At 53.8% G+C, this 57,671-nt stretch carries 49 protein-coding genes (1 of these 49 only partly in view); 38 read left to right on the top strand and 11 right to left on the bottom strand.

Going from position 1 to position 57,671, the window contains the following annotated elements; all coding sequences use genetic code 11:
* Nucleotides 1-210: 210 nt before the first annotated feature.
* The 28 genes from KTT_RS12075 to gcvPB all read left to right on the top strand — a co-directional run bounded on the left by KTT_RS12075 (nucleotide 211) and on the right by gcvPB (nucleotide 31,634).
* Nucleotides 211-756 carry an RrF2 family transcriptional regulator gene (locus KTT_RS12075; protein ID WP_371864852.1) on the top strand — a complete coding sequence of 182 codons (546 nt, stop codon included), beginning with the start codon at nucleotides 211-213 and terminating at the stop codon, nucleotides 754-756.
* 21 nt (nucleotides 757-777) lie between these two features.
* The gene (sufC, locus tag KTT_RS12080) at nucleotides 778-1,602 is read left to right on the top strand and encodes a Fe-S cluster assembly ATPase SufC (RefSeq protein ID WP_126596211.1); all 825 of its coding nucleotides are present in this window, start codon (nucleotides 778-780) and stop codon (nucleotides 1,600-1,602) included.
* Entirely contained in the window at nucleotides 1,595-3,049 is a 1,455-nt protein-coding gene (sufD, locus tag KTT_RS12085) for a Fe-S cluster assembly protein SufD (protein ID WP_126596212.1), read from the top strand. Before sufC ends, sufD begins: the two co-directional genes overlap by 8 nt.
* 179 nt (nucleotides 3,050-3,228) lie before the next feature.
* Nucleotides 3,229-4,509: a cysteine desulfurase gene (locus KTT_RS12090; RefSeq protein ID WP_126596213.1), complete on the top strand. Its 1,281-nt coding sequence runs from the start codon at nucleotides 3,229-3,231 to the stop codon at nucleotides 4,507-4,509.
* 34 nt (nucleotides 4,510-4,543) lie between these two features.
* Nucleotides 4,544-4,948 carry an iron-sulfur cluster assembly scaffold protein gene (locus KTT_RS12095; protein WP_126596214.1) on the top strand — a complete coding sequence of 135 codons (405 nt, stop codon included), beginning with the start codon at nucleotides 4,544-4,546 and terminating at the stop codon, nucleotides 4,946-4,948.
* A 19-nt stretch (nucleotides 4,949-4,967) separates the two neighbouring features.
* Nucleotides 4,968-5,294, top strand: a complete 327-nt coding sequence (locus KTT_RS12100) for a Rieske (2Fe-2S) protein (protein ID WP_126596215.1) — start codon at nucleotides 4,968-4,970, stop codon at nucleotides 5,292-5,294.
* A 161-nt stretch (nucleotides 5,295-5,455) separates the two neighbouring features.
* The gene (locus KTT_RS12105; protein WP_126596216.1) at nucleotides 5,456-6,055 is read left to right on the top strand and encodes a metal-dependent hydrolase; all 600 of its coding nucleotides are present in this window, start codon (nucleotides 5,456-5,458) and stop codon (nucleotides 6,053-6,055) included.
* Nucleotides 6,056-6,098: 43 nt separating this feature from the next.
* Nucleotides 6,099-7,874: a DUF2079 domain-containing protein gene (locus KTT_RS12110; RefSeq protein WP_126596217.1), complete on the top strand. Its 1,776-nt coding sequence runs from the start codon at nucleotides 6,099-6,101 to the stop codon at nucleotides 7,872-7,874.
* Nucleotides 7,875-7,956: 82 nt separating this feature from the next.
* Complete coding sequence (locus KTT_RS12115; protein ID WP_126596218.1) at nucleotides 7,957-8,457, top strand: YggT family protein; 501 nt, start codon at nucleotides 7,957-7,959, stop codon at nucleotides 8,455-8,457.
* Between the two features lie 301 nt (nucleotides 8,458-8,758).
* On the top strand, nucleotides 8,759-10,582 hold the full coding sequence (locus KTT_RS12120; RefSeq protein WP_126596219.1) for a peptidoglycan recognition protein family protein: 1,824 nt from the start codon (nucleotides 8,759-8,761) through the stop codon (nucleotides 10,580-10,582).
* A gap of 82 nt (nucleotides 10,583-10,664) precedes the next feature.
* On the top strand, nucleotides 10,665-11,606 hold the full coding sequence (locus KTT_RS12125; protein WP_162511812.1) for a ribose-phosphate diphosphokinase: 942 nt from the start codon (nucleotides 10,665-10,667) through the stop codon (nucleotides 11,604-11,606).
* Between the two features lie 395 nt (nucleotides 11,607-12,001).
* On the top strand, nucleotides 12,002-13,426 hold the full coding sequence (gene der, locus KTT_RS12130; protein ID WP_126596221.1) for a ribosome biogenesis GTPase Der: 1,425 nt from the start codon (nucleotides 12,002-12,004) through the stop codon (nucleotides 13,424-13,426).
* Nucleotides 13,427-13,666: 240 nt separating this feature from the next.
* Complete coding sequence (locus tag KTT_RS12135; RefSeq protein WP_126596222.1) at nucleotides 13,667-14,551, top strand: PP2C family protein-serine/threonine phosphatase; 885 nt, start codon at nucleotides 13,667-13,669, stop codon at nucleotides 14,549-14,551.
* Between the two features lie 31 nt (nucleotides 14,552-14,582).
* Entirely contained in the window at nucleotides 14,583-16,652 is a 2,070-nt protein-coding gene (locus KTT_RS12140; protein WP_126596223.1) for a protein kinase domain-containing protein, read from the top strand.
* A gap of 12 nt (nucleotides 16,653-16,664) precedes the next feature.
* Nucleotides 16,665-18,668, top strand: a complete 2,004-nt coding sequence (locus KTT_RS12145; RefSeq protein ID WP_126596224.1) for a protein phosphatase 2C domain-containing protein — start codon at nucleotides 16,665-16,667, stop codon at nucleotides 18,666-18,668.
* Between the two features lie 150 nt (nucleotides 18,669-18,818).
* On the top strand, nucleotides 18,819-20,057 hold the full coding sequence (locus KTT_RS12150) for a vWA domain-containing protein (protein WP_126596225.1): 1,239 nt from the start codon (nucleotides 18,819-18,821) through the stop codon (nucleotides 20,055-20,057).
* A gap of 101 nt (nucleotides 20,058-20,158) precedes the next feature.
* Entirely contained in the window at nucleotides 20,159-20,851 is a 693-nt protein-coding gene (locus tag KTT_RS12155; RefSeq protein ID WP_126596226.1) for a double zinc ribbon and FHA domain-containing protein, read from the top strand.
* Nucleotides 20,852-21,103: 252 nt separating this feature from the next.
* The gene (gene rpmH, locus KTT_RS12160; protein WP_126596227.1) at nucleotides 21,104-21,238 is read left to right on the top strand and encodes a 50S ribosomal protein L34; all 135 of its coding nucleotides are present in this window, start codon (nucleotides 21,104-21,106) and stop codon (nucleotides 21,236-21,238) included.
* An 18-nt stretch (nucleotides 21,239-21,256) separates the two neighbouring features.
* On the top strand, nucleotides 21,257-21,652 hold the full coding sequence (gene rnpA / locus KTT_RS37665; RefSeq protein ID WP_160145817.1) for a ribonuclease P protein component: 396 nt from the start codon (nucleotides 21,257-21,259) through the stop codon (nucleotides 21,650-21,652).
* 1 nt (nucleotide 21,653) lies between these two features.
* Nucleotides 21,654-21,881: a membrane protein insertion efficiency factor YidD gene (gene yidD, locus KTT_RS12170; protein WP_126596228.1), complete on the top strand. Its 228-nt coding sequence runs from the start codon at nucleotides 21,654-21,656 to the stop codon at nucleotides 21,879-21,881.
* 24 nt (nucleotides 21,882-21,905) lie between these two features.
* Nucleotides 21,906-22,982 (top strand): YidC/Oxa1 family membrane protein insertase, encoded by a 1,077-nt coding sequence (locus KTT_RS12175; RefSeq protein ID WP_126596229.1) that lies wholly within the window; start codon nucleotides 21,906-21,908, stop codon nucleotides 22,980-22,982.
* Between the two features lie 92 nt (nucleotides 22,983-23,074).
* A complete protein-coding gene (jag, locus tag KTT_RS36160) occupies nucleotides 23,075-24,025 on the top strand; it encodes an RNA-binding cell elongation regulator Jag/EloR (RefSeq protein WP_160145818.1) in 951 nt (316 codons plus the stop codon).
* Between the two features lie 127 nt (nucleotides 24,026-24,152).
* Nucleotides 24,153-25,031: a PfkB family carbohydrate kinase gene (locus tag KTT_RS12190; protein ID WP_126596231.1), complete on the top strand. Its 879-nt coding sequence runs from the start codon at nucleotides 24,153-24,155 to the stop codon at nucleotides 25,029-25,031.
* A gap of 201 nt (nucleotides 25,032-25,232) precedes the next feature.
* Entirely contained in the window at nucleotides 25,233-26,618 is a 1,386-nt protein-coding gene (locus tag KTT_RS12195) for a S53 family peptidase (RefSeq protein WP_160145819.1), read from the top strand.
* Nucleotides 26,619-26,743: 125 nt separating this feature from the next.
* The gene (gene gcvT, locus KTT_RS12200; protein ID WP_126596233.1) at nucleotides 26,744-27,862 is read left to right on the top strand and encodes a glycine cleavage system aminomethyltransferase GcvT; all 1,119 of its coding nucleotides are present in this window, start codon (nucleotides 26,744-26,746) and stop codon (nucleotides 27,860-27,862) included.
* A gap of 77 nt (nucleotides 27,863-27,939) precedes the next feature.
* A complete protein-coding gene (gene gcvH, locus KTT_RS12205) occupies nucleotides 27,940-28,335 on the top strand; it encodes a glycine cleavage system protein GcvH (protein WP_126596234.1) in 396 nt (131 codons plus the stop codon).
* A gap of 465 nt (nucleotides 28,336-28,800) precedes the next feature.
* Complete coding sequence (gene gcvPA, locus KTT_RS12210; RefSeq protein ID WP_126596235.1) at nucleotides 28,801-30,153, top strand: aminomethyl-transferring glycine dehydrogenase subunit GcvPA; 1,353 nt, start codon at nucleotides 28,801-28,803, stop codon at nucleotides 30,151-30,153.
* On the top strand, nucleotides 30,150-31,634 hold the full coding sequence (gene gcvPB / locus KTT_RS12215) for an aminomethyl-transferring glycine dehydrogenase subunit GcvPB (RefSeq protein WP_126596236.1): 1,485 nt from the start codon (nucleotides 30,150-30,152) through the stop codon (nucleotides 31,632-31,634). Before gcvPA ends, gcvPB begins: the two co-directional genes overlap by 4 nt.
* Before the next feature lie 71 nt (nucleotides 31,635-31,705).
* Here the strand turns inward: gcvPB and KTT_RS12220 are convergent, their stop codons facing one another.
* The 3 genes from KTT_RS12220 to KTT_RS12230 form a co-directional block, all read right to left on the bottom strand.
* Nucleotides 31,706-32,083 carry a response regulator gene (locus KTT_RS12220; RefSeq protein WP_126596237.1) on the bottom strand — a complete coding sequence of 126 codons (378 nt, stop codon included), beginning with the start codon at nucleotides 32,081-32,083 and terminating at the stop codon, nucleotides 31,706-31,708.
* A gap of 570 nt (nucleotides 32,084-32,653) precedes the next feature.
* Nucleotides 32,654-33,301: a hypothetical protein gene (locus KTT_RS12225; protein WP_126596238.1), complete on the bottom strand. Its 648-nt coding sequence runs from the start codon at nucleotides 33,299-33,301 to the stop codon at nucleotides 32,654-32,656.
* Between the two features lie 14 nt (nucleotides 33,302-33,315).
* Complete coding sequence (locus KTT_RS12230) at nucleotides 33,316-34,326, bottom strand: NAD(P)H-dependent glycerol-3-phosphate dehydrogenase (protein ID WP_162511803.1); 1,011 nt, start codon at nucleotides 34,324-34,326, stop codon at nucleotides 33,316-33,318.
* A 265-nt stretch (nucleotides 34,327-34,591) separates the two neighbouring features.
* On the opposite strand from KTT_RS12230, the gene KTT_RS12235 reads away from it, so the two are divergent.
* The 5 genes from KTT_RS12235 (at nucleotide 34,592) to KTT_RS12255 (ending at nucleotide 40,724) form a co-directional block, all read left to right on the top strand.
* Nucleotides 34,592-36,472 carry an alpha-amylase family glycosyl hydrolase gene (locus KTT_RS12235; protein ID WP_160145820.1) on the top strand — a complete coding sequence of 627 codons (1,881 nt, stop codon included), beginning with the start codon at nucleotides 34,592-34,594 and terminating at the stop codon, nucleotides 36,470-36,472.
* Between the two features lie 111 nt (nucleotides 36,473-36,583).
* Nucleotides 36,584-37,054 carry a MarR family winged helix-turn-helix transcriptional regulator gene (locus KTT_RS12240; protein WP_126596241.1) on the top strand — a complete coding sequence of 157 codons (471 nt, stop codon included), beginning with the start codon at nucleotides 36,584-36,586 and terminating at the stop codon, nucleotides 37,052-37,054.
* Nucleotides 37,055-37,449: 395 nt separating this feature from the next.
* Nucleotides 37,450-38,703, top strand: coding sequence for a sugar ABC transporter substrate-binding protein (locus KTT_RS12245; RefSeq protein ID WP_126596242.1), 1,254 nt, complete (start codon nucleotides 37,450-37,452; stop codon nucleotides 38,701-38,703).
* A gap of 132 nt (nucleotides 38,704-38,835) precedes the next feature.
* Nucleotides 38,836-39,756: a carbohydrate ABC transporter permease gene (locus tag KTT_RS12250; protein WP_126596243.1), complete on the top strand. Its 921-nt coding sequence runs from the start codon at nucleotides 38,836-38,838 to the stop codon at nucleotides 39,754-39,756.
* Complete coding sequence (locus KTT_RS12255; RefSeq protein WP_126596244.1) at nucleotides 39,753-40,724, top strand: sugar ABC transporter permease; 972 nt, start codon at nucleotides 39,753-39,755, stop codon at nucleotides 40,722-40,724. The genes KTT_RS12250 and KTT_RS12255 overlap by 4 nt, the downstream gene beginning before the upstream one ends.
* 71 nt (nucleotides 40,725-40,795) lie before the next feature.
* Here the strand turns inward: KTT_RS12255 and hpt are convergent, their stop codons facing one another.
* A complete protein-coding gene (hpt, locus tag KTT_RS12260) occupies nucleotides 40,796-41,380 on the bottom strand; it encodes a hypoxanthine phosphoribosyltransferase (RefSeq protein WP_126596245.1) in 585 nt (194 codons plus the stop codon).
* Between the two features lie 19 nt (nucleotides 41,381-41,399).
* Nucleotides 41,400-42,875 carry a tRNA lysidine(34) synthetase TilS gene (tilS, locus tag KTT_RS12265; RefSeq protein ID WP_126596246.1) on the bottom strand — a complete coding sequence of 492 codons (1,476 nt, stop codon included), beginning with the start codon at nucleotides 42,873-42,875 and terminating at the stop codon, nucleotides 41,400-41,402.
* A 101-nt stretch (nucleotides 42,876-42,976) separates the two neighbouring features.
* Here tilS and def point away from each other — a divergent pair, with 101 nt between their 5' ends.
* Complete coding sequence (def, locus tag KTT_RS12270; RefSeq protein ID WP_126596247.1) at nucleotides 42,977-43,483, top strand: peptide deformylase; 507 nt, start codon at nucleotides 42,977-42,979, stop codon at nucleotides 43,481-43,483.
* A 73-nt stretch (nucleotides 43,484-43,556) separates the two neighbouring features.
* On the opposite strand, the gene KTT_RS12275 is transcribed toward def, so the two are convergent.
* Together KTT_RS12275 and KTT_RS12280 are read right to left on the bottom strand one after the other, a co-directional pair.
* Complete coding sequence (locus tag KTT_RS12275; protein WP_126596248.1) at nucleotides 43,557-43,925, bottom strand: hypothetical protein; 369 nt, start codon at nucleotides 43,923-43,925, stop codon at nucleotides 43,557-43,559.
* 932 nt (nucleotides 43,926-44,857) lie between these two features.
* The gene (locus KTT_RS12280; RefSeq protein ID WP_126596249.1) at nucleotides 44,858-45,043 is read right to left on the bottom strand and encodes a helix-turn-helix domain-containing protein; all 186 of its coding nucleotides are present in this window, start codon (nucleotides 45,041-45,043) and stop codon (nucleotides 44,858-44,860) included.
* A 685-nt stretch (nucleotides 45,044-45,728) separates the two neighbouring features.
* Here KTT_RS12280 and KTT_RS12285 point away from each other — a divergent pair.
* Nucleotides 45,729-46,337 carry an RNA polymerase sigma factor gene (locus KTT_RS12285; protein ID WP_126596250.1) on the top strand — a complete coding sequence of 203 codons (609 nt, stop codon included), beginning with the start codon at nucleotides 45,729-45,731 and terminating at the stop codon, nucleotides 46,335-46,337.
* Between the two features lie 44 nt (nucleotides 46,338-46,381).
* The gene (locus KTT_RS12290; protein WP_218030878.1) at nucleotides 46,382-47,434 is read left to right on the top strand and encodes an ABC transporter ATP-binding protein; all 1,053 of its coding nucleotides are present in this window, start codon (nucleotides 46,382-46,384) and stop codon (nucleotides 47,432-47,434) included.
* Between the two features lie 83 nt (nucleotides 47,435-47,517).
* Here the strand turns inward: KTT_RS12290 and KTT_RS12295 are convergent, their stop codons facing one another.
* A complete protein-coding gene (locus tag KTT_RS12295) occupies nucleotides 47,518-47,715 on the bottom strand; it encodes a helix-turn-helix domain-containing protein (protein WP_126596251.1) in 198 nt (65 codons plus the stop codon).
* 724 nt (nucleotides 47,716-48,439) lie between these two features.
* Between KTT_RS12295 and KTT_RS12300 the strand changes: the two genes are divergently transcribed.
* A complete protein-coding gene (locus tag KTT_RS12300; RefSeq protein ID WP_160145821.1) occupies nucleotides 48,440-51,157 on the top strand; it encodes a winged helix-turn-helix domain-containing protein in 2,718 nt (905 codons plus the stop codon).
* A 2-nt stretch (nucleotides 51,158-51,159) separates the two neighbouring features.
* Here KTT_RS12300 and KTT_RS12305 read toward each other — a convergent pair whose 3' ends face one another.
* A complete protein-coding gene (locus KTT_RS12305; protein WP_160145822.1) occupies nucleotides 51,160-53,937 on the bottom strand; it encodes a winged helix-turn-helix domain-containing protein in 2,778 nt (925 codons plus the stop codon).
* Nucleotides 53,938-54,602: 665 nt separating this feature from the next.
* Between KTT_RS12305 and KTT_RS12310 the strand changes: the two genes are divergently transcribed.
* On the top strand, nucleotides 54,603-55,511 hold the full coding sequence (locus KTT_RS12310; RefSeq protein ID WP_126596254.1) for a serine/threonine protein kinase: 909 nt from the start codon (nucleotides 54,603-54,605) through the stop codon (nucleotides 55,509-55,511).
* Here the strand turns inward: KTT_RS12310 and KTT_RS12315 are convergent.
* Together KTT_RS12315 and KTT_RS12320 are read right to left on the bottom strand one after the other, a co-directional pair.
* A complete protein-coding gene (locus tag KTT_RS12315) occupies nucleotides 55,508-57,040 on the bottom strand; it encodes a sensor histidine kinase (protein WP_126596255.1) in 1,533 nt (510 codons plus the stop codon). The genes KTT_RS12310 and KTT_RS12315 overlap by 4 nt on opposite strands.
* Nucleotides 57,041-57,064: 24 nt before the next feature.
* Nucleotides 57,065-57,671: the 3' portion of a response regulator gene (locus tag KTT_RS12320; RefSeq protein ID WP_126596256.1), read on the bottom strand. Its footprint extends 149 nt past the window's final position; only the last 607 of its 756 coding nucleotides appear in the window; its start codon lies off the right edge, out of view; it ends in the stop codon at nucleotides 57,065-57,067.

Raw genomic sequence — 57,671 nt, forward strand, 5'->3', positions numbered from 1 at the left:
TAAGCGGGGTGCAATACGTGCGCATATGCGCACGTATTGCACCCCGCTTATCACAAATGAATGTATTGAAAAATAATTGCCCGCAACACATGTGATCAGCATGCGTGCGGGCAGTTGACGCTCACTGGTGCAGGTGCTAGAATATATCCTAGTGAACAGGTCGGATTAATTGATTATGTGAACAGGCGATATGCCAGGAAGGGAGAAACCATGATGTTGCGTGTATCTACAAAAGGTGAATATGGTGTACGGCTCATGGTTGATCTTGCCCGTCACTATGGTGGTCGCCCTCGTTCGCTTACCGATATTTCTCAGGCCGAAACATTGCCACTGGCTTATCTGGAGCAACTGGTAAAGCTGCTGCGAGAGGCCGAGCCTCCACTGGTAATGAGTACTCGCGGTGCCCATGGCGGCTATAAACTGAGCCGTCATCCAGCTGAGATTACGATGGGTGAAGTGGTGCGTGTGTTAGAAGGCCCGATCGCTCCCATGATTTGTGCGACAGAGGGAGAAATGACCCAGGTTTGTAATTTTTTAGAAGCCTGTAAGACGAAATATCTGTGGACAAAAGTACGTGATGCGGTAGCTCAGACGCTAGATTCAATGACCTTAGCAGAGCTGGCGGCTGTCTCTTCTAGTGAGAACGGTGCGGCTGCACAATTCATTGCACTCTCAGACATTCACGTGGGCCTGGGTTCACAACAACTCTGTCTACCTGCTAAGGACGGCGAAACTGAAGTTCGTCCCCTACCATAAAAGGAAGGTGTTTTTGGGTATATGGCATCTGAACTGATAATTAAAAATTTACATGCCAATATTGAAGGTAAACCGATTTTGCGTGGCGTTAACCTTACTGTGCGACAGGGCGAGATCCACGCATTGATGGGACCAAATGGCTCTGGTAAAAGTACATTGTCGAACGTCATTATGGGTAACCCCAAATATGAAGTGACCGACGGTGAGATCTGGTTTAAAGGCGAGAATATTCTGGAATATTCGCCCGATCGGCGTGCGCGCATGCGCCTCTTCCTGGCTTTCCAGTATCCAATGTCGATTCCGGGTGTGAGCGTAGCTAATTTCTTGCGTCGCTCCCTGGAAGCCGTACGCGAGGGGAACAAGCCCCTTGAGGAGGGCGAGAATCCTAGCGGTAAGATGGGCAAGCGCCGCACGGTACCCCCTGGTGAGTTCCGCAAACTGCTGCAGGAGAAGATGAAACTGCTGCGTGTTGATAACAGTTTTATTAACCGCTCCATTAACGATGGCTTCTCCGGTGGTGAGAAGAAGCGCGCCGAGATCCTGCAGATGGCTTTGTTGGAGCCAGAGATTGCATTGATGGACGAGACCGACTCTGGTCTGGATATCGATGCGCTGCGCATCGTCTCTGAGAGCGTCAACGCTCTGACCGGACCCAACCTGGGCATTCTGCTGATCACGCACTACCAGCGTATGTTGAACTATATCAAGCCAGACTTTGTGCACGTGATGTTCAACGGCCGCATCGTGAAATCCGGTGGCCGCGAACTGGCTCTGGAGCTCGAAGAAAAAGGTTACGAGTGGCTGCGTCCAACTGAAGAAGTGAGTGAGGAGACTGTAGATGCTTAACACGTTGGCTCCAGGGTTTTCCCGTGCTGCGGTAGAAGAGTTATCGCGTTACAAGGGGGAGCCAGAGTGGATGCTACAGTTGCGTCTGCAGGCATGGGAAACCTATGAGAATACTGAGGCTCCCCTCGGTCGCCGTGGCGATCTGGGTACCATCAGGACGGTGGCCGGTTTTAACTTTCAGCAGTTGAAACCTTTTACCGCTGTTGAGAAAGATGCCGCGCTGCCCGAGAAGGTGCAGAATTCGCTGCAGGCCTCGCTGGTCAATGAGCGTTCAGGTCTGATTGTGCAGCTCGACTCAACGGTGGTGCATACCGAGTTGAGTGATGAGCTCAAGCAGCAGGGTGTCATCCTGACCGATCTGGATACCGCTGTACGCGAGCACGCCGAGCTGGTGCGCGAGTATTTCATGACTCGCTGCGTCCCTGCTGGTAGCAGCAAATACACGGCCCTGCACGCCGCCTTCTGGTCCGGTGGCTTCTTCCTCTACGTACCAAAGGGCGTCGAGATCGAGGCTCCTATGCTGGCGCAGGTGTGGGTCAACCAGCCGCTCTCCGCTGCCTTCTCCCATTCGCTGATCATCGCGGAAGAGCAGAGTAGCGTACGCTTTGTGCAGGAGTATAACTCTACCGTCGCGGGCGAGGACCCATCCCTGCTGAGTGACGTGGTGGAGGTCTTTGCCAAACGCGAGGGTCGGGTCGAGTTCAGCAATCTGCAGGACCTGGGACAGAACATCTGGAATATCACCAATAAGAACGCGGTGTTTGAGAACGATGGCAGCGTGACGTTTGTCCTGGCCGATCTGGGTGCCGGGGTGAATATGGCCACGATCGGTGCTGGTCTGCAGGGCAATGGCAGCGCGGGCGAACTGGTGGGGGTTTTCTTTACTGACCACGATCAGCGCTACGTGATTAACACGCTCTCCGACCACGTGGGCCTCTCGACCAACGCCGAGACCCTGGTTAAAGGCGTCTTGACCGATAACTCGCGTGTCGAGTTCGACGGCATGATTCGCGTGCGTCCGGGGGCGCAGCAGACCGCCTCGTTCCTGTCGGCGCATGGATTGCTGCTGAGCAAGAAGGCGCGTGGTGAGTTTATTCCTGGCCTGGAGATCGCCGCTAACGAGGTGAGCGCCAGCCATGGTGCTACCAGCGGCCAGATCGATGAAGAGCAGCTCTTCTACCTGATGGTCCGTGGTATCTCGCGGCCTGAAGCGGAGCGCATCATCGTACAGGGCTTCTTCGAGCCGGTGCTACAGCGCATCCCCGTAGAAAACTTGCGTATTCGCCTGCGTCGCAGTATTATCAGCCGCATGAGTGGTGCTTATGAGACGGAGGCCGATACCTGGGTTGATGCTCAAGAGCGCTGGGAGATCGAAGGCGTTGACGAAAATGCCATCAGTCTGGATGGTAATCCCGAAGACGACGAAATCAAACTGGCTGAATACTAAGACTAAGGGTCGTATGAACACGTTGTTTGTTTGAGGGCGACCACAAGCTGGCTAAAAAACTAATCATGTGGGGTGAAGGTGAGCGCTTGCGATCACCTGCCCCGGTGGTTGTTTATCTCTCCTACCCTTTCTTGTCTCTCGCCCTCTTTTTGAGAGAAATAGTAAGGGTTTGTTGTCCTATGGTTATATCCAATAACTCCATACCTGTCACCGCCGATGTGACATCCTTCTCTGGTCGCAGCATAAATGAGGTGCGCCAGGATTTTCCTATCCTTGCACGTCAGGTGCATGGCAAGCCCTTTGTCTATCTGGATAGCACCGCCAGTTCGCAGAAACCACAGTCCGTCATTGATGCCCTGAGCGACTATTATAAGAACTATAATGCCAATGTGCATCGCGGCGTCTATGAGGTCAGTGAAGAGGCGACGGCGGCCATGGAAAAAGCGCGGGTCAAGATCGCCCGCTTCATCAATGCACGCCAGAGCAAGCAGATTATCTTTACCCGCAATACTACCGAGAGCATCAATCTGGTGGCCCACACCTGGGGAAGTGCCAACATCGGGCGCGGTGACCTGATTATCCTGACCGAGATGGAGCACCATAGCAACCTGGTCCCCTGGCAACTGCTGGCGCAGCGCACCGGCGCCCGGCTCGAATTCGTGCCCGTGAGCGATGATGGTCTGCTGCGGTTGGATATTTACGCGGAGCTTCTGACGCAACAACCCAGGCTGGTGGCCTGCACGCAAATGTCTAACGTGTTGGGCACGATCAACCCGGTGCAGGAGATGATTGCCCAGGCCCATGCCGCCGGCGCGTTGGTCCTGGTCGATGCCGCTCAGAGCGTCCCCCATCTACCGGTTGACGTGCAGGCACTTGACGCGGACTTCCTTTGCTTCAGCGCGCACAAGATGCTGGGACCCACTGGCATCGGCGTGCTCTACGGCAAGAAGGCTCTGCTGGAGGCGATGCCTCCGTTTATGGGTGGTGGAGACATGATTCGTACTGTCCATTTACGCGAGTTCACCGCCAATGATCTGCCCTGGAAGTTCGAGGCCGGCACCCCCGCCATCGCCGAAGCGGTTGGCTTTGGCGCGGCCATCGATTATCTGAAGGCATTGGATATGGAGGCGATCCGCCAGCACGAACGCGAGATTACAGCCTACGCGCTGGAGAAACTGCAAGAGGTGCCCGATATCAAAATCTATGGTCCCTCGGCCGATCAACGCGGCGGCGTCATCTCTTTTACTCTGCCAGATATCCATCCCCATGACCTGGCATCGATCCTGGACCAGGAAGTGGGCGTGGCTATTCGCGCCGGACACCATTGCGCGCAGCCGCTTATGGAGCGCTATGATCTGGCCGCCACCGCGCGTGCCAGTTTCTATATCTATACCATCAGGGAAGAGATCGATATACTGGTGCAGGGTCTACAAAAAGCTCAAGAAATCTTCCGTTTCTAATGTGCATCCTAAAATACGAAAGGGGCAGGCGCATATGTCCATGGATTATCGCGAATACATTCTGGATCACTATCGAGATCCACGCAATTATGGAAAACTGGAGCATCCCGACGTTCACTGTGAAGACTCAAATCCTCTCTGTGGCGATCAGCTAGGCATAGATCTACAGTTTGAGGGTGATCGCGTTACCGCCGTTCGTTTTCAAGGACGCGGCTGCGCTATCAGCCAGGCTTCGGCCTCGATGCTCTCGGAGATGATCGAGGATAAGAGCGTGGAAGAGGTGATCGCGCTGGGCAAAGATGACGTGCTGGAGGCGCTGGGTATTCCTATCAGCCCGGCTCGTACCAAGTGCGCCTTCTTATCGCTGCGCGTCCTGCACCGAGCCCTGGCGATGGCCGGGCTGGAACATCCCAAAGAAGACGAAGACGAAGAAGAGTAAGGGTTAGAAGAAGATATCCATGTCCGAAGAGTTCTACAAGGCCGCTGAGCTCCGCGACCTGCGTGAAGGCAAGCTATATCCGGTAGAGGTAGATGGTGAGCCAGTCTGCCTGGTCAAGTTGGAAGGGATCGTTTACGCCTTTACCGACAACTGCACGCACATCAGTGGTCCCCTCAATCAAGGGGACTTCGATGGCTGTGCCGTCACCTGCCCCTGGCACGGCGCCCGCTTTGATGTGCGCAGCGGCAAGGTTCTACGTGGTCCTGCGCGGCAGGACATCTACACCTATCCAGTCAAAGTAGAGGGCGAAGATATCTACATCGGCCTCCCTCCTGAAGAAGAATAAACCAGCGTGTTCACGAAAAAGGAGCGGGCGGCGTCACACGCCGCCCGCTCCTTTTTCGTGAACACGCATCATACTATTCTCAGCTGCTATTGACAGTTGTAGAAGAGCACCATACAATTTCTGTGACATAATCTATTTTCTCGCCATTGAAAGGATGTTACATGCAAGGTCGCTCACATCTCTTAGTTGGCCTCGCCGCGGGTGTTGTCATCGATAGCATATTTCATCTAAGCGGTCCGCCGCTCACGGGGGCACATGAGGTTTCCCTGAACCTGCTGGTCGATAAAGGGGTCTATTACTTTGCCGTCGGGTTGGGCGCGCTCCTGCCTGATATCGATAATGCGCGCAGCACTCTGGGCCAGAAGCTGGGCGTGATCAGCAAAGGTATTCAGAGACTGGCGGGACATCGCACATTTTTTCATAGCTTAATGGGGTTGGCCTTTGGCTCATTGCTTGCCATCGGTCTGGAACGAGTGGTAAGCTATCTGCTGGAATTACGAGGGTACCAGTTTCCCGCGCACTTTGTTTCCAGCTCGCATGTCTTCTTCTTTGGCGTCCTGTTTGGCTGCATCTTCCATATCGCGGCGGACGCTCTGACGCTGGGAGGCGTGCCGTTGCTCTGGCCTCTCAAACAGCGTTTTGGTTTTCCCCCCGACTCTCACTGGCGCTTCCGCACGGGGAGCTGGCCCGAATTTGTGATTGTCTGGGTGATTATGATTTTAGTCGCTTTAGGTGTTTATAATTCAGTGATAGCGATTTAATGCTATTAAATGCGCGCATACCGCACGTGTATTCAGGAATGACATGATAAAACGTGTAAGCTTTGGTTCATACTTTTCACTATTGGCACAAAAACGTATCGCCTGGTTGCTCCTGGCGCTGATGGTAGTTGCCTATATTATCATACTGGGCTATCAATCCGTCCTGCGCTACGCTGTGTTTAAGGCTACGGCTTTCGACCTGGGAAATATGGACCAGGCAACCTGGAATACGCTGCATGGCCATTTCGTAGAATTTACCAATCATTCAGATAACTGGTACGGGGCGCCGATTCGCCTGGCCCAGCACGTAGAGCCGATCTTTCTGCTGCTGGCCGGACTGTATGCTTTCGGTGCCGATCCGCGTATCCTGCTGATCTTCCAGACCGTCATGCTGGCGGCCGGGGCCGTGCCGGTCTTTTTGCTGGCGCGCAAGTCGCTGCCGACGCTGCCGCTGCTGGCGCCTATCATGGTGCTCGGCTATCTGCTGGCGCCCGCTGTCCTGGGTGAGAATCTCTTCGACTTTCATCCCGTGACCCTGGTGACACCACTCTTTCTCTTTGCTGTATTGGCGTTGACCTATCGCAAACTGGTCTGGTTTGTGATTATCTGTATCCTGGCGGCGGCCTGTAAAGAAGAGATGGGGGCTGTGGTGGCCTTGCTAGCGCTGGTAGCGATCTGGAAGTACCGCATTCCGCGCCTGGGAGCGGTAATTTTTGTCGGAGGCATTGTCTGGACCCTGCTGGCATTCCTGGTCATCAAGCCGCACTTTAATGTGGGGGCGCAGCAGGATAACTACTGGTATCGCTACGAGGCGCTGGGACCCTCCCCGGTAGCAGCCATCTTCAACATTCTGGGCCATCCCTGGATCGTCTTTGGTGTTCTGATTACGCTGGACCGTATTTACTACCTGGCCAGCCTGCTACGCAGTACCGGTTTTATCGCCCTGCTGGCCCCCGAATGGCTAATTCCCACCTTGCCCTCGCTGGCCATCAACCTGCTGACCTCCGAATCGTTTCAGCACAACGGCGTCTACCACTATCACGCGGCCATCATCCCCTTTGTGATTATCGCCGCCATTCATGGCACTCGGCGCATCTACTATTACTGGTATGGACTGCGCGAAGAGACGGCCGAGCAGCAACTCTACCGCGAAGAGGTGGCGCTGGGCCGCAAGGCCTATGGTCCTGCCAAACCACTGCCGGGCACCGCCGCTCTGCTGGGCTGGCTGAGGAAAAGCGCTGTCCGCGTCTGGTCCTGGTTAACCACGGGCTGGCGCTGGCTGGTGGCCCTTCTGCGCCTATCAACGCTGCTCAATGGCTGGCAGAGGCGCAGGAAGCTCATGCGCCTGCGTGTGAAGGACCTTGCGGCCTATATGCCCGCGTCCTGGCTACAGGGTGCCCTGTCAGTCTGGATCGTCTGCATGATCGTATTAAATATTGTAGTGATCTGGCCGCTGTTAAATAGCTTTCTGGCCGATCACACCCCGGGTCCGCGTGAGCAGCACATCCAGCAGTTACTGAACATGATCCCGCCCGACGCGGTTGTATCGGCGGGCGGCAATATCAATCCGCACCTGACAGAGAGACGCTATGTGACGGTATTCCCCGAGCTAACCGTGGCCACCTTTACGCGCGGCCAGGATAAGCTGGTGGATTACGTAATTGTTGATCTGGATAATGCATCGCCTGAAAATAAAGCTTTTTCGAATAACTTTCTGGATGTATTAAATCAGATACAGCGCACAGGAGAATTCAGGCCGATTGCACAGGCGGACGGAGTTATACTGCTGGTAAGAGAAAAAAATATAGCGCAGCGGTAAAAAAGAGTGTTATAATTTGCGTGGTATATGCTGTTATTCCGTGTTTACGCGAGCTTGACTTTACAGATGAGAGGATTGCAGGATGCCTAATAATCCGTATCCCGATGAACCTACTCGTGCCCAGCCACCGACTGATGTACTACCTCAGCGCGAGCGTATGGCGGACCTGCCAACCAGGTCCGCGCCACCACCTATGTCTTCAGCGCCTCAGCGCGAGACGGATGCAGAGGTCGAGAACGCAGAGACACGCCAGGAAGAGGCGCGAACGGTTCGTTACGCCATTGGAAAATTAAACGACTTTCTGCAGTGGTTCCTGGTCGTACTTGAGGTAACGCTGGCCATACGTTTCTTCCTGAAGCTGATCGGTGCATTGCAGGCCAATTTATTCGTGGGCTTTTTGTACTCGTTGACAGATATTGTCCTATTCCCATTTGCCAACATCGTCAATTCATTGAAGGTGCAGGGTGGTCAGGAATTTGAGTGGTCAACGCTGATCGCTATGCTCATCTACTGGTTGATCTTCTGGGCTGTGCGGCGCTTCCTGAGCATCCTTATCTCCAGCCCCGAAGACCCCACCAGCTAACCGCACTCATACGTTTTTCATCAACGGCCAATACTGCCCGGTCCCGTCGCATATTCACGCGGCGGGATCGGGCTTTTTTTATTGGAAAATGGTGCCGTTGGTGGAACGAGCGCGCCCGGGCACGGGGCTGCTGCGCGGTATAAGCCGGGGCAAGCCCGGCACCTACGACCCTCGTTAACACTACCATTACCATTATGATGGTGCCCAAAAACGGACCAACTGGTCCGTTTTTGGGCACCATCATAATGGTAATGGTAGTGTTAATACTATTTCTTTGCATTTCAGAGAAAGAGCCTCTTTTATGTGCATACAAAAGCTGCTCAGGTTATCTCGCTCGTGTATTATAATTGTGCTTGTCGCATTACTGGTCATCGCTGGAGGGTTGAGGGGAATGTGGAACGGCCAGCCGACGCGGGCGGCTAGCAATATCAACCAGGTTTTCGCGCAGGCCGCTGCTGATTTCGCTGTGCCAGTTCCTCTGCTGAAAGCGCTCTGCTACATGGAGGGTCATCTGGGCAACCATGGAGGAACGGCCAGCATCGATGGAGGATATGGGTGTATGCACCTGATGGCGACGCGGGACAGTGATAGCCTGACGTTAGCTGCTAGAGATCTCAAAGTTGATCCAGCTCTCCTCAAAACAGATCTGGCCACCAATATCAGGGGAGGAGCGTCCGTCCTGCGCGACTACTGGGGGCAGCTTTTTCCCGGCCGCGCTCCCGCCACGTCCCTGGATGCCTGGTATGGAGTATTGAGCGCGTACAGTGGCGCCTCCACGCTCTCAGTAGCTCATATGTATGCCGATGCCGTTTATAAGCTCGTTAACCGGGGATTTGTGGCGCGCGCGGAGACGGGTGAGATCGTTACCCTGGCGGCTCAACATGTGGTGCCGCGCATCACTGCCGCCCTTTCTCATGCTGCAAAATATACACCAATTGGCGCTATGGCGCTCATGCAACCGGATAGTGCGTTCCTGCCTCACGGCTGCTCGCGCACAGGTGATACTGATTATCCGGGCGCCATCAATTGCATCCTGGACCCTGATAAATTTGACTGCAATAGCGTCGATGACAACGATCCTTGTAACTATGAAAGCGCCGTTCGTCCGGCGGACTATCCCGTTGATTTTGTGGGCATCCATGATGCCGAAGGAAGCCTCGTTGACACTATTAACTATTTTCACAACGTCAACAGCGCTGTCAGCAGCCATTATATCGTGGATACCGATGGCACGGTCTATCAGATCGTGCATGATAACGACATCGCCTACCACATAGGCAACTACTGGTATAATCAGCACGCTATCGGCGTTGAACACGTTGGTTATGCCGCCACGGGCTATCAATGGTACAATACCGCCATGTATATGTCTTCCGCCAGACTGGTCGCCTACCTGCTCAACAAATACCACCTGCCGCTTGATCGTTCCCATGTCATTGGCCATGGGGACGTGCCCGCGCCCTCTGTCGCCCTGATGCCTAACCATGTGGATCCTGGTCCCTACTGGCTCTGGGGTTATTACTTTAACCTGATCAACGCCATGGGCGTCCCCTTTGCGCATAATACCGCCTTCAGCACGAACGTCATCTCTATCGATCCGCCATTTGATCGTCTGCCTGTTGGACAGGGGGGACACGAAACGGCGGCCAATTACAACTTCTTCTCCCTCTACAACGGACCCGGTACGGACACAGGATTGATCCCCCACGCGGGCAACAGCACAACAGATGAAACCAGCAACATTGGGCCCGGTGTCAGCTACGCCTATACCGCAGTCGTCAAGGACCAGGCTGGTACCGGCATGACCATGTATCGCATCTGGTATGGCGTTGAAGCCCACCTCAAAGATAAAAAGCCGAGCCGATTATGCAGCGCTCGCCAGGCCTGGTTGGCGGTTCCAGCATATGCCGTCAATCGCGGCATCGGGATGGCGGTAGTGCTGGGAACCGCGACCAAAGTATATAGCAAGCCCGAGCAGAAGAGCGACGATCAGATCGGTGACGCGCCCCAGGGAGCTATCTTCGTTTCCGGACTCGGAGTACTGAACGATAAAAACATTTACTGGTACGAGATCAACTTTAATCATCGTCAGGCCTGGATACCTGAGAGCGCCGTCACCCTCTAGAACACGCACATCGTCATTAAAATTTGGAGCAATCTACCACACTGGCAAGCAATGTGATATACTTTTTGCTACCAGGAGGTGCATTTTGGACGACTTGAGTATCTTCAGCGGGAACGCAAACCGTCCGCTGGCAGCAGCCATATGCCGGCATCTGCGAATTCCTCTGGGAGATGCAGATGTGTTTCAGTTCAGTAACGAAAATATCTTTGTCAAGATCAACGAAAATGTTCGTGGCCGTGATGTTTTTGTAATTCAGCCGTTCAGTACACCCGTCAATCGTTCAATTATGGAATTGCTGATCATGCTCGATGCGTTGAAACGAGCATCGGCGGCCCGCATTACCGCGGTAATTCCTTACTATGCATATGGACGTACCGATAAAAAAGACCAGCCCCGCGTACCGATCACGGCTCGGCTGATCGCCGATTGTATTACCGTTGCCGGCGCGGATAGAGTTCTGACCATGGATATGCATGCTGGGCAGATCCAGGGTTTTTTTAATATTCCCGTTGATGAGCTAACAGCCCAGATTATTCAGGCGCGCTATTTTGCCGAGAAAGATCTCCAGAATTTTACTGTCGTATCGGCCGACGAAGGTTTTGCCAAGAAGGCACGCAGACTGGCGGATCGCCTGGACGCTCCTCTGGCTATTGTAGAGAAGAGGCGCCTGGGAAATAACAGCATCGCCGAGGCGATGGGCATCATTGGCAACGTCGAAGGCCGCAACGCCTTGATTGTAGATGATGAGATCGACACGGCCGGTTCGCTCACACAGGCTGTGCGTGTCGTACATGAGGGAGGCGCGCTGGACATTTATTGTTGTGCCACCCATGGTATTTTTTCTGGCTCGGCCCTTGAACGTCTCCGGAAAGCACCCATTAAAGAGATTGTGATTACCGATTCTATCCCATCTCCTGATTCGGCCCTTTTGCCCAATCTGACAGTGCTCTCTGTATCTGAACTGATAGCTGGCACTATCAGCCGCATCCACGATGGTCGTTCGGTATCTGAATTATTCCGGTAATCTAGGAACGGTCCCATGTTGAAGGAAGCGTGGGTGCTCGGGCACGGGGCCGCTGCGCGGCAAACTGGGGCAAGCCCGGCACCTACGGCGGCAAAGTGGGCACGTTCTTGTTTCTTCTTCTCTTCCCTTATATATTTTTGTATTGGTGTATGAGGGGGTGCGCATTAGCGCACCCCCTCATACACCAATACAAAAAACCAGCGCGGCCGCGCATGCGGACGCCCATGCGGGGGCGCTTAGCTTACCTGCAAGAGGAACGTCTGGCACTTGTATGAGAATTCCGCCCGCAGAGGGCGATGGTAGATTGTGTTATAATACCCACGCGCTGCGCCCGGAAAGGGCGCGGGTACGCGATAGAGGAATGTTTTGCACCAGGAAAGGGTGGAGGGGCATTTATGAAGCCGCTTGTTGCTATTGTTGGCCGACCAAACGTCGGCAAATCCACATTTTTTAATCGTATGATTGGCGAGCGTCTCGCCATTGTTGAAGATATGCCGGGCACCACCCGAGATCGCCTCTATGGGGATACCGATTGGAACGGACGCGAATTTACCTTGATTGATACCGGTGGCCTGGAGCTTGGCACCGGTGTGCCCGTGGGGCAGGTTGGTTTGCATGGTCAGTCTGGTGATTTGATGGACCATGTGATGGCGCAGGCCCAGCTGGCCATTGAAGAGGCGGACGTCATTGTGTTTATGGTTGATGCGCGTTCTGGCATCACATCCGCCGATGAGGACGTGGCCCATCAATTGCGGCAGACCAGGAAGCCGGTTATCGTGGCCGCTAATAAGGCCGACAACAAAGACCGCCGTATGGACGCGGTCGAATTCTATACGCTGGGTCTGGGTGAACCCATCGTGATCTCTTCTATCCAGGGTATCGGCACCGGCGATCTGCTGGACCGTATTGTGGAGGAGCTGCCACCTGCCGAGGAGATGGAAGAAGAGGATGAAGAGGGTCTTATTCGCATCTCCATCGTCGGGCGCCCAAACGTAGGCAAGTCCTCGCTCTTGAACGCCATCACCGGCTCAAAGCGCTCCATTGTCAGCGACGTGCCGGGAACCACCCGTGACGCGATCGACACTACCATCGAGTTCGAGGGACATAAGATCCGCCTGGTTGATACCGCCGGTATTCGTCGCCGTGGCCGCATCGGAGCTGGCGTCGAAAAGTATAGTGTGCTCCGCTCGGAGCGAGCCATTGATCGCAGTGACGTCTCCATTCTAATGCTGGACGCTACCGAGGGTTTGGCGGCCCAGGACACACATATCGCCGGAGCTATTCATGATCAGGCCAAAGGTGTCATCGTCGTCGTCAACAAATGGGACCTGGCTCAGGAGCAGCGCAAGGCCGAGCGTGAAGGCGTCTATGCCCATCCCAACGATGAGATTCAGAGCGCGGAAGAGTATCGCGAGATTCTGGCTGAAGGACTCAAATTCATTCCCTATGCCCCCATCGTGTTCGCCTCGGCCAAAACCGGCTATCACGTAAAGTCGATCCTTGAAGCAGCCATAAAAATCGCTGAGATGCGCTACCTGCGCGTGCCCACCTCGCGCCTCAACGAGCTCGTCCAGGAGGCCACGCGTCGCCATAGTCCAACTGTCATTCGCCACAAGCCATTGAAGATCTACTACGCGACGCAGGCGCGGGTCAACCCGCCCACCTTCGTCTTTTTTGTCAATGACACCGAGGCGGTCCACTTCTCGTATGAGCGCTATCTGGAGAATCGCCTGCGCGAAGCTTTTAGCTTTAGAGGCACCGCCATTCGCCTGCAGTTCAGGCCACGCTCCGCCAAAGAACAACGCGAAGACAGGCGCTGATAACTGCGACATTGCACACCTGAAATATGACACGACCTCACCTGGTCAGAGATTGCCGCTACAACCGCAGTGCTTTTTACTGCGTATATATGATGTAACTTATAAAAAAGTACATCATATTCATGCAAAAATTATAGAAATGTGTTATTCGGCCTGCCGCAATTGTCACGAATACTACTATATGCTATAGTGGACATGTAACGGACAGAGGAGTCTCCTGCTTGGGTGAGGTAATTTATTATGCTTTTAAAACTTACTGCTGCTGATAAAACTGATGTTGGGAAACAGAGGGATCAGAACGAAGACTATGCTTATAAGCGCGTAGAATCTTCAGAAGATGGTGATCGTGGTTTATTCATTGTGGCCGACGGCATGGGAGGCTATAAGGCAGGAGAGGTGGCAAGCAAGTTAGCCGTTGAGACAATCAGTAAGGCGTTAGATTTTTTCTTTAAGCCTGTCCATGATCAGCCAACTATCAAGCTGGACAAAGCAGCGTTGGATCCAAATAAGACTGTTAAATTAAATTCTACCCCGGCAAATGCACCTACCAGTCAAAAGACACAAAAACTGCCTGAGACGCAGGCGGTCTCTTTAATCGGAGACCAGCTAGCAGCGGCCATACAACAAGCCAACAAAGCCATCGTGAGCTATGGTGAAAAAAAATCATCGGCTCGCGGACTAGGCAGCACGGTTACAGCCGTGCTTATTCAAAATGATCAGGCGTATATTGCCAACGTTGGCGACAGTCGTACGTATCTGTTACGAGGGAACAAATTAGCTCCTGTCACCAGGGACCACTCGCTGGTCGCTCGCCTTGTCGAGTCGAAGCAGATCGAGCCAGACGATGTTTACACCCATCCCCAGAGGAACCTGATTTATCGTTCGCTGGGTGCTGGCCACAAGCATATCGAGGTCGACATTTTTCATGAACAGCTGGAGCCTGGCGACAAGTTATTATTGTGTTCTGACGGATTATGGGAAATGATACGGCACCAGGATCTGCTCAAAGCGCTCGAAGAGCAGAATAGTCCGCAAACGATTTGCGACACCCTAATCGACCTGGCAAATGCCAACGGTGGGGAAGACAACATCTCAGCGATTGTTGTGCATATCAATGCCCACTGAGCATGTGAGCGCGCTTGGAGAATAAGTTTGTATGGCTCTCCCAATAGGTACTGTCCTTGACGGAAAATTTAAAATTGTGCAGATTCTTGGCGAAGGTGGTATGGGCACCGTCTACAAAGTAGAACAGATTGGAACCCCGCCAGGTACTCCTCCCTATTATTATGCTGTCAAGGAACTGCTCATCAACCCCAACACCAGCGAAGAAGATCGTAAAGCGGCCATTGACCGCTTCAATAAAGAGATTGCCCTGTTACGGGGCTTGAAACATCCGCGTATTGCTGCCCTGATGCTCCCTTTTCAAGAGCGAGGCAATTATTACTTTGTCATGGAATTCGTGCCCGGTCGTAGCCTTGAGAAGATTCTGGAGAACGCCAGAGGGCCGCTGCCCGAGGAACAGGTAATAAAGTGGATGGTTCAGGTATGTGAAGCCCTGACCTACATCCATACACGCAACCCTCCTATTATCCTGCGAGACCTGAAACCAGGAAACATCATGGTCTCACAGGATGACGAGGTGCAGTTGATCGACTTCGGCATTGCGCGCCGCTTCGATCCCAATAAGCGAACCAACACAGAAAACCTCGGGACCATATCGTATGCCTCACCCGAGCATCTAGGTTCAATTACGATGCCTGGTCAGCGACGTTCCGCCCATAATCCAGGAAAGCTCGTACAGACTGATGCACGCTCCGACATTTATTCATTAGGAGCGACCATGTATCACCTGCTGACGAACTACGAACCCGATCCGATTCAAACACCCCCACAGGGAGGTGTGCTGGCAAAAAATCCCCGTCTAAGGACCGTCCAATTAGGGAATAAGACCGTTTGCCCTGTCGAGCAGGTCATCATTAAGGCCATGCAGCAAGATCCCGCCCAGCGCTTTCAGAGCGCTGAAGCGATGCGTGTCGCTCTACTGCAATGCTTACCCAATGCCGCGCCGGCTACGATTCAGATGCCCGTGATGTCGCCTAACGCTACGATCGTCGTGCCGACCAATACAGGTGCGGCCTCAGGCGTCGCCGGTGGCATTATTTGTCCCAAGTGTGGTTTCCAGAATCGACCGGGGGCGAAATTTTGTAAACGCGACGGACAGCCACTGGTTCAGGGAGCAACGATCGCGCCGCCACAGATACGCGCGCAGGCTGTGCGTGCGCCGATTCAGGCACGGCCGATCCGCCAACCGATTCAGCCAAGACCCATTCAATCGCAACCTATTAAGCCCCGGCCCGTACAATCAAATGGAAGGATTCAGCCGCGACCGGCGCAGCCGATTCAGGCACGTCCGGTGGGTACACCGACCGCGGTAGACCCGATGGCGGCGTACCGCGCGGGCCTGCAGGCCCTGGCCGCTAAAAACTATAGTGAGGCGATCCGCCAGTTCAAGCTGGCACAGAGCCAGGGAGTATCGGCCTACGATGCGCTCTACAATCTGGGGCGCGCCTATCGCCAATACGGACAATCGGTGCGTGAGACGGATTCCAGGCTCTTCAAAGAGAATATGAAGCATGCCGCTGAATATTTTGAAGACGCCTTGCGTGTGAAGTCGGACGCCCTGGATGCACGTTTTCAACTGGGTATGTGTTACCGGGACCTGGCCCTGTATCCATTGGCGATGACGGCCTTCAAACAGGCGCAGCAAACCGCGCCCAATGATCCAGCCGTCTACTATCAGCTGGGCCTGGTGGCTTTGGAGCAGGGGCTGACCGGTGAAGCGGTATCATACCTGAAGCGAGGATTGGAGATTAATCCGGATCACGCGTTGATCTTAATAGCACTGGGTCGCATCTACATCGACATGAAGAACCAGCTCCCTGCTGCTATTTCCACTCTATTCCACGCCGCACAGATTGATCCTGCTTTATGGGAGGCCTGGTATGAACTGGGACGCGCTCATATGAAGGAAAAAGAATGGAACCATGCTTTAAGTGCCCTGCGTCGGGCGCAGCAAGTCAATGCCCATTCCGCCTCGATTTATAGCGCGATGGCAACCTGTTTTTTCAACTTAAAGAAGAAGTCGGATGCCCGGCAGATGGTCAGCGAGGCATTGAACCTCGATCCTAAAAATGCCGAAGCGATCCGTTTACAAAAACAACTCTAAAGGAGGGCAGCAATGCTCTGTCCGTTGTGTCATACACAAAATCGTGACAATGCCAAATTCTGCAAAGGCTGTGGACAGCTATTAGCGGTCGAAGTGGTGGCCGGCGCGCAGCTTGATGCGGGGGAGCAGCAGGAATCTACAGAACAGGCCCAGACACAGGGAACGCCACCGCCCTCCTCACATGCTGAGGATGCCGTCCAGTCCCAGGCCCCTACCCCGAATGAAGAGCCCGCGAAGGCGGCTACGACAACCTCTAATCAGGAGACGACAGTCCCTGAGCAGAAGCAAGAGTACGCGGAGAAGCATGCCTCGCAGGACGACAGCGAGGATGTCAGCCAGGCGCCGACGCAGATTTTGACGCCCCAGCAGATGCTGGCTTTTCATGCGCGCCGCTGGCAGCAAGAGAGCGAGCACCAGTCGGGGACAACCTATGACGACATCGCGGACGCCCCCACGCTTCTGATCAGGCCCGAGAAGGTCAATGGGCAGCCAGCCAGTGAGCAGCCAGCCCCACCTGATATCGCGGACATGCCGACGACCATCTATCAGCCTCAGGGCGCGCAGAATGAAGAGTCCAACGCCGCGAACGGGCAGGCCGTACAGGAGCCGGAGAACGGGTTGGATAGCTATGCCGCCGTACCGGTCGGTGAGGACCCGAAGGGATCCCAGAAACCAGCTGAATCCGAGGCTACGAATCAAAAAAGTGAACAGGCAGAACATGGAGAAGTTTCCACTCCGCAGGATGAGGCTTCTGCACTGCCTGCGAAGGAGGAAAACTTGGAGCCTACCAATAACGAAGGCGAATTGGAGCCGACCACCGAGCAGCAGCCCAATGAAACAGAGCAGCCGGCGGCGGGCAACGCGGAGAAGCTGCCGCTCTTAGAAGTAGGCAAGACCGTTGGTGGACGTTACGAGGTCATGCAGGTGCTGAGCGACGCAGAGAATGAGCACACCTATGAGGTCACCGATCGCCAGGGATATCAACATTGCTGGAACTGTGGCTCCGAGCAAAATGCTGAAGGGGACGAGTTCTGCATCGATTGTGGAGCGGAACTGCTCAATGCCTCGTATCTGCTGCACGAATATCCTGTGTCCGCCCAGCAGGGAGGCGAGGCCCAGGTGCTGCAGGGAGCGATAGTCAATACCTTTGTCGATCAGGGTGTCACATACGTGGTTGAGCAGCCACAGGCCTCCCAATCGGCCTTCCCCAATGGCGTACACCTGATTGCCGCCTCGGATTCCGACGCTGGAGCCGTCCGACGGAGTGAGCCGAACGAAGACAGCACCATGACCCTGGTTTTTGAGCGCGTCCACGAATCGATCTCTTCTCCTGCTGGCCTGTTTGTCGTGGCCGATGGCATGGGTGGACACGCCAATGGACAGGGCGCCAGCCGGGCGACGATTGCTCTGATTGCCGAGCGCGTGACCCGTGAACTGCTGCTGGCCCCCTTACAGGCAGAGAAAGCCGGGGAAGAGGCTGCTAAGGCCGATGACGAAAGCTATAAAGAGCTCCTGCGCGGAGCCATTGAAGACGCCAACACCACCCTCTGTCAGATCAACCAGAAAGAAAAATCCGACATGGGCTCAACCCTGACTGGTTTTATGATTATAGGGGATCATGCGTATATCTTCAACGTAGGCGATAGTCGTACGTATATGTTACGAGACGAAAAAATATATCAATTGACCAACGACCATTCACTGGTCGGGCAGCTGGTAGCAGGTGGCTTAATCGAGCCCGATGAGGTATATACCCATCCGCAGCGGAACCAGATTTTCCGGAGCATCGGCGATAAACAGAATGTTCAGGTAGATCTCTTCACGCAGCAGATCCATCCCGGTGACATACTCTTGAGTTGCTCGGACGGATTATGGGAGATGGTACGCGATCCACAGATCGCCGACATCCTCAATCACGCGCCAGATCCACAGGCCGCCTGCGCGCAATTGATAGAGGTCGCCAATACCAATGGCGGAGAGGACAATGTCAGCGCCGTCGTTGTTTTTGTACGCTAAGAGCTGTGTTATCGATCTCGTTGACCAGGGGACGCGAACGTGTGGGGAAAGCGCCCGCAAGGGGCGCACCTACGGCGGTCGTGGCGTCGTTGGCGATGAGATTTATGATATACTAGGGAGCCAGCCGAATGCGAAAGGAGCAGATGTAACATGCCCGGAGAGGTAACTCTGGCCCACCAATTAGGAAAAGATTATATGCCCGTTACTGGTGGCAGCCAGCTCGCATATCTGTTATTAGAAGCCAAGCCGACGGCTTTAATGGCGCAGGTACGTATGCCATTGAATTTCGCCCTGGTTATTGACCACTCAGGCTCGATGAAGGGCGCGAAATTAAGAAATGTGCGCGAAGCGGTAAAGATGGTTATTGACCGCCTTGAGCCCAGCGATTACATTTCGGTAGTCATCTTTGATGATACTGCGCAGGTGATCATTCCATCTATGCCTGCTAACGATAAGCCAGGCATGAAGGCCGCCATCGATCGGATTCAGGATGCTGGTGGTACCACGATGTCTCTAGGGATGATCCAGGGTCTGGGAGAACTGCGCCGCTGGAATATCCCGAACGCGGTGAACCGCATGATTCTGTTGACAGACGGTGTCACCTATGGCGATACTGATCGCTGTCGCCAGCTGGCACGGGATGCCGCCGCCTCTGGCATCTCGATCTACCCTCTCGGCATCGGCTCTGACTGGGATGAAGGCTTGCTGGACGACGTCGGGCAGTTGAGTGGTGGCCTGCCGGCCGAGTTCATCAAATCGCCCGCCGACGCCATGGCCATCTTCGAGCAGCAGGTCCAGAGCGCGGTAGCCGTCGCGGTCCGTAACGCTACCGTTACGCTACGCCTGCCAACCGGCGTCACCCCGCGCAAAGCGGTCAAGGTCCTGCCGCTGATTCGCGACGTGGATGCATCCTCGCTGTCGGACCGCCAGGTGGTGATCAATCTGGGTGATCTTGAAAAGGATACCCCGCAATCGGTCCTGATCGAGCTGATGATCGATCCACGCCCGGCTGGGCTCTTCCGTATCGCCCAGGCTGAACTGAGCTATGATGTACCTGTGGTTGGATTGACCGGTGAGAAGATTCGCGAGGATATCAAGGTGACCTTTAGCAGTGATCCCAACCAGACCTCGCAGGTCAATGCCCTGGTGATGAACTTCGCCGAAAAATCCAATGCCCAGCGCCTGGTGACCCGCATTCTCGACGAATACAAGCGCACCGGTAAAGCGACCACCAAAATCGCGCCCAACGTTACTCGTGTACTGGACGCGGAAACGCTCTCGGCGATTGAGCAGATCAATCAAGGACAACAGATTTCCCAGGAACAGGTAAAATCTATCGGAAATAAGACGCGTAAGCTTACACAGCGATTAGACGATCTACTTCCGTAATATAATAGAAAAACCTACTCCTTTTTCGCGTGCCGCTCCAGGCGGCACAAGAAGGAAACCCGAGTAGTTACAAAATAAAAGGCAGAGGAAGGAAAATTCTTATGTCGGTACGATGTTCTTTAGGCCACGAAAATCCAGACGGGTCGGCATTCTGCGATGAATGCGGCGAGCCGCTAAATACCGCAGCCGATTCGAGTGCCGCCCCGGCTCCTCAGGCTCAGGCCCCGGCTGCGCCAGCCGCTCCCGCCCCCGCGGGCACTGCTGGAACCCAGACCTGCCCCTCCTGTGGAGCGGAGAATCCTGTCGGTGAGGCATTTTGTTCCAACTGTGGTGTGAGCCTGTTGGGCGCGCCCGCCCCGGTCGCGGCGGCACAGCCAGCCGCTCAGGCCGCGCCAGAACCGGCTGCCGCCCCTCAGCAACCTGATCAGCAGCAGCAGGCCTCCGCGGCCCCTGCCGGTGCTCCGGCAGCCTTGCAGGCCAGATTGATCGTTGAGGCGGACAACCAGGAATTCGACCTCGGTGGCAAAGATGTCATCACCATTGGACGTGAAGATCCCGTCAGCAACATCTATCCGGATGTCGATCTGACCGCTAATGGTGGTGAAGAGGGCGGCGTCTCCCGTCTGCATGCGCGCATCTTTGTTGAGAATGGCCAATATATGCTAGAGGATGAGAACAGCACAAACTTCACATTCCTCAATCGGCAGCGCCTGGCCGGCAAGACGCCCACGCCGCTGAACGACAACGACGAGATCCGTCTCGGTCGTGTCCTCTTACGGTTCAAAACCCCGTAAGAAAAAATGACATCATTGAGGACTTTTCTGTTAGCATAGTATGGAGAGGCCGGCACAGACTTTTCTGCTCGCCTGGCCTCTCTGCTGGTTTCACGCCTACGTTTCATTGGTTGGAAGGGACGCGACGGACTTCACAGCCAGGTAACATTCTGCGAAAAGTCCAACAGTAAATCCTGCCATCAGAATTGACAGTCTGCTCGATACTCGCTATAATCTACGGGATATCTTGAGTGGAGGCTAAGAAAGGGTCTTATGAAACGCACCTGGCAACCAAAACGCATTCCGCGTAAACGCGAACACGGTTTTATGAAACGTATGTCCACCCGCAATGGACGTCGTGTGCTCAAAGCTCGCCGCGCCAAAGGGCGCTGGAGCTTGACTGTTTAAATTCGAACAGACATTATTGTGGCACTCAACCGTGCGTTCCGCTTACGTAAGAATAGTGATTTCCAGCGAGTAAGGCAGCAGGGAGGCAGTACAGCGTCCCGGCTGCTTATCCTCGCGTGGAAGCCCAATGATCAAGCTACATTGCGCGTTGGTTTTGTAGTAAGTAAACGCATTTCAAAACGCGCAGTACAGCGAAATTATATTAAACGGCTACTAGCAGAGGCGGTTCGCCCCCTTTTAGCGGATATTCCTCCCGGTTGGGATATCGTTTTTAGCGCAAGGAATCAGATCGTTGGTGTACGCTTACCTGTGTTGATACAGGATGTATCTACATTGTTACGTAGAGCGCGACTTCTGGAAGGCTCCCCCCACCCGGTGGAGACGAAAGAGTTGAATACACGCAAGGGTTTTTAATGTGAAATATATCGCACTTTTCTTGATTCGTGTCTATCAGCGCACGCTGTCGGTGGTCCTGCCCTCATCGTGTCGGTTTACCCCTTCATGTTCCCAGTACGGATATGAGGCTATTCAACGTTTTGGCTTTTTCCGTGGCGGCTGGATGACTGTTAAACGTATTGGCCGATGCCAACCATTTTATCACGGTGACCTCTATGATCCGGTTCCAGAACGTCTGGGTAACTAGGTCAAGGAAGGCAGGAGAGTTCTTGTGGGCGAGATAGGTAATCTCTTTAATATCATTTTTACGTTCCCCATTTTTAATGGTCTAATACTTCTCTATAACCTGTTCGGTGATTTTGGTCTCTCAATTGTGGTGCTGACGCTGATCATTAAGTTGGTCCTCTTCCCATTGACGTTGCAGCAGCTTAAATCTACCAAAGCCACCCAGGCGTTGCAGCCGCAGGTGCAAGAGCTTCGCAAAAAGCATGCGAACGATCAGCAGGCGCAGATGGCGGCCATACAGACATTGTACAAAGAGTATGGTGTCAACCCGGTGGCCGGTTGTTTGCCCCTGTTAGTGCAAATGCCAATACTGTATGGGTTGTATTATGCTTTGAGCGCTGGTGTACGTACAGATAAGCTGTACGACATTAACGCGCACCTGTATCCATTTGTTCCTCATTTCACCACGATGCCGAGGCTGACCTTAGACTGGTTCGCCTGGCTTTCATTTTTGAATCCCATCTTGCATGTCAACTGGAGCTGGACGATCCCCCTATCACATCCTGACCCATCGCACGTCCTGCCGATCCTGGCCGGCCTGGCAACGTTTGTCTCGCTGCGTATGGCGCAGCCGAAGACCGCGCCTGTCACGACCAACAACGGCAAGCCGGCGGCCGCGGACGCCACCCAGCAGTCGATGAAGATGATGCAATATATCATGCCTTTCTTCACCGTCTTCATCGGTTGGACTTTTCCTGCTGGCCTGGCCCTGTACTGGACCGTTTCGTCGATCTTCCAGGCGGTACAGCAATACTTTGTTACCGGCTGGGGTGCGCTACTGACGGCACCGAGCATGAAAAAAGAGGTCGCGCCAGCGAGCACTGCTAGTAGCGTGGCGCCCAAAGATGATAGAATAAGCAGCACACCATCGTCTCGTACCCAGAAGCCAACGGTGGTTGAGAGCAAGAATGATGGTGTTGGCAAGAGCGACAGCAACGCAATTTCGCAGTTGCGCACGACCACTCCCAAAACAAACGGTAGCGGTCCTTCCCAGTATACACGTCGACCACGTGGGGGAAGTGCGTCGGCCCGTAGACGTAGCGGTTCGCAAAAGGCCCGCTAGTCCGCGTTCGCAATATGCTAAATTTCGATCACCCTGTCCTGCCACAGGGTGATCGTGGTCATAGATAAATTTTACAGGGAGGCACGGAAACAGTGGAAAGCATAGAGGCTAGTGGCAAAAGTGTTGATGAGGCGATCGTGCAGGCGCTAACACGCCTGGGCAAGCGCCGTGATGAGGTGGACATCGCTGTTCTACAGGAGCCCAGCCGGGGGGCCTTCGGTCTGGGGAGCAAAGATGCCCGCATACGCGTGACTGTTCGCCCGGGGGCAACCAGTTCTGGCAACGCAGGTGCTATTATCACCCCTGAAATGGCTGATGCTATCCTGGGCTCGGGCGATGTCGAAATTCCTCTCCCCGAGGAAGAAGAGGAGCTCTATGAGGACGAGGAAGAAGAGTTCCTGGAAGAAGAAGAGGAAGAAGAGGAAGATGAGTACGAATATGAGGACGAGGGAGAATTAGAAGACGAAGACGATGAGCCTGTGCCTTTCATTGCTTCCTCTGAACCGTCTTTGCAGCCGCTGGTTGAGCAGGCCGCTGCCGCTGGCGCTGGTGATACTGTGCAGGATGTGGAGCATCCTTCCCGTGAGGATGTAGAGATTACGGTTGATGTCTTGCAGCATATTTTGCGTTACATGAATATTCATGCAACGGTGCAGGTACGCTCAACCAGTCCTCTGACCCTGAATATTCGTGGCATCAATGAGAACCTGGGCCTGCTGATCGGGCGCCGTGGCGAGACTCTGGCCGCCCTGCAGTTACTGGTTAACCTGATTGTCAGTCACCGCACCAAGCATCGCATGCGTATCATCGTCGATGCCGAAAACTATCGCGAGCGCCGCGAAGAGAATCTGCGCTCCCTGGCTCTGCGTGTAGCACAGCAAGTGCGCAATTATCGCCGCTCAATCGCTCTGGAAGCCATGCCTCCGCATGAGCGCCGCATCGTACATATCGCTTTGTCTGATAGTAAGGACATCAGTACGGAGAGTATTGGGGAGGGCGAAGAGCGCAGGGTGGTAATTTCATTGAAGCGACCAGCACGCTAGCTCGTCACCATATTTGTATTCAGTGGTAGAAATAGCGCCCGTGGCGCCCATGCATTTTACAAGTTGTTTCCAAAAAGGGGCATGCCGCCCTTTTTTGGAAATAATTTGTAAAAGAGGATAATTATTTGTGTCTCGACAACCCGATTTTTTAACGCTCGGTCATGTTACCCGTGATATGCAGGATGATGGTTCTTTTGTACTTGGCGGAACCGTGACTTTTGCCGCCCAGACCGCCTATCACCTGGGATTGGACACAGCGATCGTGACATGCGCGGACCCCGAGGTGGCTCAACTCTTATCAACAACATTGCCAGGGGTCGCTCTGCACGTCTCCTCTTCTCCCCAGACGACCACATTCGCCAATCGCTATCACGAAGGTTTTCGGACCCAGTACCTCTATGCGCGAGGCGCTGATATTACCGAGACCGACATTCCTCTCGACTGGCGCAATAGCGCTGGCATCGTTCTCTTTGGACCTCTTACCCAGGAACTGCGGCCCGAGATGGTGACCCACTTTCCCCGCCGTCCAGGTATGTTGCTGGCCGCGACACCACAGGGCTGGCTGAGGCGCTGGGACGCCGATGGGCGTGTCTGGCCTACCCCCTGGCGGGACGCGGAAAAGGTCCTGCCCTTCCTGGACGTTTTAATCCTCAGCCATGATGATCTGCTGCCCTTTGCCTCCGGTGATCGCGGTGAGGCCGATCGGCTACTGGCCCATTGGAGCATGTTCGTTCCCTTGCTGGTCGCTACCGATGGCCGCCACGGAGCCACCCTGTTTCAGAAGGGACGGCCCAGTCGCTTTCCCGCCTACAGCGCCCACGAAGTCGATCCTACAGGTGCTGGAGACGTGTTTGCCGCCGCCTTCCTGACGCATCTCTACCGCCATCGTGATCCCGCGCAGGCCGTCGATTTTGCCAACTGTGTGGCCGCTTTCTCCATCGAACAAACCGGCATCAGCGGTATCCCCACCCTCGCCCAGGTCGAACAACGCCGCCGCATCTCATAGGTTCGGACCTCGCGTCCGATTATTTTATTCGGACGCGAGGTCCGCACATAATCGGACGCGAGGTCCGAACCTATGGCTTGCTGAGATTATTATACTTATAATAGCATTGGCGATACACGCCTGGCATCTTCAAATGGCATATTTCGTTGTTGATGGTTGGGGGTCGTGTGCAAGCAAACATGCCAGGAGGATATGCTTTCTATGCTGAACCATACTATCTCTCACCAATTTACCGGGAAGATCTGGCTTTATGCTCTTGTCTTGAATCTTGCGATGGCCCTGCTTTCCTCATCTGGTGCCGCTATGCATGTTGGTGCCAGAGGGATAATTCGCCATGCCGCCATCGTCTCTCCCCACTATCGCTACCTGGGCCGACCATATGATTCGCTGTTCTCTAAATGCCAGATAAGTCAGTCTGATAAGCATTGCTATGGTGTTGACCAGATACGCAATGCCTATAGTATCGCTCCATTACTGGCACAGGGCTATACCGGTAAGGGACGCAGCATCGTGATCATAGATGCCTACCAGGCGCCGCACCTGCGCGATGATGTTGCCGATTTCGATGCTCGCTTTGGCCTGCCGCCGATAAACTTGAATATCGTTGTACCCGATAAGCTGCCAGCCTGGGACAAGCAAGATGACACGCAGCAGACCTGGTCCGCCGAAATCTCGCTGGACGTTGAGTGGGCCCATGCGATCGCCCCGGATGCCTCGATTACCCTGGTTGAGTCGAAAAGTGAGAACGATCCAGACCTGATTCGCGCCTTGAATTATACCATTGATCATGATTTAGGCGATATTATTTCTATGAGCTTTGGCGAGAGCGAGGCCTGCGCGACAGCGGACGTCTTAAAGAACTGGCATAAAGCCTTTGAAGCGGCAACCAGGCTCGGCATGACATTGCTGGCGGCCTCAGGGGATAATGGACCCGGTGAGCAGACCTGCGATAACGAGTCGTGGAATAAGGCCGCGTCGATCCCGGTCTCTGATCCGCTGGTGACCGGTGTAGGTGGTACCACCCTGGAGGCTGATCTTGTAACGGGCGAATATCAGAGTGAAACGGTCTGGCGCGATCCCGGCAGCCAGTCAGCCAGCGGAGGTGGCTTCAGCGATATCTACAAGAAGCCTTCCTATCAAGATCATATCGTGGGTATCGCGGATAAGCGAGGGACGCCCGACGTGGCCTATAATAGTTCAACCAGCCGTGGCGTGGTCGTCGTCTGGTCTGATGGTGAGCATGGTCCTGGTAGTCTGTATAGCTTTGGTGGTACCAGTTCTGGAACTCCTCAATGGGCGGGCATCGTGGCGCTGGCGGACCAGTATGCCAATCAGCGGTTGGGCTTTATCAATCCGCTGCTATATCAGATTGGAAAGAAGTCCGACTGGTATCGGAGCGCGTTCCATGATATCGTTAGTGGGAATAACGGCGTTAGCCTGTCGGCTACTGACGACACTATCGTCACGCTGGATGGATATAAGGCTGGTCCTGGATGGGATGCCGCCACTGGCTGGGGAACCCCCATCGCCTCACAGCTGGTTCCTCTGATGGCCACGCTGGTCACAACCCATCAAATCACATCCTAGCCTCGTGAACTTGTTCTGCTTTATTGTGATCCCCAAAAAAATCTGATATAGTGGACTGGTAAAAGTTATTTTCTGCGCTTAAAGCAGCCAGGTCCATTGAAACGTACTGGATGGAGTATTTGGGAATGACAACGAACGACAATGGCGTCTCACAACTGAAGCGAACCCCTCTTTATGAGCGACATCGCGCCCTGGGGGCGCGCCTGGTCGAGTTCGGTGGCTGGGAGATGCCGGTACAGTATAGCAGTATCCTGGAAGAACACCAGGCGGTTCGTACGCGAGCGGGACTCTTTGATGTTAGCCATATGGGCGAGTTTAAGGTAGAGGGACAGGATGCGCTCCCCTTTTTGCAGCATCTTGTACCAAACGATGTCTCGCGCCTGGCGATTCAGCAGGCTCTCTATACACAGTTATGTTTGCCCGACGGCAATGTCATAGATGATCTGCTCATCTACCACCTGGCGGAAGATCACTACATGCTGGTCGTTAACGCGGCCAACATCGACAAAGATTTCACCTGGGTGCAGCAGCAGGCAAAACAGTTCCAGCACGTTTCACTGTCTAATCAATCGGATACCACCGCGCTGATCGCGTTGCAGGGGCCGCTGGCTCTCGATATTTTGCAACCATTGACCGCCGTGGATCTGAAAGATATGCGCTATTATCGTTTTGTCCCGGGCGAGGTCGCGGGCATCCACTGCTTGATCTCACGTACTGGCTACACAGGCGAGGATGGTTTTGAGCTCTACTGCTCCTCGGCTGATGCGGTCGGATTATGGGATAGCCTGCTGGCAGCCGGCCAGCCCAAAGGACTGCTCCCGGCGGGCCTGGGTGCGCGCGACACCCTGCGCCTGGAGGCGGGCCTGTGCCTGTATGGACATGAACTGGATGAGCAGACCAATCCGCTGGAGGCTCGCCTGGGCTGGACCGTCAAACTGGCCAAGGGAGCATTTATCGGGAGCGAAGCCCTGCAGAAGGTCAAAGAGCAGGGTCCGAAACGCTTGCTGGTCGGCGTCCAATTATTGGAGCGAGGTGTTCCACGCGGTGGGTATCCCCTCTATGCCGGCGAACAGCAGATTGGCAGCCTCACCAGTGGCGCCCCCGGTCCAACCGTCCAGAAGAACATCGGTATGGGATATGTCGATGCGGCGCATGCCGAGCCTGGAACCTCTATTTTTGTAGAGATCCGAGGCAAGCGTATTCCTGCTCAGATTGTAGCATTGCCCTTCTATAAGCGAAAATAAAAGTTATATATCCGGGTGGTTGCTACACCACCCAGCTATTCAAGCACTAACCGTCCTGAGAAAGGGAGAAACGAACGATGGCTAGCCTGAATCATCCTGCTAATCTAAAGTATAGTAAAACTGATGAATGGATACGTGTGGAGGGCGACGAGGCCGTAATCGGCATCACCGATTACGCCCAGGACCAGCTTGGCGATATCGTCTATATCGAGCTACCCTGGGAGAGCGGCCAGAGCATGGCTGTGGAAGAGAAATTCGGCGATATCGAATCGGTTAAAGCCACCTCTGAACTGGTCTTACCCGTGAGTGGTGAAGTCGTCAGCGCCAACGAAGAGCTCAAAGACCATCCCGAGAACATTAACGATTACCCCTACGAGCAGGGTTGGATGTTAAGAATCAAGCTCTCTGACCCCTCCCAGGTTGACGCTTTGATGAATGTAGATCAATATCTGCAATATTTACAGGGCCGCTAATCATACGGGAAAGCGCCCGCAAGGGGCGCACCTACGATCCATGGAAACTTTGTCTATAGAAGGGGCAGGGACGCGTGCGTCCCTGCCCCTTCTATAGACAAAGTTTCCATGACATTCCTATATCTCTATAGGATTTTGGATATATGGCGTAGCTATGCGATATAATAATAGCAACCATTGAAAGAACACAATGTGCATACAAATGTGCTGCGTTCTCTGGTCTAGCGATGTATATATAGCGATGCCGTACGTGGATATGCCAATCCACTCGCTTGTGCTGTCTTCCTCTGATATTCAGTCAACAGATTTGCCGCAAGAGGTACTCAAAAAATCCATCGTAGTAACAGAATGCGAGGCACTGTATTTAGCATGCAATTCTGGTTATATCGTAGTGGCTCCCCTTGCGCGTCATGAAAGAAGCAGCCGAGTCCGGGGAGCTTCGAGACCCAAGGGAGAGTTCACTGAATGAGCTATGTGCCAAATACGCAAGAAGAGCAGCAGGCTATGCTGGAGCGCCTGGGCCTTTCTTCGCTAGAAGATTTGTTGACGCCCGTGCCCGCTGAGGTTCGCCTGGGCGACGCGCTCGATTTGCCGCCCGCGTTACCTGAGCCGGATCTGAAGCGTCTGATGAGTCGGATGGCGGCCAAAAATAAAAGCCTGGAGACAACCATCTCTTTTCTCGGTGCCGGTACCTATGATCGTGCCATCCCCAGTGTTGTTCCCCATTTGCAGAACCGTTCGGAATTCGTGACCTCTTACACCCCCTATCAGCCGGAAGTGAGCCAGGGTATGTTGCAGGCCATCTATGAATTTCAGACCATGGTGTGTCAGATCACAGGACTGGATATCGCCAATGCCTCGCTGTATGATGGTTCGACGGCGCTGGTCGAGGCATCTTTGATGGCGTTGGGTCCGGGGGGTCGTGGCGAGATTGTCATCTCGGCCGGTGTGGATCCCCAGTATCGGCAGGTGCTGCATACCTACGCTTTTGCTCGTGGCTTTAGCGTGAAAGAGATCGGCCTGGAAAATGGTGTGACCTCCCTGACGGACCTGAAGGCGGCGGTCGATAAAAATACGGCCGCGGTAATCGTGCAGCAGCCCAATTTCTTTGGCCGCGTCGAAGATATGCGCGCCATTGAACCGATCGCGCACCAGGGGAAAACGCTGTTTGTGTCGGTGATTACTGAGCCGGCCTCACTGGGTGTGCTGGCCCCTCCAGGAGACTATAACGCCGATATCGCCGTGGGTGAGATGATGAGCCTGGGCAATAACATGAGCTATGGCGCCCCAGCTCTCGGCTTTATGGCCGCCCGGCAGAAGTTTATGCGTCTCCTTCCCGGCCGCCTGGTTGGACAGACTATCGAGGAGGGCGAGCAAAAGCAGACCGGTTATGTCCTGACGCTGCAGACGCGTGAGCAGCACATCCGGCGTGAGCGCGCCACCTCCAATATCTGCACCAACCAATCCCTGCTGGCCGTCGGCGCCACTATCTTCCTGGCCGCCATCGGCAAGCAAGGCTTCCAGGAGCTAGGTCAACTCTGTCTACAGAAGGCTCACTACGCCTTCCGCCAGATCACCGCCATCCCAGGCTTTGAAGCCGCCTTCAACGGTCCTTTCTTTGATGAATTCGTGATCAAGTGTCCCGTCTCTACCAGCCGCATGGAGCAATTGTTTGAGCAGGCGGGCATTATCGGCGGTTATCCACTGGCTGAAAGCTATCCCGGCATGGACAACCATATGCTCTTCTGTGTGACAGAGACGCGTACAAAAGAAGATATCGATACCCTGGTCAGCGTGTTGAAAGAGGTGCAGGCATGAGTGTAGAGACATTAATTTTTGAAAAAGGCGCTCCCGGCAGGCGTGCCGCGACCATGCCGAGCATGGATGTGCCGGTGGAAGCATTGGATAGCATGATCCCTTCTTCATTGCTACGCGAGGAGCCAGCGCCTTTGCCAGAGGTCAGCGAGATCGAGGTGGTGCGTCACTACACCCATCTCTCGCAGCGCAACTTCGGGGTCGATACCGGTTTCTATCCGCTTGGCTCCTGCACCATGAAGTACAATCCCAAGTTGAACGAAGATATGGCCGCGCTGCCTGGCTTCGCGCATATCCATCCCTTGCAGCCCGCAAAGACGGTGCAGGGAGCGATCCAGCTCATGTATGAGCTTGAGCGCTACCTGGCGGAGATCTCCAGCATGGCGCGCGTCACCCTGCAGCCATCGGCGGGTGCTCATGGTGAGCTAACCGGATTAATGCTGATCAAGGCCTATCATCAGAGCAAGGGTCAAGGGCACCGCAACCTGGTGCTGATCCCCGATAACGCCCATGGCACCAATCCGGCCAGCGCCACGCTGGCGAATTATAAGGCGGTCGAAGTCAAAAGTGATGATCGCACCGGTGGCATCGACATGGAGCACCTGAAGACCCTGCTGGATGCGCATGGCAATGAGGTGGCGGCCATCATGCTGACCAATCCGAACACACTGGGCCTGTTTGACGCCAATATCGCGCAGATCGGTCGCATGATCCACGATGTTGGTGGGCAGCTCTACTATGATGGCGCCAATGCCAACGCCGTGCTCGGTATCACGCGTCCTGGCGATATGGGTTTTGACGTGGTCCACTTTAACCTGCACAAGACCTGTAGCACGCCACACGGCGGTGGTGGACCTGGAGCGGGTCCGATCGGTGTCAAAGCGCACCTGGTGCCATTCCTACCTGGCCCCCTGCCCGCCAAGAACGCGGACGGCTACTACTGGGAGGAAGCTGGCCCACAATCTATCGGCAAAGTGCGCGCCAACCTGGGCAACTTTGGCGTGTTGGTACGCGCCTACACCTATATTCGCTTCAATGGGCCCGATGGCCTGCGCCATGTCTCTGAGAGCGCTATCCTTAACGCCAACTATCTGCGTCAGGAGCTCTCCTCGGATTATGAGACCGCCTATCCGCTGATCTGCCAGCATGAATTTGTGGCTACCGCGCGCAAGCTGAAGGAAGAGCATGGGGTCACCGCGACCGACATCGCCAAGCGCCTGCTGGATTATGGCATGTACGCTCCGACCATCTACTTCCCTTTAATCGTGCCTGAGGCCATGATGATCGAGCCTACCGAGACCGAAACGAAGGAATCGCTGGACTACTTCATAAGCGTCATGCGCCAGATCGCTGAAGAGGCTCGCACCAATCCCGAACTGGTCAAGACGGCTCCCCATACAACCGTTATTGGTCGTCTCGACCAGGCCCTGGCCGCCCGCAAGCCCAACCTTCGCTGGCAACCGGGTCAGGAGGTAACTCATTAAAATAAATGGGGAGGCTCATGAGCCTCCCCATTTATTTTAATGAGACTTTTTTGTGAGCGCCTGCGGCTCGACTAATTGTGAACGCGTTGAGAAGGGGAAAGATGCCTGGCAACTATGTCGATGAGCACATCCACGTCAAAGGGCTTCTCCAAAAAATCATCGGCCCCACCTGCGTCGGCTACCTTACTAGCATCGGAATGTGCTGAAAGCATAATAACGGGAATATGCCTGGTTGCCTTATCGCTCTTCAGTTTTCTACAAATCTCGCGACCATCGTCACCTGATAAAAGCACATCCAGTAAAATAAGGTCGGGCAGATCGTCGGCGATATTTTGTAAGTCATCCTTATTGGTTGCGGTACGCACAACGTATCCTTCGCCCTCCAGTACTATTTGTACGACCTCGACTATTCCCTCGTCATCATCAACAACCAGGATGTGATGTCCCATGTGTCTGTCTGCCTTTCAAAACGTGGTAAAACGTCTTGATGCTACCAGGCCCGCTCTTGATCGGCTGCGACAGCCTCTTTTGACACATTTTACCACTTTGTTGTTCATCGATTGCTAGAACTGTTGTCAGCCCTGTTAAAAATTCTCAAGCTTTGATTGTACACGAATGGTTGTGATGGAGGAGTAAGAAAAGTGTTACCTGGTACTTTCAATCCTCTCCATATCATTCTATCATCATTTCAATCGTGTAGAACCTCAGCTTTAAGACCCGGACTACCTGGCTGGAACGTCTCCAAACGTTCACTATGCCTTGCTGAACCCGGGCAAGTTGTCAGATAGAAATTATTAGTTTGCCCTCCTGGTTTGGGATGCACGGGCCGCGCTCAAAGAGCACCAGATAGATAAAAACGCAATGGTTCCCTAATAAAGAACCGGTCTCTGAAGGGTTTTGTGGCACCCTCTGTTCTCCTGGTTTTTGATTGAGAGTAAGAATCAGATACTCAAGTATATCATATAGTAGATAGTGGCATTTCAGATAGTAGTTTTGGCTCTCCCTATTGGTTCTCGTTGCTAAGAGGCATTGGCGGCTTTATCCCAGGGTAACTGTTGCCAGCGATTCAGCTGGGCAAAACCAAAGCCGGCAGCGGTGAGGGTGCCCTTAAAGCCAGCTGGCACCATCTCAAAATGCGTAGCCAGATTACGAGGGAAGATGCCCAGATCGAAGACCCATGGATCGCCCGCCGTCTCGACAATGGCCCGCCAGACCTGGTTTTCCTGCCACTCATTGGTAAAATATGCTCCCACCTCGTTAAACTCGCGGGCCAGTATCTGCAAAATACTCCAGATGCTCGCGCCGGCCTCTTGCGTATAAGGCGCAGGAATATCTTCCTGCAACTGTTCGCTATCGACCAGAAAGTTCAAACCGAGCCAGGAGGGTAGCTCCTCCAGACTGGGGACGGCTGGTTGCGTATAGAGCGAAACCTCTATACCCGCGCACTCAAGCGTAGGTGCATCGGGTGGTGCCAGGCGCAGGGGCGCGGCATAAATATCGCCAAAGGCATCATTGTCGTTGCCTGGCCAGGTAATTTCCGTGACCCATGACAACACCTGCTGATCGTTGCAGCCCAGGAGTTGCAGCGTATGCTGAAATCGCCGCAACACCTCGGGAAAGGTTGCCTGGGTACAGGAGGCAAAAGTTTGTATCTGTGCTTGTGACATATTCTTTCTCTTCTTTACAAATCTTCTAGCTCGCCTTTGGGATCACGCATCATCAGTTCCAGTACGGCTTTTCGTGGGTCCAGGCCCTCAAAGAGTATCTGGCTTAAGAGTCTGGCGATCGGCATCTCTACATTGTAGCGATCCGCCATCCGTAACGCGGCCCGGGTGGTTGAGACCCCTTCCGCCACGCTATGGGTGGATTTGAGGATATCGGCCAGCTTCTCTCCACCGGCCAGCCTCCGACCGAGCTGCTGATTGCGGCTCAAAGGACTGGCGCAGGTCCCCACCAGGTCACCCATACCCGCCAGGCCCGCGAAGGTCAAAGGATTCGCACCGGCCGCGACCCCCAGGCGCGAGATCTCCGCCAGCCCGCGTGTAATGATAGCCGCCTTCGCGTTTTCTCCATAGCCCAGGCCATCGTTGAAACCGGCGCCGATAGCGATAATATTTTTAAGCGCGCCACCCAACTCCACCCCAATCACATCGTTGGATGTATACACGCGGAAGGTATTGAAATTGATAATGTCCTGGGCTGCCCTGGCAACGTCCGCGTTATAGGCCGCGACCACGGCGGCCGTCGGCTTGCCTTCAGCCACCTCGCGCGATAGATTGGGACCGCTGAGGGCCGCGATCCGTTGTTGCGCATCTGGTATCTCTTCCGCGATTACCTCGGTCATGCGCTGCAGGCTGTTAATCTCAATGCCCTTACTGGCGTTCACCAGCAACGTCTGGCGTGAGAGATGAGGAGTCAGCAGCCGCAGATTTTCGCGCAATTTTTGTGAAGGGGTTACCAGTAGCAGCATATCCTTCTGCTGTACCGCCTCCGCGCTATCTGAGGTAACACGTACGGCCTCGGGAAAATGTATGCCTGGGAGAAACACACTGTTCTCTCTGGCATGCTGCATTTCAAGGGCCCGCTCCGGCCGGTGGTCCCAGATGGTGGCGGCGATGCCTTTGCGTGCCAGCAAGATCGCCAGTGTCGTGCCCCAGGCACCACTGCCAATGACACCAACAGATACCATCACAAAATCTCCTCTATCGATATGTACCGATACCATATGAGGTATCACCTGTACGAGTGTAGCGTACTACATAGGTGCAACCGGCTACTTTATATTACCAGCAGGTTGAACAAGGCCATTGTAACATAGTTAAGGATATCCCGGCTTGACAAACGGGCAAAAATAGTTAGACTTAGGATATAGTTTGCTTGTCAACTATATTTTTTTTTACGATATTGTGTAGAAGCCAGCATAGATGCCGGTTTCTAATGAAGAGGTACGTGTCGGAATGACTCAAGTTGTGGACTTCTTTTTTTCTCCCTATGCTTCCGCGCACACGCGACGTTTCAAGGCCGCGGTCGAAGATGGACTGGCGCATTTAAGCCAGATCCAACCGCTTGATCCCAGGCCCGGACAGGACGTTACGCTCTCCTTGTTTGTCAATGTGGACCGGCCCATTGAGCGGGTTGCCATATATTACACGACAGATGGTAGTGAGCCGGTTGGTGAAAGAGGTAGTGCCGAGCGAGGCACGGTTATTTTTGCCGAACCGACGGATCGGCAGCAGTATAACGCCGATTGCGGTCAGATAGCGCGTATCTGGCAGGCGGTGATACCTGCTCAGGAAGATGGGATCCTGGTGCGCTATCGTGCCGATGGTTGGAGCCTGAGTGATCCCTGTCTGCACTGGTATGCCGATCGGGTGGACCCTGTAACCATGCCGCAGAAAAAGGGACGTTGCTTCGCCTATCATGTTGATCGCTGGGAAGCGCCCGCGTGGTGGCATGAGGCCGTCGTCTACCAGATATTTGTTGACCGCTTTAGTGCGGCCCATGATGAGCCACCTCTACACAGCGAAGAGACGCGCGGCATCACAGACTTCTTTGGCGGCACTCTGCGTGGCATTCTCGAAAAGCTAGACTATATTCAAGCGCTGGGCGTCAACTGCCTGTGGCTCTCTCCTTTATTTGAGAGTCCCACCCATCATGGATATAATCCATCAGACTACCACCATGTCGCCAGGCGATATGGAACCGATGAGATGCTGCGGCGCTTAATTCAAGAGGCTCACCAGCGCGGTATGCGCGTCTTATTGGATTTTGTGGCCAATCATACCTCCGACGAGCACTTCGCTTTTGTCGATGCTCTCAGCAATCCAGATAGTTCCTATGCCAGCTGGTACGACTTTACAGATGAGCTACCGCATGCGTATCGCAGCTATGCCATGGTGCAGAGCATGCCTGAGCTGAGCACGGATGAGCCCGGTGTGCGTGAATACCTCAATGGAGCCGCCCTCTACTGGCTGGAGCATTATGGCGCGGATGGACTGCGGCTGGATTATGTCCCTGGTCCCTCACACGCTTTCTGGACCTCATTTCAGCAGGCCGTCAAAACGGCGCATCCCGACGCGCTGACCATTGGCGAGATCACCTCACCGATGTCCGAGATCGTCGATTACGCTGGTCGCATGGACGGCTTTATGGACTTCCCACTTTCCGCTATGCTACGGCGCACCTTTGCGCTGCGTGAGCACACCCTGCAAGAGCTCTTGAGCTTCCTGGATGCCCATAGCCAGCAGATTCCTCCAAGTATGAGCAAGGCGGTCGTCGTCGATAACCATGATATGCATCGCTTCCTCTGGTTGGCGGATGGACAGCGCGATCGCCTGAAGCTGGCCACGGCGTTCCAGATGACGCTCGAAGGAACGCCCATCATCTATTATGGTACTGAAGTCGGCCTGTCACAGAGCGATGACGCGCATAAAGAGAACGCCTATTGTCGCGCTCCCATGATCTGGGGCGAGCAACAGGACTATGATATGCTGGCCTACTATCGCCGCCTGGTCGCGCTACGCCATCAGTACCGGGTTCTGCAAAACGGAAAGCGGCGAAAAATTGTTGTTGAATCCGATGTTGATTCAGCACAAGTTGGTGCGTATATACGGTATAATAATGAAGATTATGTGCTGGTTGTTTTGAACAATAGCGAGCAAACGGCACATGTAAGCGTTCAATTGGATAATGTACTCAACGATGGTAGGCCGCTGCCCGCGCATCTATGTGCGATGCTTGCAAGGCCAGAAATGGAGGCCGTGCTCCCAATCCATGCAGGCCGGCTCGAAATCAGCCTGCCTCCATTGAGTGCTGAGATATGCGTATCTCAAAAATAGTTTTTGTTTAGAAAATTTACCACTAAATAGTTGACAATTAAACTGTTTGTCGGTATACTTTTCAATAGAAATTACCAGATCTTCCCTGGGGAAATGGGAAAGGTGATATTCATGGGTCCAGTTAGCAAGGGTGCTGGCATCGAACTCGAAATCTATCAGTTGTTGTCCAAAACGTTCATTTTGCTAGATGATAGCGATAATCGTTTCTTCGCCGACTATGGATTGAGTACCAGGCAGTATTGGGCATTACAGCATTTAGATGAAGTGCATGGTCGTTCGATGGTTGATTTAAGTCGGTTGCTGATAACCGACAAGAGCAATGTCACAGGAATTGTAGATCGCTTGCAACATCTTAATCTAGTCAGGCGAGTTCCAAGTGTACAAGACCGTCGGGTGACCCTGATCACGCTAACAGCGGAGGGAAGCCGTTTACGTGAGAAGATCGACACGCAACATACCTTACGCATTCGTGAGTTGATGAGCGTGCTGGATATTTCTAAACAAAAGATACTCTTTGAGTGTCTAACATCGGTAAGTCAGAGCATTGAAAATGAGTTGCACCAGGTCGATACTGGTCAATAGGGATAACTGTTCGTATTCTTTGAGCTCTGGTACAGCAGCGTTGCGGTAATAACTGAGACGTTGGCCCGTGGGTTGGCATGCCATCGATAGATTGGCTCACTTCACGGTCGCCAATTATTTACCTCTCATGCACACTCTGCCCGTATACCGTTCAACATATACACAGATCATCCCCCTTTTTTCAAAAACGCAGGCTATATCGGCTCTCGGCTTGTCTTATAAGTAAGAACAAAGTCTGGAAAGCTGACTCCCAGGTTTTCTTTTGCAAGCTGATGCTCAGCTCGTGCTAACCCCTTATGCCTTGTATAGGCATAAGGTTATCAGGACATGATGTTTTTCGTCTATGGATGAGAACAAGAAAAAGTTGAGTTTAACTATATTTGGAGGATTAGATCATGTTATCTAAACGCGTGATCACGAGTTTCCTTTCACTGGCCATGTTGTGCGCCCTGTTGATCTCGGCGTGCGGTGGCAATGCCGACGGAGCGAAAAGTTCGGGCCCATCGAATCAACCCGAGACCATTACGATCTGGCACAGCTGGCAGGGCGACTACTTAAATGCCAAGAAGGCCATCTTTGACGCCTACCATAAGCAGCATCCAAACATCACTATCAAGCTGGTGCAACAGGATCAGCTGGTCGACAAATCCATCACCGCGCTCAAGGGTGGTAAGGGACCGGATATTATCGCCTGGACCGACGACTCCCTGGGCCAACTGGCCGCCAGCCACATGGTTGTGCCGATGGATCAGTACCTGAGCTCTGATTACATCAAATCGACCTTTACTCCTGCCGCCGCCAAGGCTGTGACCTACAATGGCAAGATCTACGGCGTACCCGAGACCACTGAAGCTATCACCATCATGTACAACAAGCAGCTGGTCAAAGACACGGATATGCCCAGGACCACGGATGATATGCTGAACTTTGCCAAAACTTACCAGCAGAAGAATCCGGGCAAGTATGGTATCGTGTGGCCAACTGAGGACGCCTACTTCAACGCTCCCTGGTTCTATGGCTTCGGTGGCAACTACGTGACCGAGGATGGAAACGTTGGAGTCAATTCCTCCAGGTCCCTGCAGGCGGCTCAATTCATCAGCTCTTTCCGCCCATACATGCCAAAACAGATCAGCTATGATATCGCCTCCTCTCTCTTTACCGAGGGCAAAGCGGCCGCCATCATCAACGGTCCATGGTCTTATGCCGACTATGCCACCAAGTCCAAAATGGATATCGGTTTTGCCCAGCTGCCAACTATCTCTGGCCTCAATACTCCAGCGACCCCATTCGTAGGCGTAAAGTCGCTGTGGATGACCAAGATCGCGAAAGATCCAGCTACCGTGGCCGACATCATGAAGTTCTACACCAACAAAGACAATCAGCTAAGCATGATCAAAGCTACCAGCGAGATCCCGGCCAACGCCGCCGCTGCTTCTGACAAGGCGGTGACCGATAACGCAGCCATCGCTGCCTACGCAACCCAGGTCAAAGTCGGTGTTCCGATGCCCAACACTCCTTACATGTCCGCTTTGTGGAAGCCTGTACAGGATGCCCTGACCGCGGTGTGGTCAGGTAGCCAGTCCGTCAACGCCGCCTTCAACGCTGCCCAGAAAGCCGGCGAACAGGGCGTCAAGGGCATTAATTCCTAAATCCGTCAGCATCTAAACAATTGTTGTGCTGGGGAAGGCACAATGCTCATTCCCCCAGCACAGCATAACAATTTTGAAAGGCTCTACTCTCATGCTGAGTGTACCTGACGTTCTCAGAAGGAGCGAGTAGCAATGTTCAGAGTCAAACGTTCACAGATTTTTCTCTATCTGCTACCGATGCTGCTAACCATTGCGGTTATTAACCTCACTCCCATTATCTATACCATCTATCTCTCGCTCACCAACAATACGCTATTCAATAACGAATACAACTTTGCGGGTCTGAACAGCTATACCTACTGGTTTAGCGTTGCCAACGGCGATTTAATTTATGTGTTAGGGATCACTTTGCTGTATGTAGCGGTCTGTATCGCACTCTTTTTAATCATCGGCCTGGCGACCGCGCTGGCACTCAATAATCAGAAGGTAAAGGGGCTGCCCTTCTGGCGCGTGGTATTGCTGGTACCCTGGGCGACGCCATACGCGATTACCTCCTTGATCTGGAAGTTCCTCTTCAACTATGACTTCGGTCCCCTTAACCAGATCGGACGCGTCTTCTTTGGTCCCAAATTTGGTATTCCCTGGTTGACCGATCCCACCTGGGCCTTTATCGCCGTAGTAATGGTCAACGTGTGGCTCTCGTATCCCTTCTTCACCGTGGTGATTCTGGGCGCGCTCCAGAGCGTGCCGGCGGAACTGGGAGAGGCCGCCAACGTCGATGGCGCCAACGCCTGGCAGCGCTTCCGCGCCGTGACATTGCCCTTGCTGATCCCTGCCATTACGCCCGCGACCATCCTGAGCGCGATTACCACCTTCCAGATGTTCGGAGTTGTCTACTTGATCACGCAGGGAGGTCCAATCACCAGCGCCGATAAACCGGGTGCCACCTCATTTGTCATGGTGTATATCTACAACAAAGTGCTGGGTCAGAACGCGGGTAACATCCACTATGCGCAGATCGCCGCTTTCGCCATCCTGGTCTTTATTGTACTGGGCTCGGTAACGTTCCTGACCCGTACGCTGGGTAGTTCCTCAAAGGAGGCTATGGCATGAGCAAAAATATCACCACAACTGCGCCGAAGCCGGTTCCTGCCACAGATGACGTTGTATCGCCTGTGGAGTCGACCGAGCACAGACGCTATCGCGCCCGCATCGATGCCAAGATTCGCCGCCGCAAAGTGACGACCGCTTTTCAGCTCAGCTTGATCTATATCTTCCTGATCGTGATGACCACCTTCGCGCTGTTCCCGATTTATTTCGTAGTGCAGGCGTCATTCGCTGGCAGCCAGAACCTGTACACGACGGATCTCCACCTGTTGCCGGTAAATCCCAGCCTGGATAACTATGTCTATGCCTTTACGCAGGAGCCACTGCTGGCCTGGCTGGGCAACACACTGTTTGTCTGTGGTTTATCGACCGTAGTAGGACTCTTCTTTTCGATGACCGGCGCGTATGCGCTCGCGCGCTTTCGCTTCCGGGGTCGTCGCATGTCCCTGAACCTCCTGCTGGTCCTCCAGTCCTTCCCCGGTCTGCTGGCCATCAGCGCCTACTACTATCTATTGCAGTATCTCAATCTGCTGGATAGCGCGCCCTTGTTTGGCCTGGCCCTGATCTATGTGTCTACCTCGATCGTGTTTAGCTGCTGGAATATCAAAGGTTACTTTGACACGCTGCCGGTTGAACTGGACCAGGCGGCTATTATTGATGGCGCTACGATGTGGCAGGCTTTCTGGCGTGTCGTTATGCCCCTGGCGACGCCCGCGCTGGCTGCCTCGGGACTTCTAATCTTCGTTGGTGGCTGGAGCGAGTTCGCGATCGCCAACTACATCTTGAACGCCAACGATACCGGCTCAAATCTCACCTTTATCCTGGGCCTCTATCGTCTGCAGGGTGACTTCCGTACCCCGTGGGGTTACTTTGCCGCCACATCGATCATCATATCCGTGCCGCTGGTAATCGTCTTCTTATTCGCCCAACGCTTCTTCAAATCTGGTCTCACCGTCGGTAGCGTCAAAGGATAGAACAATGCGATATGCATAAAAGAGACCGCCCGCGGCGCGCCGCGGGCGGTCTCTTTTATGCATATCGCATTCTATACTTCTTCGGCCATGCTTTTGTGTTGTTTGGCGGGTTCGCTGGTTTCTGAGTAGACGGATGGTTTCAGGATGCCGATGTAGGGAAGGTTGCGGTAGAGCTGAGCGTAATCGAGTCCATAGCCGACGACAAATTTATCGGGAATGGTAAAGCCATAGTAGTCGATGGGCACGTTTTTGAGGCGGGGACGCTCTTTATTGAGCAGGGAACAGATCTTCAGGCTGAGTGGATTGCGGCGTCGCAGCAGATCGACCAGGTAGTGCAGGGTGAGGCCACTATCGATGATATCCTCGATGATCAGCACGTGTTTCTGATCGATCGGGCCCTCAAGATCTTTGATGATGCGCACGATGCCGCTGGACTGCGTGGTGTTCCCATAGCTGGCGACTGCCATATAATCGATCTCCAGTGGCAGATCAATGGCGCGGGCCAGGTCAGCGATGAAGGGGACGGCCCCTTTTAAGGTTCCCAGCAGGAGCAGGTTTTTGCCAGTATAATCGAGGGCGATCTGTTGTCCCAGCGATGTGATTTTTTCCTGTAGTTGTGCTTCTGAAATGAGAATCTCTTCAATATCTTGATGCATGTGTTCCTCTTTTATTATTTCATAATGAATGGTTGATCGACAGGCGAATGATCCTGCGGGTGGTTTCGGTCAGGCGTACCCGGTGATCGAGGTGGACGCCACCTAGCCAGATACAGCGTGTGCCTGAAAAGAATAGGGGTAGCTGCGCGCGCTCCTCGCGTGGAATATGCCTATCGATCAAAACCTCTTTAACTTTTTTCTCCTGCTTCATACCCAGTGGCTGAATACGATCGCCATCCCTGCGTGTGCGCACGCGCAGATCAGGAGCCGCAATATCTCCTGTCAGTGTGTCCGCGTCCACATAAACAGTATGTGGCGTTATCGGCAGAAGGCGCCAGACCGTTGACCAGTCCTGCCGGCGGAGGGCGGCTTGCACCTGTTTTGTGACGCTATCCGCGACCCACTCGGCTCGCGCGGTCCAGGGCGTACCAGGAACGGCGATACTGGCGGGCAACGAAAGGGTCACCTCGTGAAGAGGTGACTCCCTATTATCTTTGCCCGCTTGTTCAGAAATATATTTGAAGACTAGTATATCACCTCTGCGCATGGCGTGAAGGTGTTGTGGGAGATGGAGGGTAATTGTTTCGTTGGTAGCTGGTCGCTGCAGCAAACGGTCCAGCAATTGATAGTGACGGGCTTCTAGCGGAGATTGACCCCCTGCCAGGTGGGCGCTGGCCCGTCGGAGCAGATGGTGCTGTAAGCTGGGATGGAGAAGCTGCAATGGAGGAATGGATAGCTGCAACTGGTCCGATTGTTGTTGCAGAACGATCTGTGGCCACCACTGGTCCACCTGAGCATTGATCCAGGCGAAATCTGTTTGTAGCACCTCGGCGTTGCGCAGCAGCGTGTCGCGGAAACCGGGATTCATCGCTTCGAGCAGGGGCAGGAGCTCGTGGCGAATGCGGTTGCGCATAAAGCGTACATCGCTGTTGCTGAGATCTTCAACCGGCACCAATTGATGTTGTGCGCAGTACGCCAGCGTGTCCGCGTGACGCACGGCCAGCAGGGGACGGATAATATCCTGCTGCCGCGGCTGGAGTCCCACCATACTGGCGATCCCGCCACCGCGTAGCCAGTGGAGGAGCAGCGTCTCCACCTGGTCATCCAGGTGATGGGCGACCGCGATTGGCTGTCCCTGCGCCACTTCGCGTAAGAAACGGTAGCGGGCCACGCGGGCTGCCTCCTCAATAGAGCGATGCTCGCGCTGCGCTAGAGTGGTGACATCTACGCGGCCCAACGTTACTGGTAGTTGCCAGGCGCGAGCAATGTTGGCCACCGCCTCTTCATCCCGTTCGCTCTCCCGACCGCGCAACTGGTGATTCAGATGGGCCACATGCAGCGATACCAGTGGATAGCGTTTAGCGGGTCCACAGAGCTGATGCAGCACGTGCAGCAGGCATAGCGAATCGGCCCCACCCGACACCGCCACAACCACGCGGCCCTGTGCGGGCAGCAAATGATGCTCCTCAATAGTAGAGGTTATGATCTCCAACATGTTTGCGTATTACCCCTCTGGTATGGTACGATTAAGGTCAATTATAACACTAATGTTTTGATAGTTTGCTAGCGTGTCGTGTAGGGGTATTGAGAAGAATTATGGCCATTCGGAAAATTATTACCACTGAAAATCCAATTTTACGTCAGAAAGCCAAGAAGGTCCATCGTTTCGATCCATCGCTGCAGAGGCTGGTGGACGACATGTTTGAGACCATGCGTGAAGCGAATGGCGTAGGGCTGGCAGGGCCACAAATTGCGCAATCGATCCGTGTCTTTGTTGCTGAATACGAAGATCGGAAGGTAGCAGTTTTTAATCCTGAGATCGTCAAGGCGGAGGGTGAAGAAAAGGGACCCGAGGGCTGTCTGAGTATCCCGGGATACATTGGTGAGAACATTCGTCGCGCGACCAAAGTTGTTGTAAAGGGACAGGATGTACGTGGTAAGGCTATTCGAGTCAATGCTGAAGGCTGGTTTGCCCGTATTCTCCAGCACGAGATCGATCACCTGGATGGTATTCTCTTTATCGATCGCCTGGATAGTCCTGAAGATCTGCGTGAGGTAAGGGAAGGTGACCTTGAAGAAGGTGAGCCAGCCTTAGCCGAGTAGACGCATACAGAGAAAAGCGGCGCCCTTTCTCTCCATCTTGGGAGAGGGGCGCCGCTTTTCTCTATTAGAACGTTTATAATTTTTGTTGTTTACGTAAGATGGTCAGACGATTAGATCCCAGGTGTTGCTCACAGCCTGGGCATACATAGAATCCCTCTTCGCGATAGTGGAGTTCGTTGACGTGGAAGTAGAGATAGCAGATTCCGCAACGAGTCGCATCGGACTGACTGGCGATCTGGCGATCCTTTTCAAATAGATCTTTCAGCGATTGCACCATTTGCTCAAAGTCAAATCCACCAGGGGCCGGGCGCTCAATACCTAACGTACCCAGTGGAGGTAGGGCGCCGGTGCTGCTATTGGCTCGCGCTTCGCGACGACTCAGTGATGAACTGCCATTGTTCAATGTTCCACCCTCGGATCCACCTGTATAGTTATTGCTCAAAGCAAAAATCTCCAAAACAAATGCAAGGGGCGACACTTCAGTTATTATACCTTCCGGTAGGAGTGAAAGCAAGTCTTGCTTGTCTGTGCACTTGAGCGCCCCCGCCCGTTTTTTTTATATGGGCGCATGGAGCGCGCATGAGCGCGCTCCATGCGCCCATATAAAAACGGTGTGCAGCCACGTGCATGCTCGCTGGGGCATGCCTGAGCAGGCGCACCTGTGGTATGCCACAGTTATATGTGAGTTGGTGCGGCAGGTGCGCATGAGCGCGCTCCATGCGCCCATATAAAAATGGTGTGCAGCCACGTGCATGATCGCTGGGGCATGCCTGAGTAGGCGCACCTGTAGTATGCCACAGTTATATGTGAGTTGGTGCGGCAGGTGCGCATGAGCGCGCTCCATGCGCCCATATAAAAATGGTGTGCAGCCACGTGCATGATCGCTGGGGCATGCCTGAGCAGGCGCACCTGTGGTATGACACAGTTATATGTGAGTTGGTGCGGCAGGTGCGCATGCGCACCTGCCGCACCAACTCACAAAAAAATAGGGCAGCCGCGCATGCGGCTGCCTGTGCGGGGGCGCTTATGCGCCCCGATAAGAGGAGGGAGCAGACACATTCTTATGTGATGAGAGTGGTTGCAAACGAGAGGAGAGGGATAATGGGAGAGATTGGAGTCAGGATCTTTGGATCATCATGGGGGGCATGGCATAGCGATGATCTATGATAAATGGTCACCGTCTCTCAACTGTGCTCGTCATGGATCACTGGTGGCGAAGAAATACGCATCGTCCGACGGTAAGCTTGTGGAAGCTAAATCAGACGATGGACAGGCACATAGTGGAAGGCATAATCGTGTACTACTCAGGCGCCATAGCAGCTGGCGCGCCGTTGCGTTAGCCAGGAATTTCCTTGCTGTATTGGTAGAGATACATTATTGAATACTATTGTCACCAAGAACACGATCCAGTGTTTCACGTTTTATACGATATACCTGCCTGGAATGCACATGTGGTAACACTACTGCCTCTAATACTCCCTGTTTTACCCACCTGCGTACTGTTGCATCGTCAACGCGCAGAATGCGGGCAACCTCTGATACCGTCAACAAATTGCTCATGTGGCTCCTCCTACCTTAAATTTCGACTTTGCCCTTTGCTGTAACAAAAAGATGTATGAGAATCTTCATACAAGTACATTGTATAAATATTGTATAATATTGATGAAGACTTGTAAAGGTTTATAAAAGGAGATTTTGGATGGGTTATGAAACAGATATGACTTTTTTTGTTTGAAAGTAACGTTAGGTGCATAGCTAAAAAAAGCGGTGCGTAGAATGCTACACTTAATTGTGATATTCATAGCTCTTCTGTGACTATCAGTTGTTTGTTCGACTGCAAGTTGTAAAGCCAATTATAGATTGTTTTGCGGGGTATAGCAGGAATATGCTGAAGATGGGGGATATCTTCAAGCTGCGCTTTAGATGTGGTGCCGCCTGACGGCGGCACCACATCTAAATAACGGGGATGGCCTCGGGTTCGACGCCCGAGGCCATCCCCGTTATGAAAAAAGAGAGGGAGGGCTGGTGGATGAGTTCAGTAGTTGATGAATCGTCCTTTTGGGGGATGAAATTTCCTCAACAATCCGCTACACTTCTGAGCAAGCACACGAATATATGGTAACGTGGGAGAAGGGAGAAAAGAGACAGCGCTGTAATGCACTACTGTAGTGCGCCCATACTATCCTCAGGTAATACTAACTAAACGGCTTCGCAAAGGGACGCGTTTGTTAGAAAGGATCCTCTCATGCAAAAGCAAGAATACGTTCCTTCTAAATGGCAAGAGTTCTCTGATGGTGTCCTGGTGCGTGAAGTGCTGGCGGGCAACCAGGTGGTTTTTGAGGCGCTGGTTGAGCGGTATCATACCATGCTTTATCGCTTTATTTATCATCACCTGGGTGAGTATGACCAGGCCTGCGACGTATTGCAGCAGGTATTTCTCAAGTTGTATATCGCTCTGCCGAACCTTCCAACGGGCGAACAACTGAAGCCGTGGTTATTTCGTGTGGCGCAGAACTGCTGTCGGGACGAACTGCGTAAGCGGCGTCGTAGACGGGTGACGCTGTTCTCAGCGTTAGAGTGGCAATCTGAAGAAGAGGAGATGCCTCCCCTGGCGGCCATTCCTGACACCCATCCTTTACCGGAAGAGATCGCGGAATATCATGATATGCAGCATGCGCTCCAGCAGGCCATTCAGGCCCTGCCGACCAAGTTCCGCTCGGTTGTTTTGTTGCGCTATCTCTATCAATGTAGCTTTTCTGAGATCGGGCAAGTGTTGGAGATGCCGATGACCACGGCCAAAACGTATTACTACCGCGCCTGCACCAAACTGCGCGCCTCCCTGCAGTCCCGCTAGAAAAAAGAGCGTCTATACACAGCTGAAGAAAGGATAGGGTGTGTATGGGTGATCTACCAAAGATAGCCAGTCATGACCAACGGCCATCACAACATGCTGAGATGGTGGTGCGTACCGAGGAGTTGACCAAGCGTTTTGACACCTTTATCGCCGTTGATCACCTGGGCATCGAGATATATCGTGGAGATGTCTACGGACTGCTCGGTCCCAATGGATCTGGTAAAACCACGACGATCCGTATGTTGCTGGGGCTGATTCATCCAACTTCGGGCCAGGTGACGACGCTGGGATATGCTATGAGCGATGAGAAGCAGCGCTATCGTGCCTTACAGCATGTAGGGGCGATTGTCGAGCAGCCTGTTTTTTATCCTTTTTTGACTGGTCGAGAAAATCTGCGTGGAGTGGCTACCTTTGGGTGCATGGCGCGTAACCAGGCTACTGAGGAGCGTATAGAGGAGGTGCTGGAGCTGGTTGATATGGCCACGCGTGCCAACGATAGCTACAGCAAATATTCGCTAGGTATGAAGCAGCGCCTGGCGCTGGCCGCGACCCTCGTGCATTATCCACAACTGATTATTTTAGACGAACCGACCAATGGACTCGATCCGGCCGGGGTGGTTGAGATACGCGAGTTGATCGGTCGCCTGTCGCGACAAGGTATTACAATCCTGTTATCGAGCCATCAACTCCATGAGATTCAACAGGTCTGCTCGCGGGTAGCCATTATCAAGCGCGGTAAGTTGCTGGTACAGGGGAATGTACAGGATCTTCTTTCAGAGCAACAATGTATCTTATTGAGCTTTGCCGAACCGGACCTGTTACAGCAGGCCGAGTTGTTTTTGCATACGCAGCCAGAAGGGGAGCAGAACTGGATGCGTCACGCTCGCATCGTGACGGCCCCCGCCAACACTGGATGGACGCCGCCGGGAGGACAGCTACTGGAGGTTGAGGCCACCATGGAGCAGGCGGCGGCCGTAAATGCTTTTCTCGCCGAACGCGGTATCTACGCAACCGAGATTCGCCGCCGCGAAACCAGTCTGGAACAATATTTCCTTGAACTAACCGCGACGCCGCTGCACGTCATTTCTCAGGATTAAATGCTTCCCGTTACTTTGGACTCGCAAGCAGTGATGAAGATCTTTCCACGAGGGTCGCCTTCATCACTGCTCGTAGACTTTCTCTATACGGGTAAGGCCGGTTGATTGAGCAGTGTATCAATGGTGCTGCGGCGTACGCGATACGCCTGGCGCTTGCCGACGTGGGGAAGCGAGACAGCCTCAAGGGTGCCGTGCTTGATCCAGCGGCGTACCGTTGTATCGTCCACGCGTAAACGACGTGCCACCTCTCGTACTGTCAGCAGTTCATCAGTTTGTTCCATGGTCATATACCCTCCAATTTCGTTTGTTATCGTATCTTATACATGGCTAGATCTTGCGCAGGTTAACCCTTTGTTATTCCTCGCATGTCTGGTCTACTCAATCTAGCCAGGCCTGGGCCAGGCATTATGACAGGAAGACATGCTCTCCTTGATGAAAGACCCTCTCGCCTGAGAAGTTCTTGACACTTCTGTCTGCCCCTTTCACTTACGATCACATGTGCAAATAAGCCTTCTCGCTATGCTCAGCTACAGTACAATGTTGTTACAGCATTAGTATAGTGAGGACGTGATAGTGTGTGTTCCACCGTAGGGTGGATAAAAAGGTAGGATCAACACATGTACGTCTGTATGGTAGCAGTGAGTAGTTGCCTCATTATCCGACCCGGTAGGTTGGCATACTCAATGTGGTACTTGTATGATCAAGGGCGTATCAAGGTATCATTTTTTGAGCAGGACATTTTTTGCATAAGTTTTCGAAAAATATGGATTTGATGCCTCCTCAAAAATCATGTATTAAAGCATTTCCCTCCTGTATTGTTATTATAATGACGTAAAAAATAGTAACGTATTGATATGAGATCAATCTAAATACTGTATATATCTGCACAAGCCTATATAGATAGGTATGGATAAAGACCTTGAGTTTATTGTATAATAGTGATTAATTGCTCTTTGGGATCAGGTATCGCTAGCAGGGATGCGTGTTGGAAGAAAGAGGATGGAGATGGAGACTAGCCCGACCAGACAATTGCTGCTTGCGACGAAATTGACTATGCCCCAGAGCTACGCCCCTCTGCTTGTGCCGCGTACGTATCTCTACCATCAGTTAGAGCGTGGCGCGCACCATCCTTTAACGTTGATCGCGGCACCAGCTGGCTTTGGCAAGACCACTTTGCTGACGGCCTGGTTGCGGCAGCAATCCTCCTACCAGGTTGCCTGGTTATCTTTGGACAGCGATGATAACGACCTGGCCCGCTTCTGGTGCTACTGCCTGACCGCCTTTGGTCGCGCCAATCCGGATCTGGAGGTGCAGGCGCAGCGATGCCTGGATATACATCGAAATGATCCGATCAAAGATATGCTGGCCGCCTTCATTAATATTTTGACGACCTATCCCGATCCGTTGCTGTGCGTGTTGGATGACTACCAGCATATTCACCTGCCCGCCATTCACCAGTCTCTGGCTTTTTTTCTGGAGCATCTGCCGCTTCACGTTCATCTATTGGTCAGTACGCGAACCGATCCCGCCCTGCCACTGGTGCGTCTACGCGTGAGGGGACAGTTGCTGGAGATTCGTTCCGAGGAGCTACGCTTTGATCTAGATGAGACGGCTCAGCTATTCAATCATGGCATGAAGCTGCAGCTTGAGCCAGAGTATCTATGTGATCTACTGCGCGCCACCGATGGCTGGATCGCCGGTTTGCAGCTGGTTGGTATGGCTCTGCAAAAGATGCCTGAGCAGAAAGAACCACCCGTGACAATGTCCTCGCTCATCGCCATTAATCGCCATCTCTCCCATTATCTCAACGAAGAGATACTGATGACCTTACCTGATGATGTGCGTGAGTTTCTGTATATAACCTCTATTCTGGAACAAGTGAAGGCTGACCTCTGTGACGCGGTGACTGGTTGGGATAATGCCGAAGCGATGTTGGAATGGTTGGAGCGGGCTAATCTGTTTAGCGCTGTCCCGGATGAAGAAGGTGGTTGGCGTCGCTATCAGCGTTTCCTGCTGGAGTTCCTGCGCCAGCAGTTGTCCCAGAAATATGCCGAACGTCTGCCAGAGCTCCATAGTCGCGCCAGCCACTGGTATGAGCAGCACGATATGCCGCAGGAAGCGGTTGAGCATGCGCTGGCTGCCGGAGCTTATGAGCGGGCCGCCGACCTGCTGGAAGCGCACGCGTGGCCGCTCTGGATGCAGGGACAGATCCCATGTATTTTTGATTGGTTGACGCAATTGCATCCCTATATTGAGCTGCAGCAGCGCCCCGTGGTAGCCTATCTATCCGCCTGTATCTATCTCTACACGGGGCAATGGGAGCGCTATGGGTACGCGCTGGATATCGCGCGCCATAGCCAGCGGGGCCGCCAGGATAGCGAGATGCTCAGCTGTATCTACGATCTGCAGGCCTGTTATGCTATTTATACCGGTAATGGCAAGCAGGCGCTGACATATACGCAGCAGGCGCTGGACGCTAACCGCTATAAGCCCTTGCTGTCAAGCTTCTCACATGTGCTGCGCGGGGCCGCGCATCTGTGCGGCGGCGATATCCAGCAGGCGCAAGTTGAGCTGACGCTGGGACAGCGCATCGGCAAACAGATGAATAGTCCGATCGCCATCGCCAGCGGCCAGCTCCACCAGGGACGCCTGTACACTATGCAGGGTCAGCTGCGTGAGGCTATGAAGCTGTACCAGCAGTGCAGCAGCAATCGTAAAGATTGCATGGCCTGGTTTGCGCGCCAGGCCCATTTGCAGGCGGGCCAGCTCTACCTGGAATGGAATGAGTTGGTGCGTGCGCAGGAGCAACTCAGGATGGCACAGGAGGAGAGCGAGCAGATAGAGGGTGGCTCCGTCTATAGCATGCTTGCCGCCCAGCTGGCCTGGGCGGGTGGTAAGGTAGAGCAGGCCCTACAACTTCTGGACCAGGCCGAGGGCCTGCTTATGCATAAGGATGGCCAGACGTATGCGCTGGCACAGCTTGTCTTGCTGCGCACGCGTTATCGACTGGCGCTTGGTCATGTGGGACCTGTGCAGGGCATGTTGCAGAACAGCTATCCCTCCAATCTTGAGGAGCGCTCCGTGCTAGAGCAAGAGCTCTGGCTGCAGGCGAAGGCGCGTCTGCTGCTGGCCCGGCGGCGACCCGCCGAAGTCATACAACTGGTGCAGACGCTGCTACCAACTATCAAGGCGCAGGGACGTGTCGCCGACGAGCTGCAGCTCCAATTGCTACTGATACAGGCGCACTACGCGTCTGGGGATATTCGACGCACCAGGCACGTGCTGGAACACTGCCTGATACTGGCCGAGCCAGGGGGATACCGCCGCCTGTTTCTTGATGAGGGACACGTCTTGATGACTCTGCTCTCCGAGCTCTATCATCGCCATCAGAAACGTTATACTGGCGATCTGCATTCCCATGTGCTGGGCTATGTGCATACCCTGCTGCTCGAATTTGGATGTGATGTAGAGCCGCGCGACTGGAAGTCGTGGCAGAAGCGTGCGCAGCGCGCGCAAGCCTCACTTGAACAGCTCAGCGGTCGCGAACTAGAGGTTTTAAAGTTGATCGCCGAAGGAAACTCCAATCAGCAGATTGCTTCGACCCTGGTGGTGGCTGAAAGCACAATTAAGACTCACCTGAATAACATCTACAGCAAGCTCAATGTCAACTCGCGGTTGCAGGCTCTAACTAAAGCGCACACGGTTGGATTGCTTGAAATTTGATGTCATGGGAGGGGACGGGGTGGGGAGAGGGGTTCGGTATCTACCTCGCTGCGGCGCAGGACACCCAGGTCATAGGCGCGCGTGACGGCCTGCAGTCGTGTGTGCACGTGGAGCTTGGCATAGATGTTATTCAGATGCGTTTTAATGGTGCTAACGGTGACCACCAGTTTCTGTGCGATCTCCTGATTGGAGAGTCCTTCGGCAATCAGGGCCAGCACCATATACTCACGCTCGCTCAGCTTGTCGATCATCTCGTCTTCGTTTTCTTGCGAGATCAGCCAGCGCGGAGGCTGGGTCTCGGTACCCACCGATGAGAGCAGCGTATAGATATAGCCGGGCGAGCTATGGATGGTTTCCGCTGAGGAATGGCGCTGATAGCGGCTATACAGCTCCGTCAGCAGGGCGATCATTACCGCCCCTTCATCTACAAAACTGCGCATATAGGCGCCCGCCTCTCCCAGCAGCAGAGCCTGTTCAAGCTTCTGCAGTGTGTGCTGTGTATTGCCCTCGATGTGATAAGCCAGCGTCAGCAGCAGCAGTAGCTCTAATTCACTCTGGCTGCGGCCCTGCTGATGCGCTAGTTGATAGGCAGGCTCTAACAGCTGGACCGCCTGTTGCCCCTGTTCCTGAGCGATCAGCAGGCGTGCCTGTGTCATTAACCAGTACTCACGTTCATAGAGGAACATATCATCCGTCAGGGGTGGTGCATACTGTGTCTGCCATTGTCGGGCGGTAGTCAGGTCCCTCCTCGCCAGCAAGAAGTGCATGCGTAGCTCCGCCACACGTGCCAGAAAGGTTGGATTGGGTCCGAAGCGCTGCGAGCTATGTTCTGCCTGTATCAGCAGGGTCATCGCCTGCTCATGTTCCTCCTGCAGCCATGTCAGGCGAGCCTGAACCAGGTAGAGTTCGGCGGCCATATAGCCTTCGTCTGCGGCCTGTAGACTCAATAACCGGGCCTGCTGAATATGCTCCTGAGCATTGGTAACCTCATTCCGCTCGCGATAGATATCCGCCAGATAGACATGGGCGGCAATCACCGGCCAGCTGACTATGGTCTGTGCCTCACCACAGATCTGCTGAAAGGTCTGGATCGCGGTACGCAGGTTGCCCTGAGCCTTTTGCAGCAGACCATGATAGACCCCCGCCGCCAGGGCCACGGTGGTGTAGCTGTATTTTTGTCCCAGCCGATAGCTCTCGGAGAGGTAGTGGGCCGCCTGCACCAGTTCGCCCTGCAAGAGGTGCCCAGCGCCCAGGTGTAGCATGGTGCTGCAATAGAATGGCGAGGAACTATCTTCATCAATGAAAGCCAGCGTCTGTCGCGCATACTTTATCACCTGCGGACCATCACCACAGTAGAGGGCCACGCGGGCCCGTAGATCATAGACACGTCCGAGCATGTAGCGATGCTGTTTATCCTTCTGCCATAGCCTCGTAGCTCGTGTCAATGCCTGCTCATACACATCCATGCGAGCCTGCAGGAAGGCTGTATAGGCCTGTAAAAGGGAAAGCATGGGATGCGAGGCGATGAGCGCCTCCGGCAGGCTAGACAGCCACATCCGTACCAGTGAGTCCTCGCCACGCTGAATAAAGTGGCAGGCATGCTGTTCAATCAAACGTACCGCCAGTTCCATGTCTTCCGCCAGAATTGCATGTTTGATCACATCAATATCCATTCCTTGCTGCGCATACCAGGTGGCGGCCCGGTGATGGAGTTCGGGCAGTAATGTAGGATATTTCTGTTTCAGGCGATGCTGCAAAAGCTCCAGAAAGAGCTGATCGTAGCGATACCAGTATTGCTGATGATCCAGCGCATTTAAGAAGAGGTTATTTTGTTCCAGCCATTCCAGCATCATCTCTCCATCCGTGTTTCCGGTGACTGCATTGCATAGGGAGGCATTTAAGCGCTCAAGAATCGAGGTCTGGAGAAGAAATGTCTGTATGTGTTCGGGCAACTGCTGCAGGACCTCGTCGGTCAGATAGTGTAAGATATTGCGATTGATGCCTGAGAACGATTTGAGAAACTGCGCCATGGAGCCTTTGGCATCGTTGTCAGAGCGCCCCTGCAGCGAAAGGGCTGCCAGCTGCAGGCCCGCAATCCATCCCTCAGTATGCTTGCGGAGCGCAATGGTGTCATCAAGGCTCAAATTGAGATTCATGGCCTGGGTCAGAAATATGCCCGTTTCCTCATCGGTAAAGCGCAGGTCCTGGGTGCGCAGTTCAACCAGCTTGCCCTGTACGCGCAGACGTGCCAGTGGCAGAGGTGGATCGCGTCGGGTGATCAGGACGACATGCAGCCGTGGTGGCAGGTGTTCCAGCAGAAAGGTAACGCTCTGGTGTATAACCGGCGTACAGATGGTATGGTAATCATCGAGTACCAGCACGATATCCTCGGATAGCGTAATCGCGCTATTAATAAAGCGGGTCAGGATGGTCTCGATACCGGGCCCTCCTTGCCCACCCTGGCAGGAGGAGATCAAATCATTGAGCTCGGGCAGAAAACGGCTTAAAGCGGTGAGGATATAGCGCCAGAAGCGTACGATATCGTTGTCGGAAGGATCGAGCGAGACCCAGGCCGCCGGCAACTGCCGTTGCCGAATCCATTCACTGACCACCGTTGTCTTGCCAAAACCAGCAGGAGCCGTCACCAATAGCAAAGGACGTTGTAGGCCAGCATCCAGCGCCATGTACACATGGTCGCGAGGAATGATCTTCTTCAAGTAGTAAGGTGGAATTGCTAGCTTGGTTGTAATGATTTGCGGGTCTTGACTTCCTCGTTCCATCAGAGACTCCTTTTTTACGTGCTCGGTCAGGAATGTATAGCGCGATTCGCTTGTCGACAATGTGCTCCCCACCTTCTTTACTATCGGCGAGCAAGGTGGCATAGAACACTCATCAGTCAACAGTCAAACTATTCTAAACACATGAGGATGGTAATATTACAATACTGCTTATTTGCTTACCATAGTATAGCATGTAGGGATATGTCGGGTAAGCGATTGCGGGTAATGAAGCCTGTTTCCTCCATTTGGGCGATAGCCAGACCCATATTATCTGCATGGATGAATCCTCCTTCTGGTTGATGACATTCTGGCGGCGAAAAAGTACACTCAGAAGAACCAGAGATACGATCTCTGGTTTTGGCTGGTTAAGGGGTAGTGGTGATATGGGCCATCCCGAACTTTTGAAAAAGTTCCCAAAACCGGGGTGCAGGGTCTCTTTCATGTATAAGTTTTCAGGGGTGTCCCCTGAAACCCCGCCAGGGGCTGCCGCCCCTGGACCCCGCACCCCGGCAAAGAGATCCTGCACATCCCGCATTGAGAGCGCGGAACCCGCTTTTCAGATGTTTCAAACATCCGGGATGACTCATATCGCCAGGCCCTTTGTTTTGAGTATGCGCGGGGACATTAATGATGACATGTGATAGCCGAATAGGAACAGATACCATATGTCTATGCCAGACGATTCTTTAGCAAAGCAGAGCAGCGATGGATTTGTGTTCGGCAACTATCGCCTGTTTCGAGTCCTGAGACGAGGTACCAACTCAACCATTTACCTGGGAGAGCATATCCACCTGGGCAATAAGGTGGTGGTGAAGGTTTTGAATAACTGGGTGGCCAATGATGAGCAAATTACGAAATTTTGCGCCGAGGCACGGCTGCACGCCAGTCTGCGCCATCCCAACATCGTGCGTATCCTGGATTTTGGCATCAAGGGGAGATCCCCGTTCATGGTAATGGACTATGCCGCCAACGGTACGTTGCAGGATTACTTTGAGCCGGATGTCGCTCAACCGCTTACCGCTATCATTCCCTTTGTGTGCAGCATCGCCAGTGCCCTGCAATATGTGCACAATCACAATATTATTCACCGCGACATCAAGCCGCAGAATATCCTGCTCAGTCGCGGCCACGAGGTCTGGTTGAGTGATTTCGGAATCGCCATCGCTGTACAGCCCGGGAACCTGCATAGTCTGCAGGAGTCGATCGGGACCGCGCTGTATGCCGCGCCCGAGCAGATCGAGGGGTATCCTTTAAAGATGAGTGATCAATATGCCCTGGCCGTTCTGGTCTATACCTGGCTCTGCGGGCGTCCACCCTTCGCTGGCTCTTCCCTTCAGTTATGCAAGCAGCATCTCTATCGCGAGCCATTGCCACCTCATGAGATTGTGCCGACTATTTCGCGCCAGCTAGAGAAAGTCATCTTGAAAGCGCTGGCGAAAGATCCATACCAGCGTTTCAATTACATACAGGACTTCGCCTATGCGCTGCGCATGGCTGATGACTCCTATTTTGACGCGCCCCTGCGGATGTTTAGCGCCTTACAACCGGCGCGCGAGGTACGTCAGCCTTCCTAATTGGAGGCCGGGATATTCTGCTGCACCTGCTGTATCTGTGGGATGCGCTGCTGCGCTTGTTGGGCCAGGGGCAGCGTAAAGATCACCGTTGTTCCCTGGCCGGGCGTGCTTTCCGCCCACACTTTGCCACCGTGGGCCGTCACAATGGCTTTAACGATGGCCAGCCCCAGGCCGCTACCGCCCGTCTTAGCGGCGCGTGAACGATCGGCGCGATAGAAGCGCTCAAAGATATGGGGCAGATCGTCCTTATCAATACCAACGCCAGTATCTCTAACCGAAATGCGTACCTGTCCGTCTTTCTCCACCGCATCCACGCTGATCTGGCCGCCCTCATTAGTATGGCGACGGGCGTTATCCAGCAGATTTAAGAGTATCTGCGTAACGCGATCGCTATCGGCCTCGGCATAGGGTAGGTCCGCCGGAATATTATTTTGCAGCTTGATGCCCAGCGCCTCGCATTCGGGTGCGATGACCGCCACCGTCTCATCTACCAGTGAGTGCAGGTCCAGAGGAGCCAGGTCCAGGTGAATCTGGCCTGCCTCCAGCATCGTCATCTGGCGTACATCGGCCACCAGGCGGCGCAGGCGCTGCACCTCGCGTCCAATGCGTTGGGCCGTCTCCTGGCGTGACTCGGGATCAGAGATTACATCGTCGGCCAGTGCCTCGCTCAGACCCTGAATCGCCGTCAACGGCGTCGCCAGGTCGTGGGCGATATTGGCGATCAGATCGCGGCGCATCTGATCCTGGCGCCGTAGTTCGTTGACATCGGCCTCAATGGTGTCTGCCATCTCATTAAATGTCTGCGCCAGCAGTCCAACCTCATCCTGTGGAAAATGTTGCGTAACGCGCTGCGTGTAGCTGCCATGTTTCATGTTTTCCGCCGCGGTAGTCAACAATTCAAGCGGACGCACAAAGCGGCGCACGAAGAGATAGCTGCACAGGGCCGCGATGACCGCCACACCCAGGCTGGCCAGAATGATGTATTGATTGATCTGACTCAGTATTCCACCATACGCAACATTGATCTGGGCGACATAGATCGCGCCAATGATCTGGCCACCGTAGTTTAATGGGACGGTGGCGTAGACAGCGGCACTATTTCCATCATCTGTATCTAACTGTATACTTCCTGTTGATGCATTTCCCGACTGCAGCGTGTTTTTCAGTGCCTGGCTTACATTGGTGTTTGTGCAGTTGCTGTAGGATAATGGCCGGGCATTGGCGCATACCACCTGGTTCCCACTGTTGTCGACAATCAAGGCAAATGACTGGTCACCGGCAACCAGGTTGCCTGATGGAAGGTTTTTCCAGTCAGAGCCATAGTGGCTATAATAATTGAGAGTCTGACTGGCTAGATAGGTGGCGGCACGACTGGTACCGCTCACCTGAAGGCTATAGAAGTAGTTCTGAACGGCGATCGCGACGGCAAAGCTGAGCACCAGCACTGTGCCCAGAATCACAAGGAGGTAGCTTAGCACCAGCTTTGACTTTAGACTAAATGTTGAGTTTTGAGGGGTAGTTGTACGCATGCTAAACGCTCCCTGCTATCTTACTCAGGCGTGTGATGACGAGGTGGCGGGGGACGGTACGAATTTATAGCCCACACCCCAGACGGTCTGGATGTGGTGGGGCATACCCGGGGCCGCCTCCAGTTTTTTGCGCAGGGTGCCGATATGCACATCGACCGTGCGGCCATCACCTAGATAGCTATAGCCCCAGACCTGGTTGAGCAGCGACTCGCGCGTAAAGACGCGGTCGGGCGCTGACGCCAGTGCGACTAGCAGGTCGAATTCTTTGACCGTCAGCGTGACCTGTGTGCCGTTGGTGGTGACGCGGCGCGAGGGTAGATTGATCACTAATCCACCGAAATGTAACTCTTCATCCCGACCGCTGTTGGCAACCGGCTCTTCCCTGGCAGGTTTACTGTCGGCCTGGTTGCCAGCGGGATGAGTGCTGCTACGGCGCAGAATCGCCTTGACGCGGCTCACCAGCTCGCGTGGGCTAAACGGTTTTACCAGGTAGTCGTCCGCGCCCGCCTCCAGGCCAGCGATACGGTCATCTTCTCCCTGGCGGGCCGTAAGCATCAGAATGGGTGTATCGGCCCAGGTACGGATACGGCGGCACACCTCCATCCCATCCAGGATAGGGAGCATCAGGTCC

Source organism: Dictyobacter aurantiacus (genome assembly GCF_003967515.1).
GTDB lineage: Bacteria > Chloroflexota > Ktedonobacteria > Ktedonobacterales > Ktedonobacteraceae > Dictyobacter > Dictyobacter aurantiacus.

Coding starts and splice junctions, on each gene's coding strand:
- KTT_RS12075 (WP_371864852.1), top strand. CDS start 211: ATGATGTTGCGTGTATCTACAAAAGGTGAATATGGTGTACGGCTCATG.
- sufC (WP_126596211.1), top strand. CDS start 778: ATGGCATCTGAACTGATAATTAAAAATTTACATGCCAATATTGAAGGT.
- sufD (WP_126596212.1), top strand. CDS start 1,595: ATGCTTAACACGTTGGCTCCAGGGTTTTCCCGTGCTGCGGTAGAAGAG.
- KTT_RS12090 (WP_126596213.1), top strand. CDS start 3,229: ATGGTTATATCCAATAACTCCATACCTGTCACCGCCGATGTGACATCC.
- KTT_RS12095 (WP_126596214.1), top strand. CDS start 4,544: ATGTCCATGGATTATCGCGAATACATTCTGGATCACTATCGAGATCCA.
- KTT_RS12100 (WP_126596215.1), top strand. CDS start 4,968: ATGTCCGAAGAGTTCTACAAGGCCGCTGAGCTCCGCGACCTGCGTGAA.
- KTT_RS12105 (WP_126596216.1), top strand. CDS start 5,456: ATGCAAGGTCGCTCACATCTCTTAGTTGGCCTCGCCGCGGGTGTTGTC.
- KTT_RS12110 (WP_126596217.1), top strand. CDS start 6,099: ATGATAAAACGTGTAAGCTTTGGTTCATACTTTTCACTATTGGCACAA.
- KTT_RS12115 (WP_126596218.1), top strand. CDS start 7,957: ATGCCTAATAATCCGTATCCCGATGAACCTACTCGTGCCCAGCCACCG.
- KTT_RS12120 (WP_126596219.1), top strand. CDS start 8,759: ATGTGCATACAAAAGCTGCTCAGGTTATCTCGCTCGTGTATTATAATT.
- der (WP_126596221.1), top strand. CDS start 12,002: ATGAAGCCGCTTGTTGCTATTGTTGGCCGACCAAACGTCGGCAAATCC.
- KTT_RS12135 (WP_126596222.1), top strand. CDS start 13,667: ATGCTTTTAAAACTTACTGCTGCTGATAAAACTGATGTTGGGAAACAG.
- KTT_RS12140 (WP_126596223.1), top strand. CDS start 14,583: ATGGCTCTCCCAATAGGTACTGTCCTTGACGGAAAATTTAAAATTGTG.
- KTT_RS12145 (WP_126596224.1), top strand. CDS start 16,665: ATGCTCTGTCCGTTGTGTCATACACAAAATCGTGACAATGCCAAATTC.
- KTT_RS12150 (WP_126596225.1), top strand. CDS start 18,819: ATGCCCGGAGAGGTAACTCTGGCCCACCAATTAGGAAAAGATTATATG.
- KTT_RS12155 (WP_126596226.1), top strand. CDS start 20,159: ATGTCGGTACGATGTTCTTTAGGCCACGAAAATCCAGACGGGTCGGCA.
- rpmH (WP_126596227.1), top strand. CDS start 21,104: ATGAAACGCACCTGGCAACCAAAACGCATTCCGCGTAAACGCGAACAC.
- KTT_RS12195 (WP_160145819.1), top strand. CDS start 25,233: ATGCTGAACCATACTATCTCTCACCAATTTACCGGGAAGATCTGGCTT.
- gcvT (WP_126596233.1), top strand. CDS start 26,744: ATGACAACGAACGACAATGGCGTCTCACAACTGAAGCGAACCCCTCTT.
- gcvH (WP_126596234.1), top strand. CDS start 27,940: ATGGCTAGCCTGAATCATCCTGCTAATCTAAAGTATAGTAAAACTGAT.
- gcvPA (WP_126596235.1), top strand. CDS start 28,801: ATGAGCTATGTGCCAAATACGCAAGAAGAGCAGCAGGCTATGCTGGAG.
- gcvPB (WP_126596236.1), top strand. CDS start 30,150: ATGAGTGTAGAGACATTAATTTTTGAAAAAGGCGCTCCCGGCAGGCGT.
- KTT_RS12220 (WP_126596237.1), bottom strand. CDS start 32,083: ATGGGACATCACATCCTGGTTGTTGATGATGACGAGGGAATAGTCGAG.
- KTT_RS12225 (WP_126596238.1), bottom strand. CDS start 33,301: ATGTCACAAGCACAGATACAAACTTTTGCCTCCTGTACCCAGGCAACC.
- KTT_RS12235 (WP_160145820.1), top strand. CDS start 34,592: ATGACTCAAGTTGTGGACTTCTTTTTTTCTCCCTATGCTTCCGCGCAC.
- KTT_RS12240 (WP_126596241.1), top strand. CDS start 36,584: ATGGGTCCAGTTAGCAAGGGTGCTGGCATCGAACTCGAAATCTATCAG.
- KTT_RS12245 (WP_126596242.1), top strand. CDS start 37,450: ATGTTATCTAAACGCGTGATCACGAGTTTCCTTTCACTGGCCATGTTG.
- KTT_RS12250 (WP_126596243.1), top strand. CDS start 38,836: ATGTTCAGAGTCAAACGTTCACAGATTTTTCTCTATCTGCTACCGATG.
- KTT_RS12255 (WP_126596244.1), top strand. CDS start 39,753: ATGAGCAAAAATATCACCACAACTGCGCCGAAGCCGGTTCCTGCCACA.
- hpt (WP_126596245.1), bottom strand. CDS start 41,380: ATGCATCAAGATATTGAAGAGATTCTCATTTCAGAAGCACAACTACAG.
- tilS (WP_126596246.1), bottom strand. CDS start 42,875: ATGTTGGAGATCATAACCTCTACTATTGAGGAGCATCATTTGCTGCCC.
- def (WP_126596247.1), top strand. CDS start 42,977: ATGGCCATTCGGAAAATTATTACCACTGAAAATCCAATTTTACGTCAG.
- KTT_RS12280 (WP_126596249.1), bottom strand. CDS start 45,043: ATGAGCAATTTGTTGACGGTATCAGAGGTTGCCCGCATTCTGCGCGTT.
- KTT_RS12285 (WP_126596250.1), top strand. CDS start 45,729: ATGCAAAAGCAAGAATACGTTCCTTCTAAATGGCAAGAGTTCTCTGAT.
- KTT_RS12290 (WP_218030878.1), top strand. CDS start 46,382: ATGGGTGATCTACCAAAGATAGCCAGTCATGACCAACGGCCATCACAA.
- KTT_RS12295 (WP_126596251.1), bottom strand. CDS start 47,715: ATGGAACAAACTGATGAACTGCTGACAGTACGAGAGGTGGCACGTCGT.
- KTT_RS12300 (WP_160145821.1), top strand. CDS start 48,440: ATGGAGACTAGCCCGACCAGACAATTGCTGCTTGCGACGAAATTGACT.
- KTT_RS12305 (WP_160145822.1), bottom strand. CDS start 53,937: ATGGAACGAGGAAGTCAAGACCCGCAAATCATTACAACCAAGCTAGCA.
- KTT_RS12310 (WP_126596254.1), top strand. CDS start 54,603: ATGTCTATGCCAGACGATTCTTTAGCAAAGCAGAGCAGCGATGGATTT.
- KTT_RS12315 (WP_126596255.1), bottom strand. CDS start 57,040: ATGCGTACAACTACCCCTCAAAACTCAACATTTAGTCTAAAGTCAAAG.